This window comes from Candidatus Megaera polyxenophila (assembly GCF_029982035.1).
GTDB lineage: Bacteria > Pseudomonadota > Alphaproteobacteria > Rickettsiales > Rickettsiaceae > Megaera > Megaera polyxenophila.
The window spans coordinates 377,501-433,697 of the sequence record NZ_CP104166.1; the positions used below are offsets into that span (position 1 = coordinate 377,501).

At 34.5% G+C, this 56,197-nt stretch carries 60 protein-coding genes, 1 tRNA gene and 3 pseudogenes (2 of these 64 cut by a window edge); 33 read left to right on the plus strand and 31 right to left on the minus strand.

Annotation, left to right across the window (positions count from 1 at the left end):
- The 4 genes from N3Z16_RS01920 to N3Z16_RS01935 form a co-directional block, all read left to right on the plus strand.
- On the plus strand, positions 1-834 hold the 3' portion of the coding sequence (locus N3Z16_RS01920; RefSeq protein WP_282486528.1) for a HEPN domain-containing protein. Its footprint begins 57 nt before the window's first position; only the last 834 of its 891 coding nucleotides appear in the window; the start codon falls outside the window, past its left edge; it ends in the stop codon at positions 832-834.
- 121 nt (positions 835-955) lie between these two features.
- Positions 956-1,846: a HEPN domain-containing protein gene (locus N3Z16_RS01925; protein ID WP_282486530.1), complete on the plus strand. Its 891-nt coding sequence runs from the start codon at positions 956-958 to the stop codon at positions 1,844-1,846.
- A 91-nt stretch (positions 1,847-1,937) separates the two neighbouring features.
- On the plus strand, positions 1,938-2,546 hold the full coding sequence (locus N3Z16_RS01930; RefSeq protein ID WP_223939002.1) for a phosphatidylglycerophosphatase A family protein: 609 nt from the start codon (positions 1,938-1,940) through the stop codon (positions 2,544-2,546).
- A gap of 143 nt (positions 2,547-2,689) precedes the next feature.
- Positions 2,690-3,547, plus strand: a complete 858-nt coding sequence (locus N3Z16_RS01935) for a leucine-rich repeat domain-containing protein (RefSeq protein ID WP_282486531.1) — start codon at positions 2,690-2,692, stop codon at positions 3,545-3,547.
- Here N3Z16_RS01935 and N3Z16_RS01940 read toward each other — a convergent pair.
- Positions 3,534-4,424 carry an IS982 family transposase gene (locus N3Z16_RS01940; RefSeq protein WP_341850339.1) on the minus strand — a complete coding sequence of 297 codons (891 nt, stop codon included), beginning with the start codon at positions 4,422-4,424 and terminating at the stop codon, positions 3,534-3,536. The genes N3Z16_RS01935 and N3Z16_RS01940 overlap by 14 nt on opposite strands.
- Before the next feature lie 115 nt (positions 4,425-4,539).
- Here N3Z16_RS01940 and N3Z16_RS01945 point away from each other — a divergent pair, with 115 nt between their 5' ends.
- Positions 4,540-4,689, plus strand: a complete 150-nt coding sequence (locus N3Z16_RS01945; protein WP_282486532.1) for a hypothetical protein — start codon at positions 4,540-4,542, stop codon at positions 4,687-4,689.
- 65 nt (positions 4,690-4,754) lie between these two features.
- Here N3Z16_RS01945 and virB9 read toward each other — a convergent pair whose 3' ends face one another.
- Both virB9 and N3Z16_RS01955 read right to left on the minus strand, forming a co-directional pair.
- Positions 4,755-5,510, minus strand: a complete 756-nt coding sequence (virB9, locus tag N3Z16_RS01950; RefSeq protein WP_282486533.1) for a P-type conjugative transfer protein VirB9 — start codon at positions 5,508-5,510, stop codon at positions 4,755-4,757.
- A gap of 1 nt (position 5,511) precedes the next feature.
- Positions 5,512-6,213: a VirB8/TrbF family protein gene (locus tag N3Z16_RS01955; RefSeq protein ID WP_223938999.1), complete on the minus strand. Its 702-nt coding sequence runs from the start codon at positions 6,211-6,213 to the stop codon at positions 5,512-5,514.
- Between the two features lie 428 nt (positions 6,214-6,641).
- Here N3Z16_RS01955 and N3Z16_RS01960 point away from each other — a divergent pair, with 428 nt between their 5' ends.
- Positions 6,642-6,818: a DUF2706 domain-containing protein gene (locus N3Z16_RS01960; protein ID WP_410519480.1), complete on the plus strand. Its 177-nt coding sequence runs from the start codon at positions 6,642-6,644 to the stop codon at positions 6,816-6,818.
- A 137-nt stretch (positions 6,819-6,955) separates the two neighbouring features.
- On the opposite strand, the gene rpoZ is transcribed toward N3Z16_RS01960, so the two are convergent.
- Positions 6,956-7,354, minus strand: a complete 399-nt coding sequence (gene rpoZ / locus N3Z16_RS10830) for a DNA-directed RNA polymerase subunit omega (protein WP_341850334.1) — start codon at positions 7,352-7,354, stop codon at positions 6,956-6,958.
- A gap of 203 nt (positions 7,355-7,557) precedes the next feature.
- Between rpoZ and N3Z16_RS01970 the strand changes: the two genes are divergently transcribed.
- The 5 genes from N3Z16_RS01970 (at position 7,558) to N3Z16_RS01990 (ending at position 13,648) form a co-directional block, all read left to right on the plus strand.
- Entirely contained in the window at positions 7,558-8,427 is an 870-nt protein-coding gene (locus N3Z16_RS01970) for a glycine--tRNA ligase subunit alpha (RefSeq protein WP_282486534.1), read from the plus strand.
- A 3-nt stretch (positions 8,428-8,430) separates the two neighbouring features.
- Entirely contained in the window at positions 8,431-10,533 is a 2,103-nt protein-coding gene (glyS, locus tag N3Z16_RS01975) for a glycine--tRNA ligase subunit beta (protein ID WP_282486535.1), read from the plus strand.
- A gap of 21 nt (positions 10,534-10,554) precedes the next feature.
- The gene (locus N3Z16_RS01980; protein ID WP_282486936.1) at positions 10,555-11,481 is read left to right on the plus strand and encodes an L-threonylcarbamoyladenylate synthase; all 927 of its coding nucleotides are present in this window, start codon (positions 10,555-10,557) and stop codon (positions 11,479-11,481) included.
- 144 nt (positions 11,482-11,625) lie between these two features.
- Positions 11,626-13,185, plus strand: coding sequence for a DHA2 family efflux MFS transporter permease subunit (locus N3Z16_RS01985; protein ID WP_282486536.1), 1,560 nt, complete (start codon positions 11,626-11,628; stop codon positions 13,183-13,185).
- The gene (locus N3Z16_RS01990) at positions 13,175-13,648 is read left to right on the plus strand and encodes a Na+/H+ antiporter subunit E (protein WP_282486538.1); all 474 of its coding nucleotides are present in this window, start codon (positions 13,175-13,177) and stop codon (positions 13,646-13,648) included. The genes N3Z16_RS01985 and N3Z16_RS01990 overlap by 11 nt, the downstream gene beginning before the upstream one ends.
- 392 nt (positions 13,649-14,040) lie before the next feature.
- Here the strand turns inward: N3Z16_RS01990 and N3Z16_RS01995 are convergent, their stop codons facing one another.
- Both N3Z16_RS01995 and N3Z16_RS02000 read right to left on the minus strand, forming a co-directional pair.
- Positions 14,041-16,083, minus strand: coding sequence for a S9 family peptidase (locus N3Z16_RS01995; protein WP_282486937.1), 2,043 nt, complete (start codon positions 16,081-16,083; stop codon positions 14,041-14,043).
- 189 nt (positions 16,084-16,272) lie between these two features.
- Positions 16,273-16,349: transfer RNA gene (locus N3Z16_RS02000), tRNA-Ile, on the minus strand.
- Positions 16,350-16,508: 159 nt separating this feature from the next.
- Between N3Z16_RS02000 and N3Z16_RS02005 the strand changes: the two genes are divergently transcribed.
- Positions 16,509-18,821 carry an acetate--CoA ligase family protein gene (locus N3Z16_RS02005; RefSeq protein WP_282486539.1) on the plus strand — a complete coding sequence of 771 codons (2,313 nt, stop codon included), beginning with the start codon at positions 16,509-16,511 and terminating at the stop codon, positions 18,819-18,821.
- Between the two features lie 49 nt (positions 18,822-18,870).
- Positions 18,871-19,173, plus strand: a complete 303-nt coding sequence (locus N3Z16_RS02010; RefSeq protein ID WP_282486540.1) for a GNAT family N-acetyltransferase — start codon at positions 18,871-18,873, stop codon at positions 19,171-19,173.
- Positions 19,174-19,297: 124 nt separating this feature from the next.
- Here N3Z16_RS02010 and N3Z16_RS02015 read toward each other — a convergent pair whose 3' ends face one another.
- Genes N3Z16_RS02015 through N3Z16_RS02030 form a run of 4 tightly spaced genes read right to left on the minus strand, consistent with a single transcriptional unit; the run spans position 19,298 to position 23,490 of the window.
- Positions 19,298-20,356: an MBL fold metallo-hydrolase gene (locus N3Z16_RS02015; RefSeq protein ID WP_282486541.1), complete on the minus strand. Its 1,059-nt coding sequence runs from the start codon at positions 20,354-20,356 to the stop codon at positions 19,298-19,300.
- A gap of 20 nt (positions 20,357-20,376) precedes the next feature.
- Positions 20,377-20,739 (minus strand): Hpt domain-containing protein, encoded by a 363-nt coding sequence (locus N3Z16_RS02020; protein WP_282486542.1) that lies wholly within the window; start codon positions 20,737-20,739, stop codon positions 20,377-20,379.
- Between the two features lie 10 nt (positions 20,740-20,749).
- Entirely contained in the window at positions 20,750-21,274 is a 525-nt protein-coding gene (gene idi, locus N3Z16_RS02025; protein ID WP_282486543.1) for an isopentenyl-diphosphate Delta-isomerase, read from the minus strand.
- A gap of 11 nt (positions 21,275-21,285) precedes the next feature.
- Positions 21,286-23,490: an ATP-binding protein gene (locus N3Z16_RS02030; protein ID WP_282486544.1), complete on the minus strand. Its 2,205-nt coding sequence runs from the start codon at positions 23,488-23,490 to the stop codon at positions 21,286-21,288.
- Positions 23,491-23,593: 103 nt separating this feature from the next.
- On the opposite strand from N3Z16_RS02030, the gene N3Z16_RS02035 reads away from it, so the two are divergent.
- Both N3Z16_RS02035 and N3Z16_RS02040 read left to right on the plus strand, forming a co-directional pair.
- The gene (locus tag N3Z16_RS02035) at positions 23,594-23,761 is read left to right on the plus strand and encodes a hypothetical protein (protein WP_282486545.1); all 168 of its coding nucleotides are present in this window, start codon (positions 23,594-23,596) and stop codon (positions 23,759-23,761) included.
- Between the two features lie 223 nt (positions 23,762-23,984).
- A complete protein-coding gene (locus N3Z16_RS02040; protein WP_282485820.1) occupies positions 23,985-24,389 on the plus strand; it encodes a hypothetical protein in 405 nt (134 codons plus the stop codon).
- Between the two features lie 10 nt (positions 24,390-24,399).
- Here N3Z16_RS02040 and N3Z16_RS02045 read toward each other — a convergent pair whose 3' ends face one another.
- On the minus strand, positions 24,400-24,783 hold the full coding sequence (locus tag N3Z16_RS02045) for a hypothetical protein (RefSeq protein ID WP_282485819.1): 384 nt from the start codon (positions 24,781-24,783) through the stop codon (positions 24,400-24,402).
- Positions 24,784-25,599: 816 nt separating this feature from the next.
- Here N3Z16_RS02045 and N3Z16_RS02050 point away from each other — a divergent pair.
- Complete coding sequence (locus tag N3Z16_RS02050) at positions 25,600-26,004, plus strand: hypothetical protein (protein WP_282485820.1); 405 nt, start codon at positions 25,600-25,602, stop codon at positions 26,002-26,004.
- Between the two features lie 10 nt (positions 26,005-26,014).
- Here the strand turns inward: N3Z16_RS02050 and N3Z16_RS02055 are convergent, their stop codons facing one another.
- The 6 genes from N3Z16_RS02055 to N3Z16_RS02080 form a co-directional block, all read right to left on the minus strand.
- On the minus strand, positions 26,015-26,398 hold the full coding sequence (locus N3Z16_RS02055) for a hypothetical protein (RefSeq protein ID WP_282485819.1): 384 nt from the start codon (positions 26,396-26,398) through the stop codon (positions 26,015-26,017).
- A 66-nt stretch (positions 26,399-26,464) separates the two neighbouring features.
- A complete protein-coding gene (locus N3Z16_RS02060) occupies positions 26,465-26,713 on the minus strand; it encodes a nucleoside triphosphate pyrophosphohydrolase family protein (protein ID WP_282486546.1) in 249 nt (82 codons plus the stop codon).
- 11 nt (positions 26,714-26,724) lie between these two features.
- Entirely contained in the window at positions 26,725-28,176 is a 1,452-nt protein-coding gene (gene gatB, locus N3Z16_RS02065; RefSeq protein WP_282486547.1) for an Asp-tRNA(Asn)/Glu-tRNA(Gln) amidotransferase subunit GatB, read from the minus strand.
- 2 nt (positions 28,177-28,178) lie between these two features.
- Positions 28,179-29,660 carry an Asp-tRNA(Asn)/Glu-tRNA(Gln) amidotransferase subunit GatA gene (gene gatA, locus N3Z16_RS02070; protein ID WP_282486548.1) on the minus strand — a complete coding sequence of 494 codons (1,482 nt, stop codon included), beginning with the start codon at positions 29,658-29,660 and terminating at the stop codon, positions 28,179-28,181.
- Positions 29,661-29,664: 4 nt separating this feature from the next.
- Positions 29,665-29,967 (minus strand): Asp-tRNA(Asn)/Glu-tRNA(Gln) amidotransferase subunit GatC, encoded by a 303-nt coding sequence (gatC, locus tag N3Z16_RS02075; protein ID WP_223938748.1) that lies wholly within the window; start codon positions 29,965-29,967, stop codon positions 29,665-29,667.
- Between the two features lie 211 nt (positions 29,968-30,178).
- Entirely contained in the window at positions 30,179-30,613 is a 435-nt protein-coding gene (locus N3Z16_RS02080; RefSeq protein WP_282486549.1) for an outer membrane protein assembly factor BamE, read from the minus strand.
- Positions 30,614-30,781: 168 nt separating this feature from the next.
- On the opposite strand from N3Z16_RS02080, the gene rpmF reads away from it, so the two are divergent.
- Genes rpmF through N3Z16_RS02100 form a run of 4 tightly spaced genes read left to right on the plus strand, consistent with a single transcriptional unit; the run spans position 30,782 to position 32,603 of the window.
- The gene (gene rpmF / locus N3Z16_RS02085; RefSeq protein WP_223938752.1) at positions 30,782-30,979 is read left to right on the plus strand and encodes a 50S ribosomal protein L32; all 198 of its coding nucleotides are present in this window, start codon (positions 30,782-30,784) and stop codon (positions 30,977-30,979) included.
- A gap of 6 nt (positions 30,980-30,985) precedes the next feature.
- Positions 30,986-31,939, plus strand: a complete 954-nt coding sequence (locus tag N3Z16_RS02090; RefSeq protein ID WP_223938753.1) for a beta-ketoacyl-ACP synthase III — start codon at positions 30,986-30,988, stop codon at positions 31,937-31,939.
- 45 nt (positions 31,940-31,984) lie between these two features.
- Positions 31,985-32,281 carry an HU family DNA-binding protein gene (locus tag N3Z16_RS02095; RefSeq protein ID WP_223938756.1) on the plus strand — a complete coding sequence of 99 codons (297 nt, stop codon included), beginning with the start codon at positions 31,985-31,987 and terminating at the stop codon, positions 32,279-32,281.
- Positions 32,268-32,603 (plus strand): MerR family transcriptional regulator, encoded by a 336-nt coding sequence (locus N3Z16_RS02100; RefSeq protein WP_282486550.1) that lies wholly within the window; start codon positions 32,268-32,270, stop codon positions 32,601-32,603. Before N3Z16_RS02095 ends, N3Z16_RS02100 begins: the two co-directional genes overlap by 14 nt.
- 186 nt (positions 32,604-32,789) lie before the next feature.
- Here N3Z16_RS02100 and N3Z16_RS02105 read toward each other — a convergent pair whose 3' ends face one another.
- The gene (locus tag N3Z16_RS02105) at positions 32,790-33,203 is read right to left on the minus strand and encodes a hypothetical protein (RefSeq protein WP_282486552.1); all 414 of its coding nucleotides are present in this window, start codon (positions 33,201-33,203) and stop codon (positions 32,790-32,792) included.
- A gap of 175 nt (positions 33,204-33,378) precedes the next feature.
- Here N3Z16_RS02105 and N3Z16_RS02110 point away from each other — a divergent pair, with 175 nt between their 5' ends.
- Positions 33,379-33,510: a hypothetical protein gene (locus N3Z16_RS02110; RefSeq protein ID WP_282486222.1), complete on the plus strand. Its 132-nt coding sequence runs from the start codon at positions 33,379-33,381 to the stop codon at positions 33,508-33,510.
- 195 nt (positions 33,511-33,705) lie between these two features.
- Positions 33,706-34,835: pseudogene (locus N3Z16_RS02115) on the plus strand (IS91 family transposase).
- Between the two features lie 280 nt (positions 34,836-35,115).
- On the opposite strand, the gene fmt reads toward N3Z16_RS02115, so the two are convergent.
- From fmt to N3Z16_RS02140, 5 genes are all read right to left on the minus strand, one after another.
- A complete protein-coding gene (fmt, locus tag N3Z16_RS02120; protein ID WP_282486554.1) occupies positions 35,116-36,045 on the minus strand; it encodes a methionyl-tRNA formyltransferase in 930 nt (309 codons plus the stop codon).
- 98 nt (positions 36,046-36,143) lie between these two features.
- On the minus strand, positions 36,144-37,559 hold the full coding sequence (locus N3Z16_RS02125) for a cryptochrome/photolyase family protein (RefSeq protein WP_282486555.1): 1,416 nt from the start codon (positions 37,557-37,559) through the stop codon (positions 36,144-36,146).
- A 6-nt stretch (positions 37,560-37,565) separates the two neighbouring features.
- The gene (locus N3Z16_RS02130; RefSeq protein ID WP_282486938.1) at positions 37,566-37,808 is read right to left on the minus strand and encodes a HEPN domain-containing protein; all 243 of its coding nucleotides are present in this window, start codon (positions 37,806-37,808) and stop codon (positions 37,566-37,568) included.
- 367 nt (positions 37,809-38,175) lie between these two features.
- Positions 38,176-38,412: a hypothetical protein gene (locus N3Z16_RS02135; RefSeq protein ID WP_282486556.1), complete on the minus strand. Its 237-nt coding sequence runs from the start codon at positions 38,410-38,412 to the stop codon at positions 38,176-38,178.
- 16 nt (positions 38,413-38,428) lie between these two features.
- Positions 38,429-38,731 carry a GNAT family N-acetyltransferase gene (locus N3Z16_RS02140; protein WP_282486557.1) on the minus strand — a complete coding sequence of 101 codons (303 nt, stop codon included), beginning with the start codon at positions 38,729-38,731 and terminating at the stop codon, positions 38,429-38,431.
- Positions 38,732-38,981: 250 nt separating this feature from the next.
- Between N3Z16_RS02140 and N3Z16_RS02145 the strand changes: the two genes are divergently transcribed.
- Positions 38,982-39,386 (plus strand): hypothetical protein, encoded by a 405-nt coding sequence (locus N3Z16_RS02145; RefSeq protein WP_282485820.1) that lies wholly within the window; start codon positions 38,982-38,984, stop codon positions 39,384-39,386.
- A gap of 10 nt (positions 39,387-39,396) precedes the next feature.
- Here the strand turns inward: N3Z16_RS02145 and N3Z16_RS02150 are convergent, their stop codons facing one another.
- Positions 39,397-39,780 carry a hypothetical protein gene (locus tag N3Z16_RS02150; protein ID WP_282485819.1) on the minus strand — a complete coding sequence of 128 codons (384 nt, stop codon included), beginning with the start codon at positions 39,778-39,780 and terminating at the stop codon, positions 39,397-39,399.
- 103 nt (positions 39,781-39,883) lie between these two features.
- Between N3Z16_RS02150 and N3Z16_RS02155 the strand changes: the two genes are divergently transcribed.
- Genes N3Z16_RS02155 through hemW form a run of 3 tightly spaced genes read left to right on the plus strand, consistent with a single transcriptional unit; the run spans position 39,884 to position 42,224 of the window.
- Positions 39,884-40,282: an NAD(P)H-dependent oxidoreductase gene (locus N3Z16_RS02155; protein ID WP_282486559.1), complete on the plus strand. Its 399-nt coding sequence runs from the start codon at positions 39,884-39,886 to the stop codon at positions 40,280-40,282.
- A gap of 8 nt (positions 40,283-40,290) precedes the next feature.
- On the plus strand, positions 40,291-41,070 hold the full coding sequence (gene xth, locus N3Z16_RS02160; RefSeq protein ID WP_282486561.1) for an exodeoxyribonuclease III: 780 nt from the start codon (positions 40,291-40,293) through the stop codon (positions 41,068-41,070).
- Positions 41,067-42,224 carry a radical SAM family heme chaperone HemW gene (gene hemW / locus N3Z16_RS02165; RefSeq protein ID WP_282486563.1) on the plus strand — a complete coding sequence of 386 codons (1,158 nt, stop codon included), beginning with the start codon at positions 41,067-41,069 and terminating at the stop codon, positions 42,222-42,224. Before xth ends, hemW begins: the two co-directional genes overlap by 4 nt.
- Here hemW and N3Z16_RS02170 read toward each other — a convergent pair.
- On the minus strand, positions 42,221-44,341 hold the full coding sequence (locus N3Z16_RS02170) for a YhdP family protein (protein WP_282486564.1): 2,121 nt from the start codon (positions 44,339-44,341) through the stop codon (positions 42,221-42,223). The genes hemW and N3Z16_RS02170 overlap by 4 nt on opposite strands.
- A 330-nt stretch (positions 44,342-44,671) precedes the next feature.
- Here N3Z16_RS02170 and tnpA (N3Z16_RS02175) point away from each other — a divergent pair, with 330 nt between their 5' ends.
- Complete coding sequence (tnpA, locus tag N3Z16_RS02175) at positions 44,672-45,115, plus strand: IS200/IS605 family transposase (protein WP_282485655.1); 444 nt, start codon at positions 44,672-44,674, stop codon at positions 45,113-45,115.
- A 42-nt stretch (positions 45,116-45,157) separates the two neighbouring features.
- Here tnpA (N3Z16_RS02175) and N3Z16_RS02180 read toward each other — a convergent pair whose 3' ends face one another.
- From N3Z16_RS02180 to N3Z16_RS02195, 4 genes and pseudogenes are all read right to left on the minus strand, one after another.
- Complete coding sequence (locus N3Z16_RS02180) at positions 45,158-45,811, minus strand: IS630 family transposase (RefSeq protein WP_282486565.1); 654 nt, start codon at positions 45,809-45,811, stop codon at positions 45,158-45,160.
- A 187-nt stretch (positions 45,812-45,998) separates the two neighbouring features.
- Positions 45,999-47,128: pseudogene (locus N3Z16_RS02185) on the minus strand (IS91 family transposase).
- A 73-nt stretch (positions 47,129-47,201) separates the two neighbouring features.
- Positions 47,202-47,456, minus strand: a complete 255-nt coding sequence (locus N3Z16_RS02190; RefSeq protein ID WP_282485543.1) for a hypothetical protein — start codon at positions 47,454-47,456, stop codon at positions 47,202-47,204.
- Between the two features lie 121 nt (positions 47,457-47,577).
- Positions 47,578-47,913: a hypothetical protein gene (locus tag N3Z16_RS02195; protein WP_282486566.1), complete on the minus strand. Its 336-nt coding sequence runs from the start codon at positions 47,911-47,913 to the stop codon at positions 47,578-47,580.
- Positions 47,914-48,072: 159 nt separating this feature from the next.
- Between N3Z16_RS02195 and N3Z16_RS02200 the strand changes: the two genes are divergently transcribed.
- Both N3Z16_RS02200 and N3Z16_RS02205 read left to right on the plus strand, forming a co-directional pair.
- The gene (locus N3Z16_RS02200; RefSeq protein WP_282486567.1) at positions 48,073-49,377 is read left to right on the plus strand and encodes a UDP-glucose dehydrogenase family protein; all 1,305 of its coding nucleotides are present in this window, start codon (positions 48,073-48,075) and stop codon (positions 49,375-49,377) included.
- Positions 49,378-49,405: 28 nt separating this feature from the next.
- Complete coding sequence (locus tag N3Z16_RS02205; RefSeq protein ID WP_282486568.1) at positions 49,406-50,950, plus strand: phosphoethanolamine transferase; 1,545 nt, start codon at positions 49,406-49,408, stop codon at positions 50,948-50,950.
- Here N3Z16_RS02205 and N3Z16_RS02210 read toward each other — a convergent pair.
- Complete coding sequence (locus N3Z16_RS02210) at positions 50,907-51,038, minus strand: hypothetical protein (protein ID WP_282486569.1); 132 nt, start codon at positions 51,036-51,038, stop codon at positions 50,907-50,909. The two genes, N3Z16_RS02205 and N3Z16_RS02210, sit on opposite strands and share 44 nt — an antisense overlap.
- 6 nt (positions 51,039-51,044) lie before the next feature.
- On the opposite strand from N3Z16_RS02210, the gene tnpA (N3Z16_RS02215) reads away from it, so the two are divergent.
- From tnpA (N3Z16_RS02215) to N3Z16_RS02230, 4 genes and pseudogenes are all read left to right on the plus strand, one after another.
- Positions 51,045-51,482, plus strand: a complete 438-nt coding sequence (gene tnpA / locus N3Z16_RS02215) for an IS200/IS605 family transposase (RefSeq protein WP_282485546.1) — start codon at positions 51,045-51,047, stop codon at positions 51,480-51,482.
- A gap of 427 nt (positions 51,483-51,909) precedes the next feature.
- On the plus strand, positions 51,910-52,800 hold the full coding sequence (locus N3Z16_RS02220) for an IS982 family transposase (protein ID WP_341850339.1): 891 nt from the start codon (positions 51,910-51,912) through the stop codon (positions 52,798-52,800).
- 601 nt (positions 52,801-53,401) lie between these two features.
- On the plus strand, positions 53,402-54,655 hold the full coding sequence (ltrA, locus tag N3Z16_RS02225) for a group II intron reverse transcriptase/maturase (protein WP_282486135.1): 1,254 nt from the start codon (positions 53,402-53,404) through the stop codon (positions 54,653-54,655).
- 77 nt (positions 54,656-54,732) lie between these two features.
- A pseudogene (locus tag N3Z16_RS02230) lies at positions 54,733-55,206 on the plus strand (HD domain-containing protein); the annotation flags it as partial.
- Here N3Z16_RS02230 and N3Z16_RS02235 read toward each other — a convergent pair.
- Positions 55,160-56,197: the 3' portion of an MFS transporter gene (locus N3Z16_RS02235; protein ID WP_282486570.1), read on the minus strand. The gene runs 303 nt beyond the window's last position; 1,038 of the gene's 1,341 nt are visible here — the last part of the coding sequence; its start codon lies off the right edge, out of view — the gene reads right to left on this strand; it ends in the stop codon at positions 55,160-55,162. The pseudogene N3Z16_RS02230 and the gene N3Z16_RS02235 sit on opposite strands and share 47 nt — an antisense overlap.

A 56,197-nucleotide genomic window follows, 5' to 3' on the forward strand; every position in this document is an offset into this window, starting at 1 on the left:
GTTCAGGAAATTTTGGCGGCAGCGAAAGACCAAATTGCCATGATTATTCTTTTTGGTTCTTATGCTAAAGGGACGTGGGTGCGGGACTGGTATGTTGAAGGGCATATAACCTATAGCTATGAAAGCGATCTGGATATTCTGATAGTAACTAAAAGCCCGAAATATCGCGGTCCTAAAGGGGCTTCTTTTGAGTCGGATTTAACCAAACGCCTTGAACGCAAAGGCTTAAGGGGGAAGACATTCGGAGCGCCTTGGGTAACTTTTGTTGTTGAGCCGATAAAATACCTTAATCAGCAGCTTGAGAAGAACCAGTATTTTTTCTCGGATATAAAAAAAGAGGGAATACTGCTTTACGATAGCGGTGAATTTACTTTAGCTGAACCTAAAGATTTAAACTTGGAAGAGAGAAAGCAAATAGCTAAAGACGATTTTGATGTTTGGTTTGGAAGTGGTACGGAGTTTTTATTAGGTGTTGATTTTTATACTAAGCAGGCCCTGCTTACTAAAGCAGCCTTTCTGCTTCATCAGGCAACTGAAAGCTTCTACTCTGCAATTCTGCTGGTATTTACCGGTTATAAACCTAGACTCCATGATATTGAGAAATTAGGTAGCCTGGCTAGTAATTATAGCGACGAATTGCTCAAAATATTCCCGCGGGATACTAAAGAGCAGGAGGAAAAATTCGTTTTGCTTAAATCAGCTTACACCGAAGCTCGTTATAATAAAAATTATAAAATCACCGAAGAACAGCTAGTATACTTAATCAAACGAGTAGAGAAATTAAAATCAGTAACAGAAGAAATTTGCACGAGGCGAATAAATGAAATCAAATAAGCCTGCTATAGCTGCAGAAATGCAGGCCTATGTTTGCTTTTTTCTACAATTAATGTAATTATATATAGAAATTTCTATAGAAGCGCAGCCATAAAAACTTTCTAATTAAAATTCGAGTCAGATGAAAACTTCTCTTCCTGAAAATTCTTTAGTAATAAAAGAAAGGCTGGATGCTATTGTTCAGGAAATTCTGGCGGTAGCAAAAGATCAGGTAGCGATGATTATCCTTTTTGGTTCTTATGCGAAAGGGACTTGGGTACGGGATTGGTATGTCGAAGGGCATATAACCTATAGCTATGAAAGTGATCTGGATATTCTAGTGGTAACTAAAAGTCCGAAATATCGTGGCCCTAAAGGCGCTTCTTTTGAATCGGATTTAACCAAACGCCTTGAACGCAAAGGCTTAAGGGGGAAGACATTCGGAGCGCCTTGGGTAACCTTTGTGGTTGAGCCGATAAAATACCTTAATCAGCAGCTGGAGAAAAGCCAGTATTTTTTCTCGGATATTAAAAAAGAGGGAATACTGCTTTATGATAGCGGTGAATTTACTTTAGCTGAACCGAAAGATTTAAAACAGGAGGAGAGAAAGCAAATAGCTAAAGACGATTTTGAGCAATGGTTTTATAGGGGAACAGAGTTTTTTATAGAGTGTAAATATCCATTAGAAAGAGGTAATTATCCCTTATCAGCTTTTCTGCTTCATCAAGCAACTGAAAGCTTCTACTCTGCAATTCTGCTGGTATTTACTGGCTATAAACCAAGGTTGCATGATATTGAAAAGCTTGGTAGCCTAGCTAGCAATTATAGTGATGAATTGCTTAAAATATTCCCGCGAGATACTAAAGAGCAGGAGGAGATATTTGTTTTGCTTAAATCAGCTTACACTGAAGCCCGTTACAATAAAAATTATAAAATCACTGAAGAGCAGCTGCTTTGCTTAATAAATAGGATTGAGAAATTAAAATCAGTAACAGAAGAGATCTGCACGAGGCGAATAAATGAAATCAAATAAACCTACTGTAACTGCAGAAATGCAGGCCTATGTTTGCTTTTTTTTGCAGTTAATGTAATTATATATAAAAACTCTTTAAAAATTATTGCTAATGAAATACTTGGATAAAATTGCTGAATTTATAGTAACTGCCTGTTATATAGGCAAAATAAAAATTGCTCCGGGAACTTTTGGCTCTCTTATTGCCTTTCCGATATGCTATATAATAATGGATTTTAGCTTAAAGCACCAAGTTGTTTTTTACATATCAGGGTATAACCCGAATGAGCAGCAATTTTTAAGTGTTTTTTTAATAGAGATACTTGCTACTATTATTCTATTTTTTGCCGGTACTTATTTTACAAAAATATATATTAAAGATACAAAGGAACAAGACCCTAAAGAAGTTGTTATTGATGAGGTAGTTGGGCAAATGCTGGCCATAATATTAACCTCTTTTTCCGTAATCTTTGTGTATAGTTCTTCTATGCCACAAAAAATTGATGCAGCTTATATTGATTTTATTTTTCTGTTTTTGATGCCGTTTGTTTTATTTAGAGCATTTGATATTCTTAAGCCCTGGCCGATAAATTGGCTTGACTCTAATATTAAGGGAGCGCTTGGAGTAATGATCGATGACGTAGCAGCAGCCTTATTTGCTGTCGTGTGTCAATATGTTATAGTTTTCTTTATCATAAACTTTTTTCCTCCGGTTGTTTAACGTTTTGAGTGTAAAATACCTTTAAATAGCTTTAAAACCAAGCATATAACGCTTATCGTAAACCAATAATTGTATAAATCAACTCTTGTAAATTGTTATAAATTTACTTATGGTTGTAATTTATAACAAAAAATAAATATTCTATGAAAGAACATAAAGCTAAAGAGTTTTTTGGGTCAGCTTCTAAAGATTATGAAGGGTTAATTCGTAAAACTAGCGGTGATTTACGTCTAGTGAAAGCGCCGGCTATGGATATCATAAAGCTTGCAAAAGCCATTAAAGATAATAATGAAAAGGTTAGAGTGCTAGATTTGTCTTTTAATGAAATAGGAGACAAAGGAATACTAGAGGTGGCTTTTGCATTAAAGGGCAACAAAACTATTCAATCTTTGAGCTTTGCCGCTACTAAAATAGGTGATTCAGGTGATGGTGGATTTGCAGTTATCGGCTCTTTATCAGATATACTTAAAAAATCTCCTCTTGAAAGCTTAGATTTATCTTTAAATATATTAGGTGCTAAAAGCTTGTTTTTCTTATATCAATGTTTACAAGGAAAATCCACTATAACTCAGCTGAATTTATCGGCTGTTAAGGTTGATTACGAAGGGTTAGCCAATATAACTGTGTTGGCGGCAACCCTGCCAAATATTAAAAAATTGAGTTTATCTGATAGTAGTATTACTGAAGGGAGGTGGACGGGTTTAAATGGGCTAATTGAAACTAGTAAAACCATTACCAGTTTAGATTTATCTTATAATCCTATAAATATTGAATCTTTAAAAGATATATCGATTAAATTAAAATCTAATACTACCCTTTCTAATTTGAAATTATCTTTTACTAGTGAAAAACTAGGCAAATATAAACAAATTCTTGAAGATTTTAATGTGCCCAAAAAACCTGGAAAATACATACAAGAGCTTATAAATAGTTCAGATATTGAAATAGTTCAGAAAACCGATATTTTCTATTTAATATTATCTTACCTCAGTTCGGGATAAGCGCGTAGTTTAGAGATAAATCAAAACTATAATTTATTGAAGGTTTATTTTTTTTAAAGCAATATGATATAAACGTGGATAGTATATGCACAAAGGCATTGATTGGTGATCTATGTCTCGTGTGTTCAAGGTTCATTTTATTTTTTAAATAATCAAATACAGTTTCAATTATATTTCGTTTGCGTAGTAAGATTTTTTCGTTTAAATCCATTAATTTATTTGGCATATTCTTTTTAATTCCATGCACCATTTTCAATCCTCTTTCATATAAATTAATGAATAGATTTTGCTTAATATAACCTTTGTCGGCGTATATAAAACCAGTTAAATCCGTTGTTAGATCAAGCACAGGAACTCTATCATCTACGTTTCCCTTAGTCATTTTTAGCGCGATAAATTCACCTTTTTCGTTGATCACTAAATGTAATTTAAACCCATAAAAAAAGCCCATAGATGATTTGCCTTGCTTGGCAAGCCCAGCAAATGTTTTATTCCTATAGCGTCTTTTATTGTGGCAGATTTTGATTGCGGTAGTATCCATAAAATATGTGCCAGTTTCTTCGCCAAATAACATATGCAAAAGTATATTAAACGGTAAAAATAATCTAGACATTAGTTCTACAAAACGGTTATAACTTAAGGCATTCGGAAAATCGTTTTTGTGGATATACTCTATACAAGTTTTGTAAAAATATTTAAAGTTCTTTGCATGAGACGTATGATACATTACCATGATCGTCATAATCTCGCTCAAGCTCATACTACATAAGCGATTTCGCTGTTTATTGCCAGGTAATAATTGCTTTTTTTCGTAACCAGAGTAAATTTGGCAAAAATCATCTATAAAGCTGTACAATTCCGTGATATCTTTTTTCATGCCTGTGGTTGCCATTTTTTGTTAAAAAAGAGCTTTATCACAGGCATCACCATCTTGCAACCCTTGTATCTACTATATATTTATGCAATCCTTATCCCGAACTGGGGTATCTTATGTGGCGGAAGTAACTACAATTAATTTTGTCCATTACATAAAATCCCAGAATGTTCCAGGTTTAATAGAAGGGGACGCCATTTTGGAATTTGATCTTCCTACTACCAGTACTATAGAACTGGTAGGGGAAGATGCCGAAGTAGACAGTTAAGGGGTAATTTCATTTTCTGTGTAGACTGTGGAACGGTAAAAATACTAATAGAAGAGGATTCGGCCCTAGAAAGGTCTAAATGTTTCGTTAAACACACACACAATTTTTTTTCCGGCCCGAAGAGTAAGTTTTGGAAATACCTGTTCTATGATAATAAAATTATTGTTCTTTGGGTCTAATTTGAAATTGACCATAGATTCTCTTAAATCTTCATCTACCGCAAAAATGGCGGGGATTTCCATATTCTTGTCCCTGAATTGTATGTAAGTAAACTGGCCATCATCGAAAATCTTAATTGGGGCAATTTCTTCATTACCGCTAATCGAGTAATAAAAATTAAATTTTTCCGGGTGGCTGAGATCAGGTTCAGCGATGCCAGTGGCGGCACTGCTAGAAAAAGTCCTAACATGATCTTCTTCTTCCTCATCTGGATATAAAAACTTAACATTAAATACCATTTCAGGATCTCTTATATCTGTGGTTTCCTGAGCATATAGTTCAAAAAAATAAGTTCTTTTATTAGTAATAAGGGTCATATTGGTCGTTGCATCCGGTTCCATCGGTTTTATAAAAATCCTAGATCCAGCTGGTACTATTTGCCAAGAGGTTGTATCACCCATCGAAATACTAACAACTTCCTCGCCATTACCAAGCTCTATACTTGCTTGATACCCATAATAACCAGTAAATTTAAATACATCGTTGGGGTTATATACCATTACCCTGATTCTAGAATCTATAGGCGTGGGCCTCGATTCTCTTATTGCAAAAGCATTTAAACTAAAAAATAACAAAGCAATAAAGGTTAAGAGATTTTTCATATTATTTCTTTTTTTTATCTTCTAGCAGTTGCGGCTGATAATCAGTGACTGCAAAATTAAATCTTGATCCAGGAGGTGAGTTAGTGTCTATTTGATCAATTTCGTACTCTACTACAACCCGCCAAATCATATCTTCGACAATTTCTCCATTGCCATTTCTAGCAATTGAGAGGAATTTAATTTCAGTTTTTGTATCGCTCAAAAAGCGTGAGGATATTATGGATATAGTTCTTTTTATATCTTTTTGATATAGTAGTACCGGAGAGGAGACGTTATTTATATTCATAAAATTATAGAACCTTCTAAAAACAATCCTCGTCGAATTGTTTTTGATGTAAATAAATTGCTTTTTGAGGTTATTATAATCGTATGTTTCTCTTTGGGTTACGTAGTTTCTAAGCATTATATCGGCGATTGAAGCGAGAGGGTTATTATCTATTTGTTCCGCATTAATAATTTGAGCGGATTTGTTTTCGCCGGATTCCGTTAGAATAGAATATCTAATAGGTGTGATAATTGGGAATAAGTTATAAATATTTATTATAATGATCGTAAACAAAATTAATATTGTGGCAGTCAATATAAAGAGAAGAGATCTGTGAGAAAACGGGTGGAGATATTTGTATTTATACCAATTTTGTGTATCAATAAAATATTCGCCGGATTCAACGTAGGTTTTTAACGATTTATAAAAAAGTTCCATAGGGTTTATATATTACTATATCACAAAGACTACATATCCCGTTTCTTAAGAGAATTTCTTAAATACGTTATCATTCTATAAACTTTTAGATCGAAATCGTATATATTTATGCAACTAAGTTTTTTATTTAATGAAATAACTTCTTATTGTTGCAGCTACAGCATATAAAACTTGTGCTGAGTAATATGGTTATCTAATTAGTGAATTACTGGGTATATACCTAACTTTTAAATTCAACTTGATATTGAAGCTGTTATTGTGTAAATCTGCAACAAAATCTATGGTAACTTTTTTGACAATGCAGGATATAAATTATAATAGAGAAATTAACTTGTACTATAAGTAATTTAAGAGTTATGATCTTCCACAGATAAAAAATTTAACTTAAGTTTCTAATATTTTACAATAAAGCTTAGTATCTTGTGATTATGAAAAAATTTTTTAGAACTTTTTTGCTAATGTTTCTTTTTTATGGTTTATATTCATGTACGCCCTCTGCTCCTTATGAGATCACAAGTCCTTGTGTAGCAGGGGATTCAGATAATCCATATTCAATAAGCCCTTGTGTAAGAGTGCCAGTAAATATAGGTTATATCGTTACTTAAAAACATTAGGTTTATTAAGTAGTTAAATGCTGCGGATGTTTAGAATGGCATTGCATAAGTAATCAGGTATTAATCTAAACAAGTTAAAACGTTAAAGATTGCCATTAATACCTTGAGGGAAAAAGCATTAGTATGCTCTATAATTTGGTCAAATCTTCTTCTGTTATATTATCGTCAAAAGCATTTTCTTCAAAATTTAGATTGTCTTCGTCGTCAAATATGAGTGCGTTTTCATCTGAAATATCTATTTCATCAGAAATAGTTTCCTGACTTTCTGCATGTAGGTTTTCGTCTTCTACGAAGTCTATTTTATTTCGAGTCTGAAGACTACCAATCAATTCTTCTCGTAGTTGTGGTATATCCAGATTTTTGGCAGCAATTTCACGCAATGCTACTACGGCGTTTTTATCGTTATCTCTTTCTATTGTTATAGGAGAACCACAACTTATTGACTTTGCTCTTTGAGCTGCAAGCGATACTAGCTCAAACCTATTAGTAATTTGTTCAACACAATCTTCAACTGTTACTCTGGCCATAACCTCAAAATATTTTCGAATTAATAACACTTATTCTAATATATTTTGTTTATTCCTACAAGAAAAATAACCATTCAAATTGCTGGTGTATTACTAAATGCCTTTATTATAATAACTTTAATTAAATTTCTTAGGTGATTTTTAGTTGATATCGATGTATATTGCAGCCAACGGCTTAATTACATTACGAAGACAATACTCACATGAACAAATTATCATTTCAGCAAATCATATTAGAATTACAAAATTTTTGGCAAGACTATGGTTGTGCTATTTTGCAGCCTTATGATGTGGAAATGGGAGCTGGTACGTTTCATCCGGCAACGGTTTTGCGCTGTCTTGGGCCTAATCCATGGAATGTAGCTTATGTTCAGCCTTCACGCCGTCCTACAGATAGTAGATATGCAGAACATCCAAATAGGATGCAGCATTATTACCAGTTTCAAGTTATTTTAAAACCATCCCCTGATGATATTCAAGATCTTTATCTGGAGAGTCTAAAGAAGTTAGGTATTGATAGCAAAATCAATGATATAAGATTTGTAGAAGATGATTGGGAATCTCCAACACTTGGCGCTTCAGGCCTAGGGTGGGAGGTGTGGTGTAATGGGATGGAAGTCTCGCAATTTACCTATATGCAGCAAATAGGGGGAATAGATTGCCGGCCGATAGCTGGAGAAATTACATACGGTCTAGAAAGACTTGCTCTTTATATTCAAGGGGTTGATGCTGTAAAGGATCTGGATTGGAACGGTCAAAAAGGTGATAAAGCCCTAACTTATGGACAGGTCGATTTTGAAGCTGAAAAGCAGTTTTCAAAGTTTAATCTCGAATTAGCCGATGTAGAAATGCTAACCAGGCATTTTGTTGATTCAGAAAACCAATGTAAGCAGTTAATAGCAGCAGTCCTGCCTATACCGGCTTATGATTATTGCATTAAGGCAAGCCACTTATTTAATTTATTAAATGCCAGAGGTGTAATTAGCGTAACAGAGCGCGCTGCTTATATTGCAAGGGTAAGAAACCTAGCAAAAATAACTTGTGAGAAATGGCTTGAAATTCAGGGGTGCTAATTTATGAGCGAATTATTGATAGAATTATTTTGTGAAGAAATCCCAGCAATGATGCAGGCAAGAGCAGAGACAGCCTATCTTGACATTTTTAAGAAATATTTTCAGGAAAAAGAAATTGTCTTTGAGGAAATTAAGATATTTACCGGCCCAAGGAGAATAGCAATTTTTGTAAATGGGGTTGCTAAAGAAATTAAAGGTAAGTTTATTTCTATCAAAGGGCCAAGAACAGATAGCTTGCCGGTTGCAATTGAAGGGTTTTGTAAATCTAATGATATTAGCAAAGCTGACTTGATTGTAAGAGAAGTAAAAGGGGTAGAATGTTATTTTTATGAAAAAGAAATAGCTAGCCAGCCTACCAAATTAGCTCTCCTTGATAGTTTAACTCATCCAATTTTAGAATATGTTTGGCCAAAATCAATGTATTGGTCTGATTATAAAATAAAATGGGTCAGGCCGCTGAAAAATATTTTATGTGTGTTTGATGGCGAAGTAATACCTTTCAAATTAGGCCATTTAACTGCTAATAATATTACTTTTGGCCATAGGTTCATGAGTCCAAAGCAAATATCGGTTAAGGATTTTGCTGGATACAAAAAAGATTTAGAAGAAAATTTTGTTATTTTAGACCGAGAGGAAAGAAAAGCTATAATCAGTAATGATATTAGAGAAAAAATAGAGATTCTAAGTAAAAAATATAAAACTAATTATCTAGCAAAAGACGATCCAGCTCTACTTGAAGAAGTTGCTGGTCTTGCAGAATATCCAGTCGTATTATGCGGAAGAATAGAAGATCGATTCCTAGAATTGCCAAGCGAAGTATTGGTTAGTTCTATGAGGACTCATCAAAAATATTTTAGCCTTTTTGGACAAACTAAATTTAGTGAAAAAGGAGAAGTGTTTGATACTACTAAAAAAGAATTTTTTGTTCCTTTTTTCCTGTTTGTTAGCAATATAAAGTCGCCTGATGATAATATAATTATTAAAGGTAATGAAAAAGTGCTATCGGCTAGGCTTTCTGACGCCCTGTATTTTTACCAACAGGATTTAAAAAAACCGCTTCTAGATTCTTTAAACAAGCTAGATAAAGTTATTTTTCATGCAAAACTAGGCTCTATGAAGCAGAAGACGGCCCGGTTGGCTCAGTTAACCAAGTATATTACTTCACATTTTCAGCAGAAAGAAGCAGAAGATGCGGCATTACTTTGTAAGAGTGATCTAGTATCGGAAATGGTCGGCGAATTTCCAGAGTTACAAGGAATAATGGGTTATTACTACGCAATAGCTGAAGGGAGAGATAAAAAAATAGCAATAGCAATTCGAGACCATTATAAACCTCGAGGTTCTTCTGATTCTATTCCCGGTGATCCTAATCTTGGTGGAGATGCGTCAGCAGTGCTGGCACTAGCGGACAAAATTGATAGTTTATGTGGTTTAATGTTAGCCGGAGAAAAACCGACCAGTTCAAAAGATCCTTATGGGCTTCGTAGGTTGGCCCTTGGTATTATAAGAATTATTCTAGAGAATCGACTTGAACAGGATTTGAAAAAGTTAATCGAGCATAGTTGTGACCTTTACCCTAAGGGAGTAAATAGTAATTCTGAAGATGCTGACCAAATTATTAGCTTTATTGAAGACCGGGTAAAAAATTATTTCAAAGAGGAATTTGATCTGGCACGAGTCAATGCAGTTGTAAATTGCCGACTAGAACCTTCCTTGTGTAGTATAAAATGGAAACTAGAAGCATTAAATAGTTTTTTGGATACTGAAGATGGCAAGACCTCGTTAAATTCCTATAAAAGAGCAAGTAACATCCTTGGTAGTGCTAAATTAAATGGGGAAATAAATACCAATTTACTCCACCGGGAGGAAGAAAAAAAATTACTGGAATTTCTAAAATTAGCAACTCCTAAAATTGACTCTCTAATAGAGGAGAAGATGTTTTCAGAGAGTTTGAAGGAACTCGCAAAGGTAAATAACTTGATAGGTAATTTTTTTGATAATGTTATGGTGATGGATAGTGATGCAAAAATTGCTAATAACAGGTTACTGCTACTTGCTCGGACAAAGCAGCTATTTAATAAGGTAGCCAATTTTGATCAGTTATAAGGTTTTATGAAGGATTTGGCAATAATTGCGGAAGCTGTAAAACTTATCCAAGCTGGTGAATTAGTGGCCTTTCCAACCGAAACAGTGTATGGACTTGGGGCAAATGCTTTTAACGAGGAGGCTTGCCTTAAAATATATCAGGCTAAGGGGAGGCCAAGTAATAATCCGCTAATAGTTCATGTTGCAAGTCTAGAGCAAGCAGAGGAGTTGGCAATTTTTAATAAGGAAGCTTATTTGCTTAGTAAATTATGGCCTGGTCCTCTAACTATGGTATTACCAAGAAGAAATAGCAGTAGGTTAGCAGAATGCGTAACAGCCGGATTATCTACTGTTGCAATTAGAGTACCGGCTCATAGAGTTGCTCGTGATTTAATAATCCAAAGCGGAGTACCAATTGCAGCTCCAAGCGCTAATAAGTCAGGGTATTTAAGCCCAACCTCACATAGGCACGTAAAAGCTGGTTTCAAAAGTGAGAGCGTATTTGTTATTGACTCAGAAACCACTACTAAATATGGACTCGAATCGACAATTATTGATCTTTCAACCTCAGTGCCTACCATCTTGCGCTTTGGTTTTATTACTCCGCAAATAATAGAACAAATAATTGATAGGCAGGTGGAAATTGCTACAAAATCTTCAGCCATAAAAGCTCCAGGTATGATGTATACTCATTATGCCCCTAAAACCCCCATAAGAATTAATGCAATATCTTTAGAAGAAGGAGAAATAGGGCTCAATTTCGGCGGTAGTAAATTAAATTCTAAAGGATCTTTAAATTTAAGTCCTACTGGCGATTTAGCAATAGCAGCGGCAAATTTATTTAGCTATTTACACACACTTGATGATTATGCGAGGGTAAATTCACTCCAGAGAATTGCAATTGCACCGATTCCGAATGAATCTATAGGACTTGCTATTAATGATCGTCTTATTAGAGCTACTTTCTAAAAACAATTAATCAATTGTTTTTGTTAATGTGCTGTTTTAGGTTTAACTTAAGAGCATAATACAAGTGGTTCTTGCTAATTAATAGAGTATTTTTTAATATTTAAATAGACTAGCTTAGCTATACTAAATAAGAATAAAACTTATATGGAAAATTCTTCGGCTGAAGTAAAAATAAATCCCAAACAGGTTATAGCATTTTTTGCGATGATAGTTGGTATGTTTATGGCTATTTTAGACATACAAATAGTAGCAAGTTCACTTTCAGTAATAGCAGCTGGCTTATCTGCTTCAGGTGACGAGTTATCATGGATTCAAACTTCTTACTTGATAGCTGAAGTCATAATTATTCCGGCGACGGGCTTTTTGGCAAGGTTATTGTCGACAAGAATTTTATATTTTATAGCTGCTCTTGGCTTTACAGTTATGAGTCTCATGTGCGCGCTTGCCTGGAATATTGAATCTATGATTATCTTTAGAGCGATGCAGGGTTTTTTTGGTGGTGCTCTTATTCCTACTGCTTTTGGCGCAGTTTTTATTATTTTTCCAAAAGAGATGCGTACTAAAGTTAGTATGATTATAGGTCTTGTCGTAACTCTTGCTCCCACTCTTGGCCCTACGCTTGGTGGATATATAACAGAAAATATATCCTGGCATTTTATGTTTTTACTTAACTTAATTCCTGGAATATTTGTCTGTACTACTGTGTATATATATGTAGATTTTGATAAGCCAAATCTTAAATTGCTTTCTAATTTTGATTTTTTAGGTATAGCTTTAATGATTATGACCTTGGGCTGTTTACAATATGTTTTGGAAGAGGGAAATAAGAAAGATTGGTTAGACGATACTTATATTTTAATTCTATCTGTATTAGTATTGCTTGGTTTTATCTGCCTAATTATCAGGGAACTTACTTTTTCAAGCCCGATTATTGATCTTGGGGCTTTTAGAAACAGAAATTTTTCTTTTGGCTGTATATATTCTTTTATTCTCGGTGTAGGCCTTTACGGTGTGGTATATCTTCTTCCTTTATTTCTATTTTCGGTAGCCGGATTTAATACTCTGCAAATAGGTATAACGATGATTATAACAGGGCTATGTCAGTTGTGCTCGGCTCCTCTTGCGGCAAAGGTATTTGATTCTGGTTTGGATAAAAGAATTATGCTGGCCATTGGATATTTGACATTTGGGCTAGGTTGCTACTTAAATAGCTTTCTAACTGCTGACTCACGATTCTGGGAGCTGTTCTTGCCTCAAATGGTTAGAGGTATAGCCTTGATGTTTTGTTTTATGCCGATAAATGATCTTGCTCTTGGAACGATGCCTAAAGATAAAGTTCAAAATGCGAGTGGTTTATATAACCTAACAAGAAATCTTGGAGGTGCTATAGGACTGGCATTTATTAATAGCCTTATTATTTCAAAATCCAAAATTTTTGCCCAAAGCATGAAAGACAATATGGCATTTACTTCACCTCTTGTCCAAGAGCAATTAGGCTTTTTTACTGAAATGTTATATGGCAAGGTAGATAACCCCAAGCTTGCAGCTTATGCCTTATTAGATAATACAATAAATCAACAAGCCTTTATTATTGCAATTAATAACATATTTATTATCATAGCATTGATGTTTTGTTTAAGCACATTACTTCTTCCTTTTACGTCTACAGTTGATAATGACAGGAGTGGTTTAAGTGGACACTAAAAAATTTATATCATTGTTGGTATTTTTTATTATCTGGCTTGGATTAACCGGTATAAAACCTGACCTTATGTATATTTTTTTTGCAATTCTAACTCCATCTATAGTTTATTATTTTGCTCATAAATTATCTTTACTGCCTACAAAACTTAATATCGATATTTTAAAATCGATGAAATATGCCTTTTGGTTAATTGCAGAGATAATTAAGTCATCAATTTCTGTATCCAAAATCGCCTGGAGGCGAAATATTAGTATATATCCGTTATTAGAGCCTATTATCTCTGTGCAAAATACGGAACTAGGTGTGGTTATATATGCTAATTCCATAACACTCACCCCCGGTACTGTTACTCTTAGTACAGAAGATAATAAACTTTTAGTTCATGCCTTAGATATTAAGTTTATGAGGGATTTACAAGATGGTACTATGGATAGGAAAATAGAAGAAATTATAATTAAGTAAGTTTCTAATAAGGTTTTAAGTAGAAATGCAATAATCAAGCTAATGGGTGTATGAAAAAAAATAATACAGGCGGATTCAAGATTGAAGTGTAACGGATAGTGTTTTACAATTAAAGTAGATAGCAAATAAGCATGCAGTTAGAGGGAACTGAAAATATCACTGGTTTCTATATTAATCATCAGCTATGCAGGGCAATACCATAGATTTAATGACCGTTAACTTTTGGGAATCCATGAAAAATGGATGTGTATATGCAAAGAAATCATAACAAAAAATATATCATTTGTTTTAAGTAGATTATTGGAATTATCTTACTTTTTAGAAATAATGGTTATTAAGATGATGATCACCACGGGATAATCTGTCAAATTATTAGGAATTGATAACAAATCTTATCTACTGAATATCTTGAGGATAAAGACAATATCTTCTGCCGCTTCTTTTAAGTAATCAAATCTCGAAGAAGCCCCTTTGTGACCAAAATCCATATTAGTTTTAAAAATTATCACGTTATTATCAGCTTTTTTGTGCCTAAGCCGTGCTACCCATTTTGCAGCCTCCCAGTAACCAACCCGGGGGTCGGTAAGCCCTGCGGTAACCATCAAGTGAGGGTAGTTTTGAGCTTTGACATTATCATATGGCGAATAGGATTTTATATAATCAAAATAAGCTTTTTCTTTTGGATTTCCCCATTCTTTGAATTCACCAGGAGTAAGAGGCAAAGTTTCATCAAGCATAGTATTTAGAACATCCACGAATGGAACATGCGCAATTGCTGCCTTAAATAATTCCGGTTTTTCATTAATAACGTTGCCTATCAGCATACCGCCGGCGCTTCCGCCAACTATTACTATATTTCCCTTAGCAGTATATTTTTCTTCGATCAATTTCTGAGCTGAGGCAATGAAATCTTCAAATGTTCTTTTTTTAGTAAGGAATTTGGCTGCTTCATACCAGTCGTGGCCTAGATCGTCTCCGCCTCTAATGTGAGCAATGGCATAAACAAACCCACGGTTTACCAGAGAAATGGCTGAATTTTTAAAGGCTGGCGGCAAGCCATAGCCGTAAGAGCCGTAGCCATATAAATATAAAGGATTTGAGCCATCCTTCTTAAATAAGGATTTTTTATAAAGTAAAGTTATTGGAACTTTTACTTCTCCAGAAGTAGCAAATATCCTTTTGGTAACATACTCATCAGGATCAAACCCACTAGGAATTTCCTGAATTTTTAAAATATCAAGCTGCTCATTATCAAAATTATATTTATAAACTGTATTAGGTCTACTTGGTGCCGAGTAGTCGATACGTAAATCGTTATGCTCAAAATTAGTACTATAACCGGAAGCTGTATATGATTCATCAGGAAAATGTACTAGTTTTGCTTCTCCGGTTTTTAAATCTTTGACAACAATCAAGGGAAGACCGTTATGTCGGTAATTTAGTAAAATATATTTTTCTGTTAAATCAAAACCTGATAGATATTTATTAGGATCTTCCTTTATGTATTCTTCCCAACCTTGTTTGATGTTATCTGTTTTTAGAATATGAAAATTCTTCGCCCCCTGATTACTATACATATAAAAATAGTTAGCACCATGGTCTACTGAATAAAGAATTTTATCAGCTCTTTTTTGAATAAGAATAGGGGTAAAGCTTTTGTCATCCATAGGTAAATAATAGGATTCGCTACTATCATGACCGCCCGTGTGGATAATAATATATTTTTTACTAGAGCTTTTATTTACTGAAACCGAGTATAAAACGTCTTGCTCATGATAGATTAATTTATCTTCATTGCTGTTTGTGCCCAGCTTATGAAACATAACTTTATCATGACGCCAATTTTCATCCAATGGAGTATAGAAAAAACCTTCTCCATTTTCATGCCAGACCACATCACCAATAGTATTTTGAATTTGATCAGCTAAAAATTTCTTATTTGCTAGGTCAAATAGTGCTATAGTATATTTTTCACCACCAGTAAAATCAGCCGAATAAGCCATAAGTTTATGATCAGGACTTATAGCAAAAGCACCAATAGTAGTAAATTTTTTACCTTCAGCTAATTTATTGACATCAAGGAGAATCTCTTCCGGATTCTGTATGGAGTCACGCTTTCTACAGTAGATAATATAATCCTTATCTTCTTCAGTACGCCAGTAGTAATAATAATTATCTTTCTGAGTGTAAGTAGATTGATCAGCCAGTTTGACTCTACCTTTTAGTTCTTCAAAAATCATATCTTTTTGCTTAGCTAAGGGAGTCATAAAATGACTAAAGTAATCATTTTCTTCTTTTAGGTAATTTAGTATGTCTTTATCCGTAATTTTTTCCGGCCAGCCTTTTCCCCTTAACCAATGGTATTCATCTTCGATTTCAGTATCTTGTATTTTAAAGCTATAAGGTATTTTCTTTGCTATTGGAGGGGGTTGCATATTAATTCCTTGATTAATAATTTCTAAAGGATTTTGATATTTGTTGTAGCTCAAAACGGCTAATATTAATAGTTTAATTAGCATTTACAAGTATATATTTTTAATATTGTTATAAATTGTCAAAGGCTTGGTAAATTTTAGCCTGAATAGTGCAAAAGTTTCTTTGTATAAGAAACTAGAAAAAACTGATGGTGGGCTTGAGAAGACTTGAACTTCCGACCTCACGCTTATCAGGCGTGTGCTCTAACCAGCTGAGCTACAAGCCCATGTAAATGGGTGAACCAATTCTATTAAAATATCTAGCTTTGTCAAGTTTAAACCTCAGACAACATAATTTTGCAGTTTAGATGCCAACAAAAGCTTAATTAATTATTTTTTATAAAGTATCATATTATTAATACATTAATTAACAATTTGTAAAAATTATGAGCATAGAAACCCTAAAACCTCTATTGAAGCCAAATTCCGTAGCACTTATAGGAGCAAGTAGTAGGCCTAATTCTATAGGTTCTGTGGTTATCAAGAATTTATTACAAAGTGGTTTTTGTGGATGCATTATGCCTGTTAATCCAAAAAGCCCGTCTATAGAAGGGGTGTTGTGTTACAAAGATGTTCAAAGTCTCCCAATGACTCCAGATCTAGCTATTTTTTGTATTCCGGCTGCTGGTATTCCACCCGTACTGGCACAACTTGGTGAAAGAGGGACGAGAGCTGCAGTTATTATTTCTGCCGGTTTTGGTTCTAGCGAAGGAGAGGAGGGGTTAAGGCGTAAAAAAGAGTTAATTGAAATAGCAAAGCACTATAATATCCGTCTAATTGGACCAAATTGTGTAGGACTTCTTATACCTCCTATTGGCCTAAACGGAAGTTTTGCTCACGTAACCCCAGAGGTAGGCGATATAGGTTTTGTCAGTCAATCCGGTGCAGTAGTCACAGCAGTGCTTGATTGGGCAAAAAGCAAACATATAGGTTTTACGCATGTGGTATCAATGGGGGATATGCTAGATTTTGATTTTGGAGAAGCAATAGAATATCTGGCAAAAGATACAGAAACCAAGACTATTATTTTATATATTGAAGCTATTACGAATGCTCGCAGTTTTATAGCAGCAGCAAGAGCAGCAGCGTTAGTAAAACCTGTCATAGTTTTAAAAACTGGACGTAGTGAAGAGGGGGCAAAAGCTGCGGCCTCACATACCGGATCACTCGCCGGAGCTGATGCCGTATACGATGCGGTTTTTCAACGTTGTGGTCTCTTGCGTGTGTATGATATGAATGAATTATTTGATACTATGGAGACACTAGCGCGTACTCAAGGACTTTGGGGCGATCGTTTATGTATTCTAACTAACGGTGGCGGTATAGGGGTTCTAGCTACCGATAAACTTATAGAACTTGGGGGTAAATTAGCTCAGTTAGAGGACAAAACAATAGCTCGTTTAAATGAAGTTCTACCGCCTACCTGGTCACACGGTAATCCAGTTGATATTATCGGTGATGCTTCAGGAGAACGTTATGCAAATGCGTTTCGTATTATTATGGAAGATAGCAATGTTGATGCCATTCTAGTTCTGAATTGTCCTGTAGCAATTGTACCTAGCTTACAACCAGCTGAAGCGATATTAAATGCTTATCAGGCAAACAATAGAAACCCAAAACCTGTGTTAATTGCGGCATGGCTTGGAGAGGGTGCTCCTGCTGCGGCAAGGCAATTATTTGCGGTTAATGATATTCCATCTTATGCCACTCCAGAAAGTGCAATAGAAGGGTTTAAGCGCATGGTTGAATATTACTATAATAGGAAAAAATCGTTAGTCTCTCACGAAGAGCATCAACGATTCCATCATAAAATTGCTTGCGATATTTTGCAAAAGGCAATTGACAATCAACAAGAATGGTTAACTGAAATTGAAGCAAAAAACATATTAAGTGCCTACAATATACCAACTGTAAAAACTGTTGAAGTAGAGAACCCACAAGAGGCCTATAAAGCCGCAAAGAAAATGAAAGGTAAGATGGTACTTAAAATTCTTTCGCCGGATATTACCCATAAATCTGATTCAGGAGGAGTGGTCTTGAATTTAGAATCCCCAGAAGCGGTGCTACAGGCTGCAGAAAACATGCTGCAGCGTTATAAAACGACCCATCCTCATTCTAATATTCAAGGCTTTGCCCTCCAAGAGATGATTGAGCGTTCTGGGGCACATGAGTTAATATTAGGTGTTTCAGAAGATAGTGTGTTTGGTCCGGTGATGCTTTTTGGTAAGGGCGGTAAAGCTGTTGAAATGGTAAAGGACAAATCTCTTGCACTGCCTCCTTTGACACCTGAATTAGCAACTGAATTGGTGATGCGTACTCAAATTTATAATTTGCTCAAAGGTTATCGCGATGAGAAGCCGGCAAATATAGAAGCTATTGTGCAATGTCTGGTTAATTTATCGCAGCTAGTTATAGATCTGCCGATGGTTAAAGAATTAGACATCAATCCTTTGCTTGCAGATAACCAAGGGGTTATTGCTTTAGATGCCCGTATTAAGGTCAATCTTGGGGTTACCAATCATAACCGTCTGGCAATAGTGCCTTATCCACATCATTTAGTTAAAAAGATAGCAATACCAGGTTACGAGGATCTGATATTACGGCCTGTGAAATCTAAAGATGCTGCAGCGTTAAATGATGCTCTAAATAAAATTAAACTGGCAAATCATTCGCAACTTCTATCGTCCCTGCCAATATGAAACGTCTTTGGTCTCCACTCGTCTAAGTCAAATTGATTATGATAAGGAAATGGTTTTTGTAGTTGAGAATAAAAAGAACAACTTTGATGAAATTTTGGGTATTGCCCGTGTTCGAAAAATAACGACGGGTAAAACAGTAACGTTAGAATGTATGTTTGATGCAATACCGGAATTTTATATTAATGCCAATTTATTGCTGGAATATGTGATTGAGTATGCGCATTCTAGCAAAATCAAAACCTTATTTACTGATTTATTACATCCAATGTTTCATGAACCTTATAAAAAAGCAGGTTTTAAGGAAATACCGCATAGTAAAAAAGGTACAGATAGATTGGTTTATGATTTATAATTCCACGGAATTAGGTATTAAACTGTAGAGAGTAGATAAAACTTATTATATTAACCCCTTTTCTGTTAAGTATAGGGCAGTAACTGAGCACAAAATAAAAATTTAAATTTTGTCTTATTACTACCTATTCTGCATTTGCTATGGATGGTACTAACCAGAACTGACCTGGTTCAAGGTTTCTAATTTTATCTCCTACAGATAGAAACTTTTTTGCTTTTTCTAGTTTGATTAAAGCCTCTCCCCTTGGTTCATCGGTCAGTTTAAATACATCATAGTGAGAAGGTACAGTAAAGGGACGACCAAGGTCAATATAAGCCCTTACCATGTCCTCAGGATTCATATGGGCATATTGCATAAACCATCTTGGTTCATAAGCTCCCATAGGTAGTAGAGCTAAACGAAAACTACCAAATTTTTCTCTGGCTTTTTTAAAATATCTTCCATTTCCGTATCCGGAATCGCCTACAAAGTATATATTACCGGAGTTGGTTTCAATGTTAAGTGCTGCCCACAAGGCTTTATTACGGTCAAATAATCCCCTTGCTGACCAATGTTGCATAGGTTCTATGTGGAATTTTACATAATCATTAATTATTACCTGGTCTCCCCAATCATAAGCTTCCACTTCTATTTCAGAATTGGAGGCTTTGATTATTGTGTCATTGCCAAGAGGGGTAATAATACGTGGTTTATGTTTTTGCCATAATAAGTTAATAGTTGCAAGATCCAGGTGATCGTAGTGATTATGGCTAACCCAAACAATATCAATAGGGGGTAAATGCTCAAAATTAATTCCCGGGTCTATTACCCGTTTCGGTCCTGCAAAACTAACGGGACTTGCTCTTTCAGACCAGACGGGGTCGGTAAGAATATTAAGGCCTTGTGTTTGGATAAGAAATGTAACGTGCCCGACATAAGAAACTCTAAGATCAGATCCCATGACCCTTGCGGGCGGTAAATCAAATTGATTATTTGGTACTTTATCTGGCCAAGGAGAGGATTTTTCTGTAACTCGCCATTTAAGAAAATCAAAAAAGTTTTTCTCATTGTTAAGATCGGAGTCAAAAAATCTGCTACCATCAAAATGATCGCTAACATTACCATTATAATACTTAGAATATGCAAAAGAAAAGTAGCAAAAAAATATTATGGCGAGTATGAAAATGACAGTATATTTATACATATACGCAAGAGAGAAAAGGTTTAACAAAATTTGTTTAATTCAGGAATTGCTTTATCTAATTCATTCTTTAGTTTATTATAAAGTCCCTCTAAATCTTCCCAAGCTTGATTGCCACTATCCATCATTTCCTGGGATAAACTTTCTGTCTGTTTTGCTACATCAGACAATCTATCGATACCAAGTTGCTTAGCAGAAGATTTTATTGTATGAGAAGAAGAGAAAATAATGCGAATATTTTTCTCTTTAAGACCTTTGGCAATTTCCGATAAATATACTTCTGTATCTTCTAAGAAATATTTTATTATTACTGAAAAACGCTCTCCTAATAAATTTCTAGCAGTATCGAGAGCTTCTATATTGATTATTTCTGGTTTCTGAGTCATTTTTTGCTCTTTATTTTTTAGTAAAATTAACAACCATTTCTAACCCTTCTTTAACCCAAACTGTAAATAGGGAAGGATGCTTATTCATTTCTGCTAATGTTTCGTTTAAATTATGCCATTGCAGTGTTTCTACTTCCTCAGGGTTAGGGGCGGTTAGTTGCCCTTCCCAATAGCCGATGAGAATATGATCTATTTCATGCTCGGTTAAATTATTTCCTACATGTGCTTTATAAGTAAAAGTCCCTATTTCTTTTAACGGTATGCTTAAACCTATCTCCTCTTTTAGACGCCGAGCAGCAGCTTCCATTAGTGGTTCAGAAGGCCTTGGATGCCCACAACAGCTATTTGTCCACACCCCCCCACTGTGGTATTTTGTAAGAGCACGTTTTTGCATCAATAATTCTAATTCTGGATTTCTACGTAAGATAAAAATGGAAAAAGCACGGTGCAAAAGCCCTAGCTGATGAGCCTTTAATTTTTCTTCTACGCCAATTATATTATCGTTTTTATCAACTAAAATTACCTGTTCACTCATCTATACCCCATTTAAGTAGAAGTTTTTTTGTATTTTAACCATTTCGATACTATTTTGGCAAAATCTTTTTGACTTACTGGTTTTGATAAGTAATCGTCCATGCCGGCTGCAATACATTTTTCTTTATCTCCCTGGAGTGAATTAGCTGTTAAAGCAATTATTGGAATATGTTTTTGATTATTTATATTTTCAAATTCTATTATTTTGCCTGTTGTTTCAAAGCCATCCATAACAGGCATTTGACAATCCATAAAGATTAAATCAAAATTTCTGTCAGTTTGTAAAATTTCGTAAGCTGCTGGGCCGCTTTTTGCCACTATAACTTCACATCCTAATTTCTCTAGCATTTCTCTACCAATTTCAGCGTTAATCCTGTTATCTTCTACCATTAAAATTCTTACATTTCCGGTAAGATCAGGATCTAAGGATATTTTTTGTTTAGAGCGGATAGGGTCAGTATTAATATTGTCATTAGCAATATCGAGTAGCATATTAAAAGAAAAAGTAGTGCCAATATTGACTTCGCTTTCAACGCTAATTTCCCCGCCAAGCAGTGTTACGAGTTTTTGACAAATGGCAAGGCCAAGGCCGGTACCGCCAAATTTTCTGGTAGTTGAGCTGTCTGCCTGAACAAATTTGTTAAAAATTATTTTCAACTGGTCTTTTGTCATGCCTATACCTGTATCTTTGACGGAAACAACAATCAAGGCTTTTCCTGCGGGGGTTTTATATAGAGGCTGGTTATTAACCGTTATAGTTATTCCGCCGCTTTGAGTGAATTTTATGGCATTCCCAACTAAATTGTGAAGTATTTGCCTTATTCTCATTGTATCTCCAATGAGATATTCGTGAACGCCTTTTTCAAAATTTACCCATAATTTTAACCCTTTTTGCTCGGCTTTTGGCGATAATAAATCTACAACTTCCTGGACCGCTTTTTTTAAGTTAAAAGGCAACTTTTCGAGTTCCATTTGGCCGGCTTCTATTTTTGAGAAATCAAGTATGTCATTTAAAATATCTAAAAGGTTTTCTGCTGAGGTTAGTAGGTTATTAAGGTAATGTTGTTGTTGTTGAGTAAGTTTTGTATCAAGTAAGAGCTCTGTAATACCGATAATACCATTCATGGGAGTCCTAATTTCGTGGCTCATAGTAGCTAAAAATTCTGATTTCATTTTGGTAGCTGATTCTGCTTCTTCTTTAGCGGTTTGCAGCTTTATTTCAGCATTTTTACGGTCACTGATATCAGTAATTGAACCAGTCATTCTTTTAATGCCCGTATCAGGGTTTATAGTTAGCAATCCTCTTGCCTGAAACCATCTATAGATGCCTGTTTTGTGCATTAATCTACATTCTACGTCAAAGGGTTTATTATTTTTAAAATGTTTTTCTAAAGCTTGTGCCAATATTTGAGCATCTTCAGGGTGTATAAGCGACATAAATTTATCGTAGGAAGCTTCTATTTCTTCGTTTTCATATCCTAGTAGTTTGTAGAATTGAGGTGACCAGTAAACTCTATTTTGCTCTATATTTATCCAGTCCCAAATACCGTCACGGACACCCTCGACAGCTAACTGAAATCTAGTTTCACTTTCTTTCAGATCTTTTGTTTTTTGGTTTACTAATCTTTCTATATTTTCAGAATACCCAGTTATTACCATGGTAAGGATCGCAGATATTGCTGTAAATAATAAACCTGCTAGTAACAAATACCATAGATGCCATTCTTTATGGGCTACTAAATATTCAGTTTTTTGCTTGAATAGTACATTCCAGATTTTGCTTTCAAAGCTAATGAAATCAATAGTGCTTAATGAATAGGATGATTTATCGTCGATTGATGTAAATATAATATCTTTGCTTTTATTACTAGTATTGTCTGTTACTTCTATTTCAATACCTTTTTCTTTTAAGGTTTCTATAAAATTACTGAACAATAAGTCGTTTGTTCTAAAAGTTCCGACTATGATACCTTTTATGGTGATTTTTGGACTTTTTAAGAAGTTATAATAGTTGTTATGGTCAAATACAGGTTCAAAAAATCTAATAACTTTATCAGAATCAGGTTTATCAGTTAAGTTTACCACATTTGAAAGTTGCAGTGACTTGGTGGTAATAGCGCGCTCTATATATTCCATAAATTCAGGGTCAGAGTATATATCGTATCCTAAATCATCATATTTAACCTCACAAATTTCGGAATAATATATAGAACTCATTGCGGGTTTGAATTTTTACGAAATAAAACCATTATAGCCTTGTATTTAAAAGGTTTGTAGATATATTGAGTATTCATTAATTTTATTTAAGTAACCAAATAGAATGAGCAGAATTAGACGATACAACAAGCTTCCTACTGTTTTGAGAGAAGATGAATTTAACGAATTTGTCTTACCGCATCTTAAAAAAGGCACACGTGGTCCAAGTAAAAAGATATCATTTTTCAAATTATTTAATTACATTGAACTCATTGCTGGTTTCATAGTTTAAAAACGGGTGGGTTTTTATTCTCGTCGATAAGATTTTGGAACTGCAGCTTTTGTATTGGAATTTTTGATGATTTTATAATCAAATTGCTTAATTTTTGGCAATTTGGGCAGTATTCTCCCTTTAGCTTCATCCGCACCTTGTTTAATCCATGCTTAGCCGTTATCCACAAAAATGCCGCAGGTTAACCATGCTGTAGGCTATAGTTTTCAGAGCATAATGGTTTATGCTGTGGAATTCAAATCTCAGTAACAACCGTTTGAATTTATCTTCCCAGGCAAATATTCTCTCTATCGTTCTAAACCTTTCTTTAAAGATTTTCCGGCAAAAAGTTTGCTTTCTTCCTCGCTTAGATTTCTTGCGACTCCTTTTATTCTCTGGCATATTAGGAGTCATGCCAAGATTAAAAATTGCTTTACGATTTTTACGTGAATTATATACACCATCTAAGCTCATGGTACTTTCCTTGAGATCTATACCTATTAGTTTTACAATCTTTTTTAAGTTTGATATTGCAGGAGTAAGCAGGATTCCTTCATTCCTATTACCCGGAGCAGTAACAAAAGGCGCAATAACATTGCAGTTTCTATCACAAAACGGTACAACCTTGTCTCCTTTAGTGTGTTTATGACCATTATACCCTAAGTTGTCACCCCTTTTTTAGCAGAAGTACAAGTACCATCACCATGTAATATATCAGTATCAAGCATTCCAGCTTTAAATAACCTTGCCACCGAAGCTTCGAAAATCTTATCAAAGCATCCGTGCTTAACCCAGAACTTAAAAGCATTATAGATATTAGTATAGTGAATTTCTGGCATGCCGTCTTTATTTTTGTCTATTGGTATCTGTTCCCATTGGCAACCAGTATGCATGAGTTTAAGAATGTAATTAAATAATTTGAAAAATGATATCTTTTTACTTGGACCACGTGTGCCTTTTTTAAGATGCGGTAAGACAAATTCGTTAAATTCATCTTCTCTCAAAACAGTAGGAAGCTTGTTGTATCGTCTAATTCTGCTCATTCTATTTGGTTACTTAAATAAAATTAATGAATACTCAATATATCTACAAACCTTTTAAATACAAGGCTATAATGGTTTTATTTCGTAAAAATTCAAACCCGCAATGAGTTCAGAACTAGGGGCGTACAATTACCTATCGTATATAAGGCAATTAATCAAATCGTTCATAAGAAAACTAAGCTCATTAGTTGGAGATTAATGATTTGGTTGAATTTTAAAATAGATCCTCTGTTTTGCTATAATTGCAATAAATGTATGAATCTGCGGCAAGTTTATTACGGTTTATCTCCGCCATTGTTATTAATAAGAACCAATGAATTATTATCAACGCCTAGATAACATCATTATGGCGAACACTTCTTTCACGTCTTGGCCACATAATTTGTAAAACTGAACCTATTTTTAGATAGATTCTGGCAGAGATTTTTGTAAAAGTGTTGATAATTTCTAATATTGTGGCTGGTAACTACATATTTATTAAACGAATTTTTAAAAAGCTGATTGATGATTTTTCTGGTTGCAAATTTTGAATTTCCTATACTATGAAATATATCTCCGTAATCTATGAACTCATTGCTGGTTTCATAGTTTAAAAACGGGTGGGTTTTTATTCTCGTCGATAAGATTTTGGAACTGCAGCTTTTGTATTGGAATTTTTGATGATTTTATAATCAAATTGCTTAATTTTTGGCAATTTGGGCAGTATTCTCCCTTTAGCTTCATCCGCACCTTGTTTAATCCATGCTTAGCCGTTATCCACAAAAATGCCGCAGGTTAACCATGCTGTAGGCTATAGTTTTCAGAGCATAATGGTTTATGCTGTGGAATTCAAATCTCAGTAACAACCGTTTGAATTTATCTTCCCAGGCAAATATTCTCTCTATCGTTCTAAACCTTTCTTTAAAGATTTTCCGGCAAAAAGTTTGCTTTCTTCCTCGCTTAGATTTCTTGCGACTCCTTTTATTCTCTGGCATATTAGGAGTCATGCCAAGATTAAAAATTGCTTTACGATTTTTACGTGAATTATATACACCATCTAAGCTCATGGTACTTTCCTTGAGATCTATACCTATTAGTTTTACAATCTTTTTTAAGTTTGATATTGCAGGAGTAAGCAGGATTCCTTCATTCCTATTACCCGGAGCAGTAACAAAAGGCGCAATAACATTGCAGTTTCTATCACAAAACGGTACAACCTTGTCTCCTTTAGTGTGTTTATGACCATTATACCCTAAGTTGTCACCCCTTTTTTAGCAGAAGTACAAGTACCATCACCATGTAATATATCAGTATCAAGCATTCCAGCTTTAAATAACCTTGCCACCGAAGCTTCGAAAATCTTATCAAAGCATCCGTGCTTAACCCAGAACTTAAAAGCATTATAGATATTAGTATAGTGAATTTCTGGCATGCCGTCTTTATTTTTGTCTATTGGTATCTGTTCCCATTGGCAACCAGTATGCATGAGTTTAAGAATGTAATTAAATAATTTGAAAAATGATATCTTTTTACTTGGACCACGTGTGCCTTTTTTAAGATGCGGTAAGACAAATTCGTTAAATTCATCTTCTCTCAAAACAGTAGGAAGCTTGTTGTATCGTCTAATTCTGCTCATTCTATTTGGTTACTTAAATAAAATTAATGAATACTCAATATATCTACAAACCTTTTAAATACAAGGCTATAATGGTTTTATTTCGTAAAAATTCAAACCCGCAATGAGTTCTTCCATAACATCTGCTAGCTCCTTAATCATATCTTCTCGAGATTCTGTAGCCTGCACTTCACTAGCTTCCTCTACCAGCTTATTCTTTAATTCTTTGGCAAATTCTTCATCAGTTAAATGACGACCAAACAGTGCCACTCCCTCTTTTTTCATCCTCTCTGGCAAATTACTACGAATCAGTTTGTTAAAATTATACTTTTTCATATTACTCTACCTTATTTTGAAAGCTTTGCCTTAAGCAGATCATTTACCATTTGTGGATTAGCTTTACCGCCAGTTTTCTTCATAACTTGGCCTACAAAGAACCCAAATAACTTCTCTTTGCCGTTTCTATATTCAGCTACCGAATCTGGGTGTCCAGCTATTATTTCATCGATAATCGGTTCTAAGGTGTTACTATCTGCTAGCTGTACTAACCCTTTTGCCGTGACTATTTTTTCAGGATTTTCTCCTGATTCAAACATTTCTTCAAAAATGGACTTAGCTATTTTACCGGAAATAGTACCATCTTCAATAAGGCTCACTAATTCTCTAATCATGATTGGAGTTATTTTACAATCAGCTAGCTCAATATTGTTCTTATTAAGTTTACCAAATAGCTCGCTACATATCCAATTAGCAACTATTTTAGGATTAGCTCCAAGGCTTGCTTCTTCAAAATATTTAGCTATTTCTTCGTCAGCCACTATTACTTCCGCATCATATTGGCTTAAGCCGAATTCCTTTACATATCTTCGAATTTTAGCATCCGGTAATTCTGGTAACTCGCTACGCAATTTTTCAATCAAGACATCTTCGACATATACAGGTAGCAAATCAGGATCAGGAAAATAACGATAATCATTAGAATTTTCTTTTAACCTCATCGTTCTTGTTTCTCCGGTATTGGCATCAAATAACCTCGTTTCTTGATCAACAACTCCGCCGTTTTCAAGTATCTCGACTTGTCTTGCTGCTTCGTATTCAATTGCTTTAATAATATTTTTAACAGAGTTAACATTTTTAATTTCACATCTTGTACCAAGCATGTCCCCTGCTTTTCTGACTGATATATTAGCATCACAGCGAAGTGATCCTTGTTCCATATTACCGTCACATGAACCAATACACCGTAAGAGGCTGCGTAATTTTTTTACATATTCTGCTGCTTCATATGGAGAGCTAAGATCAGGTTCAGTTACGATCTCCATCAAAGCGATTCCTGATCTATTTAAATCAATCAGGCTGCAATCAGGGGATTGATCGTGCATACTTTTACCTGCATCCTGTTCCAGATGAATTCTATTAATTCTGATCTTTTTCTCCTTTCCTTCTTCGGTTTTAATCAAAAGGTAACCATCCTGTACAATCGGTAAGTAAAATTGTGAAATTTGGTAACCTTGCGGTAAATCAGCGTAAAAATAGTTTTTACGATCAAAAATTGAAACCTTATTTATCTTGGCATTGATCCCAAGGCCTGTTTTGATTGCTTGCTCAACGCAATATTTATTTAATACCGGTAGCATTCCAGGCATTGCAGCATCGATCAGAGAAACTTGGGAATTTGGTTCGCTGCCAAATTCGGTAGCCGCTCCTGAAAACAATTTTGCTTTAGAAGCTACTTGCGCATGAACCTCCAGGCCGATTACATATTCCCATTTTCCTGTATTTCCTATTATATAAGCCATTTTTAAAAACCTCTCGGAATAAAATCTATATCTGAAACCCCGCGTTCTATGGCACTGCTTGCGCGCAATAAACTATACTCATCAAAAGCCGGAGTAATTAGCTGCATCCCAAGTGGTAAGCCATTTTTAGTAATCGCCGCCGGGACAGAAGAACAAGGAAGGCCAGCAAGGCTTGCCGGAATAGTAAAAATATCATTTAAATACATAGTTAAGGGATTATCCTGCTTTTCTCCTATTTTAAAAGCAGCACTTGGAGCTGATGGAAGTAATATTGCATCGCATTTTTCGAACGCATCGTTGAAATCATTCACAATTAATCTACGTACTTTTTGCGCTTTCAAATAATAAGCTTCCATGTGGCTAGCTGAGAGGACATAAGTTCCTATCATTATTCTTCTTTTTACTTCATCACCAAAACCTTCACTTCTAGTATAAATATACATTTCTTCAAGTGTTAGGTTATCCTTATTAGTTCTATGGCCATAACGAACGCCATCATATCTTGCTAAATTTGAGGAAGCCTCAGCCGGAGCTATTACATAATATACTGCTAGGGCATACTTGGCATTTGGCAAGCTAATATTGACAATTTCAGCTCCTTCTGCCTTCATTATTTCAATAGATTTTTCCCACATTTGAATGATTTCATTATCTACACCCTCAGTTTTCATCAACTCATAAGGTATACCAATTCTCATGTTTTTTATCGATTGGGAACAGGCAGATACCAGTTCTGGCACTTCTTTGTTGATCGAAGTAGAATCTTTTTCATCAAACCCCATCATGGCTTCAAGCATCAACGCACTATCTTTAGTATTTCTGGTAAAAATTCCAGCTTGATCTAACGAGCTTGCAAAAGCAACCATACCCCATCTGGAACATCTGCCGTAGGTTGGCTTAACACCCACGAGCCCTGTAAAGGCAGCCGGTTGCCTAATTGATCCTCCGGTATCGCTACCAAGAGCCGCCATCACTGAAAAACTGCTTACGGCTGCAGCTGATCCTCCTGATGACCCTCCTGGAACAAGATCAGCATCATTACCTTCTGCTTTCCAAGGGTTAATAACATCCCCAAAATAGCTAGTGGTATTAGAAGAACCCATGGCAAATTCATCCATGTTTGTCTTACCAAGCATAATAGTTCCAGAATTCTCAATATTCTGGCTAATAGTTGAGTCATAAGGTGGCACAAAGTTACTGAGCATCCTAGAACCAGCGGTCGTTTTTACACCCTTGGTGCAAAATAAATCTTTAACTCCTACTGGAATTCCCTCGAGTTTTCTGGCTTTTCCATCATGGTAATTTTGATCGGCAATTTTTGCCATTGACAAAGCTTTATCAAAAGTCTCTGTAATATATATATTTAAATGTTTGTTTTTTTCGGACTGTTCTATATGGCTTCTAACAAGTTCGACAGCTGTAAATTCTTTGTTCCTTAAGGCCGTTAAAGCCTCTGTTATTGATAATTTTATTAAATCAGACATATTCTTATTCAACCATTTTTGGCACTATAAAACATTTTACTTCTTTGGCAAATGCAGCATTTTGTGCAGGTACATTTGCAAATAACTGGTCGGCAATATCACCGACAGTAACTTCATCCTCTCTAGTTCTCTGATACATATCAGAAACAGATCTTAGAGGTTCAATATTTTCGCAATTAGCTTCTGCAAGAGAATCTATCATTGCCATAACACTATTTAATTTTTTAGTAAAACCATCAAGTTCATCTTTAGAAAAAGATAGTTTTGCTAATTTTTGTAATTTTTTTAGCTCTTCCTCTGTAATCATTCAAATTACCTAAAATTAAATTTAACTTATTAGTTGAGAAATGGCTGAAAGAAAGCCAGTTATCGTAATAAATAATGATTTACCACTATTTCAAAGAAGTATTAATTATTATAATGCAACTTCCTTAGAATACCAATATATTGTTTTTTAAGCTTTTCTTTCTAACTTCGTCTTTAAGAAGTCGCTATTTATAACAATATATAAGGCAATTTTATTTATTTTTCTGCCGCTTCTTTTTGCCGTCAGTGGTTTTGTTGAATCTACCTATATTCTTTACAAACTTTTGTAGACTACCCTGCTCAGTACCGTGGGCCTTAGTGTATTTACTCTCTATGTTAACATTCTCATTATGTATATCCTGAAGCAAAGAAGCCCCTAGCAGTTTCCTGTTATCGTTAAAGCTAATTTTTACAATTCGTTGTTCAACTACTTTTGGTTCAAACCAAGCACGCTTAGCTAGAGATCTTTGAATATAGTACCACGTGTTATGTGAATATTCGGGAATATAGGTGGGTGTACCGATTAAATCAATAATTTCATCTTGAGTTAATTTTCTAGAGTTAATTTCCTCAATGGCATTATCGCTGACAAACTGCCCCCTTACGTCAATAGACTGGCAGCCGCTAAGTAAGATAAATATTACCAATAAAAAAGGTCTAACCAAGCGCTTATTAAAAGGGTGTGTAAATAGCTTCATAAAAACTTTCTTTAAAATATCTAGATTTTTTAAATGGAATATAATATACTGCCCACGTCTTTGACAAATACTTTTTTTGATTATGTTAAATAAAATATTTTATTAGGTGTAAGTGTAATGGCAGTTCCAAAGAAAAAAACTTCTAAATCCAGACGTAATCAAAGACGTTCTCATGATGCTCTGGCTAGAATTAACGTAATAATTGATAAAGATACAGGTGAATATAGGTTACCTCACCACCTTGATAAAACAAGCGGCGAATATAGAAATCGTCAAATAGTTATAGCAAAAACTAAACCTCAAGAAACAGAGTAATGTTTAATGGCCTCAAAAATTATAGGTACCGGAGGCTATCTACCAGAAAAAGTTGTTACTAATTTTGACCTTGAAAAGTCTATTGATACCAGCGATGAATGGATAAAATCAAGGACCGGTATAACCCAAAGGCATATAGCAGCAACTGACGAATTTACCTCTCACCTCGGGTACAATGCTGCTCTCCAGGCAATTGCTAGTGCTCAAATACAAAAAGACGATATAGACCTAATTATTACCTGCACTAATACCTCAGATAACAGTTTTCCTTCTACTGCCAATAAAATCCATGGTTACCTGGGCCTTAAACACATTCCGTCATTTGATTTACAGGCAATTTGCTCCGGATTTATTTACGGCCTCCAGGTTGGAGATAGTATGATCAAATCGGGCAAATATAAGACTATATTATTAATTTGCGCAGATAAAATGTCTTCTATATTGGATTGGCAGGATCGAAAAACCTGTGTGTTGTTTGGTGATGGAGCTGGAGCAGTTATATTGCAAAAATCTGAGTCTAATTCGGGTATAATCGACTGTGATATTTTTTCGGACGGTTCGCTTGGCGATATACTTTATACTGACGGCGGGGTTAGTACTAACGGCAAAAGCGGAGTAGTAAAAATGGCAGGGGCAGAAGTCTTTAAAAAGGCGGTCGAAAAAATGCCCGAGTCCGTTTACAATATCCTAAAAAAAAATAACCTTACCCTGGGCGATGTTACTTATATTATTCCCCACCAGGCAAATCTAAGGATAATTAGTAACATGATTAATCAGTTTGCAATTAATCCTGATAAGGTAATTGTTACATTAGATAAACATGCAAATTGTTCTGCTGCATCCATTCCACTCGCTCTAGCACAATTAGAGTTGACGGGAAAAATTAAATCTGGTGATATATTAGTATTTACCGCTTTTGGAGCTGGTGCAACTTGGGGAGCAGCAATTCTCCGTTGGTAATTAATACCCCAGTTATACGAGAACTATAATATAAACAATCTTTAAATGGAAACAATTACTAAAGAAAAAATTGCTAATTTACTTAAAGAAAGATTGGGGTTTTCCTCTTTAATATGTGAAGAAATAACAAACAGGATTTTTTCTGAAATTCTTGATTTATCTCTCAATAACAAGAAGCTTGTATTACCAAATTTCGGTAAATTTCAAGTGTATAGTAAAAGCAAAAGGCCTGGCCTTAACCTCCAAACTGGAGAGGCATTAGAAATAGAACCTCGGAAAGTCTTGAGGTTTAGCCCTGCTAGTTCACTTAAAGAAAAAATAAATTCTTATGAAGTCGGTTAGTAAAAAGTATTTTTCTATTTCAGAAGTATCGGAAATTACTGGAATTCCCTTACATAAACTACGATATCTGGAGAAATCTAAAACAGATATAGATATTGTTCAAATCCGTGGAAGGAGATATTACACAAGCACCAATATTGAATCAATCAAACATTTTTTCAACAGAGACAACGAACTTCAGTTTAACTTGTTTTCACCTATAGCAAATGATGTTGCTAAAAGTAACGATCAGTTAGAAGTTTGTTCACAGGTAGTTGACCAAATTGACTTATTAATTTCTAAATTCACAAAATTGGAAAAAGACATAATAAAAACGCTTTAACTGCGGCCTAAATTTTACTTTCTTAATTGCGTCTACCATATAAACCTTTTTACCTGCTTATACTATCACGTGGTTTTGATTTTGGGATTATGGTTTTATTATCAGTATTTTTTAAATTAGACTGAAGAGTTTGTTTAAGTTTAGGATGCTGAGTAATTATTTTCTTTATTGGATTATCAGAGCTAATTAAGTCTTGGCAGAAATAGCCTCTACAGCGTGTTTTGATGCATCAAGCTTAGAATATTCCGTAACAAATTCTTTGTATGCTGCTGATCTTTCATTAACAGGAAGCCTTAATTCCTCATAAAATTCCTTTTTAAACTTAGGCATCTGCCTTCTTTCGGAATTATTTTCGCGTCTTTTTGAAACCAGTTCTAAGTCACTAAGTAATAGCACGGAGTATTCGGTTTTAATATTAGTTAGGGAACGAGGCCGCTCTTGTTTTAAAGCATTGTGAAATGATTTTAATCCATTAACTTGTAACTGCGATTTTAATGCCATCCAATTCGTTACGGGGTTAGGAGCTAAATCACTTGCTCCTCTAATATATTTATCAAGGTCTGATATATCAATTTTTACCGTACCTTTACCCTTCATCACTTTCTAATAAAGTTATATTATAACAAGATAAGCCACCTATCGGTGGCAGCTTAAAAGAAGATACCCTTGACCGATAAATATTTATGGAGGATTATAATACTGGTATTTGATTTGTTTTAACTTGAGTTATAAAGACTGAATGTTAGACATACATAAGATAATATATAATTGAGTTATGAGTAACTTGCACTCTGAGCAGCATTTGGTCAATGAATTAGCGGTAAAAACTCTTAAGGCCATTTCTAAAGAGCAAGCAATTCCTTACAGCAGGATCAAAAGATTTTTTCCGAAGGAGATAAGGAAATAGCCAAGGCTTTCTGGATAATGTTGCGAAAAATATCTCCCAATCATAAGTATAATTCTGTTTACTATTGCCCTGATTGTAAAGAATTTGATTTAGAACGCAAAGGAAGAAAGATTCCTTGGTAAGAAAACATTAACTATAAGTAATTTATGGAAATAGTCGGTAAAGGAATATCTATAAAACATATTTTTCTAGACCGTGGTAATTGGTCTCGATTTCGCTAAAAAATACGGCAAGCTAAGATACGGCATTATTTTCAACGTCACTAAAGTTATATCGTGTGGAACGAAATATTTAGGATTTAAACGTTATAGCTGCCGTGATTGTAACCGCAATAAATCGGTAGCATTCAGCTGTAAAGGTAGGTTTTGTTCTCGTTGTGGTAAGAAACAAACGGATCAATGGGTGAGTAAGGCTAGCAATGTTCTACCAAAAACACGATGGCAGCACATTACATTTACAATGCCGGACTCTTTATGGCCGATATTTTGGCTCAATCGTGATCTGTTTGGATTGATTTCCGGTATTGCAGCAGGAATTATTAAGGAGATAGCTACAAAGAAAAATCTTGTGGTTGGTATATTTACTGCCTTACACACTTTCGGTAGAGATTTAAAACGCAATGTTCATATCCATTTATCGGTTACTTGCGGCGGTATAAATAGCAAAGGCAAGTGGCAAAAATTATTTTTTCCTGCCGAACCTATTAAAAAAATGTGGAGACATAGAGTCCTTGAGTTATTTCGCTTTCAATATATCTCAAGTAATTTGAAGTTGCCGTCCGCATATCAAAATGCTGAGAATTTTAATAACTGGATGAGTAGTTTATACGAAATCAGTTGGTATGTTTATTTACAAAAACCATCGGATGATCATAAACGCAACATAGAATATTTAGGGCGGTATATAAAACGCCCCCTATTTCCGAGACAAGAATAGAAAATTACGACGGAAAGCAGGTAACGTTTAAATTTCTTGATCACTATAATAATACAATTGATCGCATAACTATGCCCGTGATGCAGTTCATAGCTAGTCTGATTATGCATATACCAGATCGTTATTTTCGAATGATTAGGTATTACGGTTTTTTATCTAATAGAACTAGGGGCGTACAATTACCTATCGTATATAAGGCAATTAATCAAATCGTTCATAAGAAAACTAAGCTCATTAGTTGGAGATTAATGATTTGGTTGAATTTTAAAATAGATCCTCTGTTTTGCTATAATTGCAATAAATGTATGAATCTGCGGCAAGTTTATTACGGTTTATCTCCGCCATTGTTATTAATAAGAATCAATGAATTATTATCAACGCCTAGATAACATCATTATGGCGAACACTTCTTTCACGTCTTAGCCACATAATTTGTAAAACTGAACCTATTTTTAGATAGATTCTGGCAGAGATTTTTATAAAAGTGTTGATAATTTCTAATATTGTGGCTTGTAACTACATTTTATTAAACGAATTTTCAAAGTTTTGATTAACAATTTTTCTGGTTACAAATTTTGAAATTCCTATACTATAAAATATCTCCTTAAAGTAAGTGTCACTAATAGTAAATAGGATTGCTAAAAGAACATCATATTTTTGTAGGGAAATTTAAACAAATTGGATATTTTTGTTTTTACTATTAAGGCCAAGAAGGTAATCTTTTGCATCCATTATTTTTTTACCTTCAGGTTGTAATTTAATGATCCTTAATATACCTCTGCTACAAGCAATTTCACACAGTTTATTATTAAAGTTTAGTAGTGTGCCAGGGTCGTATTTATGCTCCACCATAAGAGGTTCAGCTTCGGTTATTTTAATTTTTTTACCTTGGTATTCAAAATAAATTCCAGGCCATGGGTTCATCCCTCTGACCTTACAATCTATTAAAAAAGCAGGTTCATGCCAATTTACTTTGGATTCCTCTTTAGAAAGTTTATGAGCATAAGATACGCCTTTATCAGATTGTTTAAAAGGTGTTATTTTATCGATATTATCAAGAACCTGGACAAGCATCCTTGCACCGATCTTGGAAGTTTTATCATGCAATTCTGTAAAGGTAATTTTATTAGGAACAGCAAGTTCTTCCTTAATTATTATATTGCCGGTATCAAGCCCCTCATCCATTTGCATAATACACACGGCAGTTTTATTCTCACCGTTAATTATTGTACGCTGAAGTGGAGCTGCTCCCCTATATTTAGGTAAATCAGAAGGGTGGATATTCAAGCACCCATATTTTTTTGCCCCCAGAATAGTTTTTGGTATAATAAAACCATAAGCGGTAACAACTATAATATCTGCGTCAATTGATCTGATCAAATTTGCTGTCTCTTCATTTTTTAAGGTTGAGGGTGTGTAAACTGGAATGTTATGAGCAATAGCAAGCCTATGCACAGGAGATTCTGTTATTTTCATTCCTCTACCCTGGGCTTTAGGTTTTTGAGAAAAAACAGCTTTAACTTTGTGAACCGTTGATTCCAGTAGGGCTTTTAGCGCAGGTACTGCAAACTCAGGAGTACCCATAAAAATCACATTCATCCTTTTAAAACTCTCTGATTTGAGCCTCAAGTATAACAGTCATGTTATTGGTTGTAAATTTTAACTTAAATTATGTAAGCAAAATCCTATGTTCCAAGTTATACGCTAATTGCATTATAAGCGGCAAGAGCCTTTTGCCTTGCTTTTTCATGTACTACGATTGGTTTTGGATAATCTATACCGATTCTTATATTAAGCGCAGCTAGTATAGATTCCGGGGCAAGCCAAGGAGAAAATAGGTATTTTATAGGTAATTGCTTTAATTCAGGGACAAATTTTTTCGTATAATTACCTTCAGGGTCAAATTTTTGCCCCTGCAAAATAGGATTAAAAATACGAAAATAAGGGGCTGCATCTGCTCCGCTACCTGTCACCCATTGCCAGCTAGCACTATTATTTGCAATATCGGCATCAACTAAGCAATCATGAAACCACTCAAGACCCCGTCTCCAATTGATCATTAAGTGCTTTACCAAAAACGAAGCAACGATCATCCGTACCCGGTTATGCATAAATCCAGTCTGCCATAATTCCCTCATACCGGCATCAACTATCGGATAGCCGGTCATACCCTTTTGCCATTTTATTAAGAAATCGTTATTTTCTTCCCAAGGAAAATTATCGAATTTTTGTTGTAAGTTTTTTTGTGGTAAGTCAGGAAAAAAATAAAGGAGATTGGAAGAAAATTCCCGCCATACCAGTTCAGATAAAAAGTGCTCTGCATCAACGTCGTAACCATGTTTCTGTGAGTATGAGCAGATGTTATGCCAGATTATATTTGGAGATATTTCCCCAAAATGTAAATGCGGTGATAATTTTGATGAATATTCTAAATCAGCTCTATTACGAAGCTCTTTATAACCCTTTAAACCTTTCGCAAGGAATTTATCGAGGGCAATAAAAGCTCCATTTTCTCCTGGCTGCCATATTTTTTCAAAATTTTTATACCATTTTATTTTAGGTATTAAAGATAAATCAGTAAGTGATAATGATTCTATTTTTAGTAAATTTAAATTAGGGGGCTTAGCAATTGGCAATCGTATTTTAGAATTACCTTGTAAATAGTTTTTTTTATAAAATGCCGTGAACACTTTATAATTAGTGTTATCTTCTTTCAGGGTATCTTGTGGTTCAAGTAATAAAGCAGAATTAAAACTTTTTACCTGAACGTTTTGGTTTTTGAGATACTCCTTGATACCTTTATCTCTCTTGATTACCGCAGGTTCATAGCATCTATTCCAAACTACTTCAGCAGCGTTATTTTCTCTTATCAATTTATCAATAATTTCTTGTGGATCACCAATAAAAAAACTTAATTTCTGATTTAGAGATTGAACAAGGCTTTGCAGGCTATGATATAACCACCACTTACTTGCTGCGCCGATATTAGCTCTTACATCTAAAATATAAATTGGAATTATTGGGCATAAAGATTTAGCCGCATAATCTAAAGCTGGGTTGTCGCTTAAGCGCAGGTCTTGTCTGAACCATAATATTATAGGTTTATTGGTCATATGGCTTTACTTATTAATTCTAACTAAACAGATTTCTTCAGTGACCGCTTTTAATTTCTCAACTCTTTGAATGAGATATTGTAGTTGCTCCTGCATAATTTTATAATTTTTATCATAACGCGCATTAATATAAGCTTTTTGCAGTAAAACAAAACATTCGTTGCGCTCTTTACTATCACGAGGAAATATTTTTAATAGTTCATCGCTATAGTTACTTGCGAGGCTACCAAGCGTAACAAGGTCATGTATTTTATCCTTATATAACCGCTAAATACCAATAGAATTGTATTATAATAACTTTCTGTTGGCTGGTGAAGTTGAAAAGCAGCAAGATTCAAGTTATTGCGTTGAAGCATATAAGCAGTAGCGTCCATAAACCCATTTCCTTGGGGAAAACAGTGCTCAAAATATTCTTTTGCTATTTCTCTAGTTTCTTTCCAGTCTAATTTCTAGGATCTGCACGTTTAAACTCACCACTATCATAAAGAATAACTCCTTCTTTCTTGATATCCGAGAAAAAATAGCGGCTTTTTTCAAGTTCCTTATTAATACACTGAATCGGTTCAATAATTAACTGAATTTACTTCTATAAGGTTACAATTTGCTGCACTCATTGTCAATTCAGTTTCTTCGTAAACCACAGCACTAGGTTATCATTAAGCGGGTAGGTATTTCCAGGTATTGCAAGTTGGTAATTATATGTAACACCTTTACCATCAGGAATATAACCACGTTGTACATAAAGCCTTTGCGCACTACCATAGCCCCCATCGCTACCAGCATAAAGCCCGACACCAATACCAACGATGGCGCTCTTTGTTGCTGCCTCTTGTTCTGCCGTATCAAGAAGCATAGAGCCTATACCTATTTTACGTACGTATCAACACATTGAGATCCATAATTTCAGGGATGTTTTGGTGCTTAAATGGGAGGTACTCCGACTCCCATTTAAGAGTTACATATCCCGCAAACTGACCTTGAACTAAGGCCACCCAAACGTACCTTTGAATATCTTCCGCTTCTTTCCAGTATCGCTTAAATAAAGCCGCAGGTTTGTGCCAACCAATAGAGCTGAAGGCTTTTACCATGCGAGGAATATCCTTTTTGGATAAGGCACGAATCAAGGTTTCCTTGATTACCTTTGGGGCAATATCGCCAAGGGTCTTAACCATGAACTCATTGCTGGTTTCATAGTTTAAAAACGGGTGGGTTTTTATTCTCGTCGATAAGATTTTGGAACTGCAGCTTTTGTATTGGAATTTTTGATGATTTTATAATCAAATTGCTTAATTTTTGGCAATTTGGGCAGTATTCTCCCTTTAGCTTCATCCGCACCTTGTTTAATCCATGCTTAGCCGTTATCCACAAAAATGCCGCAGGTTAACCATGCTGTAGGCTATAGTTTTCAGAGCATAATGGTTTATGCTGTGGAATTCAAATCTCAGTAACAACCGTTTGAATTTATCTTCCCAGGCAAATATTCTCTCTATCGTTCTAAACCTTTCTTTAAAGATTTTCCGGCAAAAAGTTTGCTTTCTTCCTCGCTTAGATTTCTTGCGACTCCTTTTATTCTCTGGCATATTAGGAGTCATGCCAAGATTAAAAATTGCTTTACGATTTTTACGTGAATTATATACACCATCTAAGCTCATGGTACTTTCCTTGAGATCTATACCTATTAGTTTTACAATCTTTTTTAAGTTTGATATTGCAGGAGTAAGCAGGATTCCTTCATTCCTATTACCCGGAGCAGTAACAAAAGGCGCAATAACATTGCAGTTTCTATCACAAAACGGTACAACCTTGTCTCCTTTAGTGTGTTTATGACCATTATACCCTAAGTTGTCACCCCTTTTTTAGCAGAAGTACAAGTACCATCACCATGTAATATATCAGTATCAAGCATTCCAGCTTTAAATAACCTTGCCACCGAAGCTTCGAAAATCTTATCAAAGCATCCGTGCTTAACCCAGAACTTAAAAGCATTATAGATATTAGTATAGTGAATTTCTGGCATGCCGTCTTTATTTTTGTCTATTGGTATCTGTTCCCATTGGCAACCAGTATGCATGAGTTTAAGAATGTAATTAAATAATTTGAAAAATGATATCTTTTTACTTGGACCACGTGTGCCTTTTTTAAGATGCGGTAAGACAAATTCGTTAAATTCATCTTCTCTCAAAACAGTAGGAAGCTTGTTGTATCGTCTAATTCTGCTCATTCTATTTGGTTACTTAAATAAAATTAATGAATACTCAATATATCTACAAACCTTTTAAATACAAGGCTATAATGGTTTTATTTCGTAAAAATTCAAACCCGCAATGAGTTCTATTTATGATTATGACCATTACAATAAGGATGACGATTTTATACCCTTAATAGAGAAAGTAATAAGACACGACCTAATTGTACTGGCTACTCCTGTTTATTGGTATACGATGAGTGCCACCATGAAAATTTTTCTGGATCGTTTAACTGACCTGCTTGATATTAGGAAAGATTTAGGACGTAAATTATACGGCAAGAAAATATTTATTATTTGCAGTTTAGCCTCTAATTTACTACCACAAGGCTTTGATTATCCTTTTTGGCAAACGGCAGAATATCTGAAAATGGAGTATAAAGGTTGCATTTTCATCTCTAGCTCTCCAAATCCCGAATGCAAAAAAAATAATGAGTTAGAAATACAAAAGGCAAGAGCTGTTTTATTTAAAAGTTAGGATACAATATGAAAATAGCCACTTGGAACATAAATTCGCTACGTCTTAGGCTAGATTTACTCTCTGTTTTTGCAAAAATCAGTAATCCTGATATAATCTGCCTGCAAGAAACTAAAACACCTGATGAACTATTCCCCCAAGATGAAATTAAGAAGATAGGCTATAAGTACATGGCTTTTAAAGGAGAGAAATCCTATAACGGGGTTGCAATTTTATCTAAACATCCTATTGATAACATTTTTGCTTCTAGCTTTTATAACGACGATAAAAGGCATATTTCTGCTAAAATAAGAGATATCGAGATTCACAATTTTTATGTGCCAGCCGGCGGCGACGAGCCAGATATTGAGATTAACCCTAAATTCAAACATAAACTAGAATATATTAGATCAATTGAAAACTGGTTCTTAACCAACCGGAATAAAAACGATAAAATAATATTAGCTGGTGATTTAAATATTGCTCCGCATGCTAATGATGTATGGTCCAGTACCCAGTTAAAAAAAGTGGTGAGCCATACACCACTTGAGCGAGAATTATTAATAAATCTCCAACATTCTTTCGACTTCGTCGATAGTGCCAGATTTTTTACTAGTATGGAAGAAAAATTATATAGCTGGTGGAGCTACAGAAATAGAGATTGGAGAAAGTCTAATCGAGGTCGAAGGCTAGATCATATATGGGTAACCCAGCCTTTAAAACATCAACTCAAGAGTATTACTACCCTTAAAGAAGCCAGAGACTGGATACGACCATCCGACCACGTACCTTTTATGATTGAGTTATGAGCACTATTTCAATTTATGTCCATTGGCCTTTTTGTTTGTCACTTTGCCCCTACTGCGACTTTAATTCCCATATTGCAAATAACGTAGATCATAACAGTTGGTTAAAAGCTTATGAAAAAGAGCTAGAGCACTTTACTTGGAAAATAAGAAACAAAGAAATTAAATCTATATTTTTTGGAGGTGGGACACCTTCACTGATGCAACCTTTTGTAGTTCAAGGCATAATAGATAAAATAGGTTCCATTGGCACAATTTCTGATTCATGCGAAATTACCCTCGAGGCTAACCCCACCTCTTTTGAAACAGATAAATTCAAACAATTTAAATCAGCAGGGATCAACAGAGTTTCTCTTGGCATACAATCATTTGATGAAAAAGATTTATCGGTGCTAGGAAGAAAACATTCTAGCAGTGAGGCTATTAATGCTATCGAATCGGCAAGTAAGATTTTTTCTAGATACTCATTTGATCTGATTTATGCTCGCCCAGATCAAACGCTTAAAAAATGGCAGGAAGAGCTAAAATTTGCTTTAACACTCGCAGGTAACCATATTTCTCTTTACCAGCTGACTATTGAAAAAGGCACGCCGTTTTTTAACCTCTTTCGTTATAATAAATTTTCATTACCGGCAGATGATTTAGCAGCTACCTTATATGAGTGGACTACTTCTTACCTTAAAGAACATGACTATAATCGTTATGAAATATCAAATTACGCCAAGAGCGGAGAGGAGTGCATTCATAATTTATGCTACTGGAATTATGATGAATACATAGGGATAGGACCTGGAGCACATAGCAGACTTCATGATAGGTCCGAAGTATTAGCGGTGATGATGCACCATAAACCAGATAAATGGTTAAATTCCGTGGAATTGCAAGGTCATGGCATTCAAAACAATGTAAGGCTTTCAAGCTCTGAAATAGCTGAGGAATTAATAATGATGGGAACAAGATTATCTACCGGCGTAAAAGAAGAATCCCTAATGCAACTTACAAAGTTAAGATTTATAGATGTTCTTAACCATGATATTGTCAATGAATATATCAAACAACAGTTAATAACTATAGCAAGCAATAGTTTGAAACTTACTGACTACGGTCTGTTATTACATAATTATTTAATTCCGAGGTTACTCTCTACATCACTCTAATAAGAATCTTTAATTCTATAAGGGGCAGATATAATTCCTCCGTGTTTTTTATCTCCAGTAAAAATTTTTCCTATAACCGGCACATAACCAACAAGTGCACTTAAACCATAAAGAGAAGGCGTAACTTGCCCTGAAAGATCTGTAACCCTCTTAGTCGTATCTATATCTCCCTGCATAGTAAAACTAAAAAAAGGCCCTACCGCCTGACTATGGAATATATGTAAAACTCCTTTTTGGAAGTTGAATTTGCCTTTCATATTGGAAAATATTATATCCTTGTTACCGCTAATCATGTTAACAAACCCAGGAACAGAAACAACAGATACAAGCTTGGTAAGAGAAGGAGCATTATATAGAACAAAACGCTCGAATTCAAATTTACCATCCACAATAGGAATTACTTCCCCAGCAGTTATTTCTTTCCTACTAGCTGTTAAAACTAATAGCATACTTCCTGCTCTCATATCTTCATATGCTCCAATACCTTTAAGTAAAGCACCGGCATTATCCGATTTTACTAACCATTTTTCGGAATTACTCTCTTGAGTAAGGTTCATTTCAACTTTTTTAGAACCAATTTTTGCGTCAATTTGCCCCTCGTAACATTTTATGTAAGTGCATTTAAAGTTTAGTTTTAAATCATTAAGCAAAATATCGTTTTTTAACTTTACTTTATCTACAGCAAGGTGCATTTTAGTAGTACCTGCATCCCTTTCTTTTTCAAGAAATTGGAACATATCGGCTCTTGATAAATCAAGGGTTTTACCTTTAATAATTATATCAAAATTATCTTTATTGATTAATATGCTTGAAGAAAGTTCGGTTTGCCGATGATTAATTTTATCCAATATCATTTTAGTAGTGGTCTCATCAATATCTATCAAACCGCTGATATTAAGATTATTATCTCCAGCAACCTTAAAATTAATTTTTCCTTTTATAGGGTTCTCTAAAATTCCATTTAAAATAAAATTTGATTTCTCTCCTTGTTTTTTATGAATCCCTAATTTATCAAAATATAGGTCTAAGTTCTTTAAATCAGAATTTACGGTAATTCTCCCCTCATCATTTATATTAATATATTCAAAATTTAATTTTGAATTACCGCCAAGTAATTTTATAAAACCAACTTTTTGAGGTTTTTTACTAGATTTACTAAATTGCAGAGCAGTTATTATATTTAATTTATGATGAAATTCTGTCTGATCTTCAAAATTTTGAGTAAACTCTATTTCAGAATCGAAGCCGTTGATTTTACCTTCTCCTGTTATTTTGAGTCTATCACCACTATATTTACCGAAAATATTTCCTTTATTAAGGGTAATTTTATTATTAAAGATAGATAATCCTGTATTTGGTATTTTGGCAGTTATGTCATAAGTATCTTTAGTACCCGGTTTTATAGGGATTTCTATTTTTATATCAATATCTGCTTTTCCAGAAAATTTTCTTAAATCAATAGAAGCCTGCTTCAACAATTTATGAATGTTAACTGTAATAAAATCCGTTAGAGCGCTAGTAGGACCTTGAGCTTTTGCGGTAATTAATAATTTAGTATGTTCCTGGCCTTGCCAAACCATATGTATTAAGCCATTAGTAATTTCAATATCGGTCGAGTTTGCTTTATTGATAATAAATTCCGTAACCATTCCTTTTTGCAAAACATCGATTTGCATATTAGTTAAAGGAGGTAATTCATTATTGTAAACAAACTTTAGATCTCTTACTTTAACAAAACCCTTTATATTTTCTCCGTTATAATTGTTATTTTTAATGTCTTCTTCTGATACATTAACACTAAATTCTCCAGATTCGAGAATTCCTTCTTTAATAAATTCATTCAAGAAAATCAATAAATCATCCTTCTGGTACAAGTAATAAATAGGCTTATAAATCGTTAGGGGTAAATTTTTTACATTTCCTGTAAAAGCGATGTTATTACTAAGTTTACCATGCAGATCAAAGGTTACACCATCCTTAAAATTTACCTTGATATCATATTTAGATTGTTTATCTGCAAAAGAGTATTCTATTTGAGCTTTTCCATTCTGGAGTTCGATTGGCTTATCGGCGTTATTAGGTGCTTGTTTGTAAAAGATATCGTCTATATCTAACAAAACCTTGGATTCATTTTTGATAAAAAAGCTTTCATAAGCAATGTCTATCCTACCAGTCGCCAATTGTTGATTATCAGGAGTACTCGCTTTTATTTTATATTAACCCACCAATTAAATACCCGACTTAGGCGGCATATTTTACTTCTTTCGCCTGAAATAATCTTTTGATATGTTCTGGGTTATTTTGCAGAGTCCTTAGGTAAGATTTTAAATTCCCTTGGAGTTCAGATTTTGTAAGAGGTATATGTTTCCTATTTACATTTCTTTTTAAATCGTTGTTTAAATCTCTTTTGGGTATATTCCCCGCCGCTTGCGGCGTAAGATGTGGGGATGAGCAAATATATACACAAGAGTCACAATGTTACTGTTTTACTGTATCACCTGGTATTTCCAGCAAAATATCGCCGAGCGGTGTTTGATGTATCGGTTGATCAAGTGCTAAGGGAAGTATGTTTAGGGATAGAAAAGAGATATCAAATAAAATTTTTAGAAATAGGAACTGATGAAGACCATGTACATTTTTTAGTACAATCTGTACCGACTTATAGCGTAACAAAAATAGTAACGATAATTAAAAGTGTTACGGCTCGTCAAATATTCAGATTATGTCCACAGGTTAAGAAACAATTATGGGGCGGAGAATTTTGGACTGATGGATATTTCACAAGTACGGTAGGTAAGCATGGAAATGAGAATATGATAGGAAAATACGTAAAAAATCAAGGCAAGGAATATAAGAAACTGCATGACGACCATCAGTTAGCTTTTTTCTAAAATTCTAAAATACCCCGCTGCTTGCGGCGGGGATTTCTTTTATTATTCATCCGGATTATGTTGCGGAGTATACGGAGGCAGAAAAAATAAAGAAATTTTCTTTTTATGTTTCCGAGTCCATATTTGTACTTTTTTGCTATGATGAACCTTGAGATTATCTAGGATTAAGAAGATTTTTTTCTTGGAGTATTTTACCAACCTCCGTAAAAATTCTATAAATACATTTGTTTTTAGTGTCTCTTCGTACAGCATAAACCTTAGCTTACCGTTATTTGTAACAGTGGATATCATGTTTATACTAAATCTCTTCGATTTATGAATCACAACAGGGGTTTTTCCTTTTAAAGAATAGCTTTGTAATACCTGACACTCTTGTTTTATCCCTACTTCGTCGCACCAATGTATTTCTGCCTTTTCATATTCTGCTTGCTTGGCTATTGACGGATATTCTTCATCTAACCAAAATTGAACCCTTTTGGGTTGCTGCTCATATGCTAACTTCTTTGGCTTTTGTGCAGTATACCCCCATCTTCTTAAATATTCGCCTATTGTACTTAGGGGAAGAAAAAATCCACAATGTTTTTTGATGAGTGCATTAACTGATTTTCTTGACCATAATGCTGATTTGATATTGTGATCTTCTGGTCTAGAGATATTTACGTACCCTTGTATTATTTTATAGTATAGGAAATTCAAAATTTGCAACCAGAAAAATCATCAATCAGCTTTTTAAAAATTCGTTTAATAAATATGTAGTTACCAGCCACAATATTAGAAATTATCAACACTTTTACAAAAATCTCTGCCAGAATCTATCTAAAAATAGGTTCAGTTTTACAAATTATGTGGCCAAGACGTGAAAGAAGTGTTCGCCATAATGATGTTATCTAGGCGTTGATAATAATTCATTGGTTCTTATTAATAACAATGGCGGAGATAAACCGTAATAAACTTGCCGCAGATTCATACATTTATTGCAATTATAGCAAAACAGAGGATCTATTTTAAAATTCAACCAAATCATTAATCTCCAACTAATGAGCTTAGTTTTCTTATGAACGATTTGATTAATTGCCTTATATACGATAGGTAATTGTACGCCCCTAGTTCTATTAGATAAAAAACCGTAATACCTAATCATTCGAAAATAACGATCTGGTATATGCATAATCAGACTAGCTATGAACTGCATCACGGGCATAGTTATGCGATCAATTGTATTATTATAGTGATCAAGAAATTTAAACGTTACCTGCTTTCCGTCGTAATTTTCTATTCTTGTCTCGGAAATAGGGGGCGTTTTATATACCGCCCTAAATATTCTATGTTGCGTTTATGATCATCCGATGGTTTTTGTAAATAAACATACCAACTGATTTCGTATAAACTACTCATCCAGTTATTAAAATTCTCAGCATTTTGATATGCGGACGGCAACTTCAAATTACTTGAGATATATTGAAAGCGAAATAACTCAAGGACTCTATGTCTCCACATTTTTTTAATAGGTTCGGCAGGAAAAAATAATTTTTGCCACTTGCCTTTGCTATTTATACCGCCGCAAGTAACCGATAAATGGATATGAACATTGCGTTTTAAATCTCTACCGAAAGTGTGTAAGGCAGTAAATATACCAACCACAAGATTTTTCTTTGTAGCTATCTCCTTAATAATTCCTGCTGCAATACCGGAAATCAATCCAAACAGATCACGATTGAGCCAAAATATCGGCCATAAAGAGTCCGGCATTGTAAATGTAATGTGCTGCCATCGTGTTTTTGGTAGAACATTGCTAGCCTTACTCACCCATTGATCCGTTTGTTTCTTACCACAACGAGAACAAAACCTACCTTTACAGCTGAATGCTACCGATTTATTGCGGTTACAATCACGGCAGCTATAACGTTTAAATCCTAAATATTTCGTTCCACACGATATAACTTTAGTGACGTTGAAAATAATGCCGTATCTTAGCTTGCCGTATTTTTTAGCGAAATCGAGACCAATTACCACGGTCTAGAAAAATATGTTTTATAGATATTCCTTTACCGACTATTTCCATAAATTACTTATAGTTAATGTTTTCTTACCAAGGAATCTTTCTTCCTTTGCGTTCTAAATCAAATTCTTTACAATCAGGGCAATAGTAAACAGAATTATACTTATGATTGGGAGATATTTTTCGCAACATTATCCAGAAAGCCTTGGCTATTTCCTTATCTCCTTCGGAAAAAATCTTTTTGATCCTGCTGTAAGGAATTGCTTGCTCTTTAGAAATGGCCTTAAGAGTTTTTACCGCTAATTCATTGACCAAATGCTGCTCAGAGTGCAAGTTACTCATAACTCAATTATATATTATCTTATGTATGTCTAACATTCAGTCTTTATAACTCAAGTTAAAACAAATCAAATACCAGTATTATAATCCTCCATAAATATTTATCGGTCAAGGGTATCTTCTTTTAAGCTGCCACCGATAGGTGGCTTATCTTGTCTATCTGCACAACTGCCGAAAATCGGGATTCTTTATAATTTAGATCAAAATTATAATTAATCACGATATTATTTAATGTAAATTCGATACCATTTCTTGATATTACAATCGAATCTATCCGGGCCTGATTCGCTTCCAGAGCTAAATAACCGATTTGAGGATCAATTTTCTTTAACTGAAAATAATATTGCAACGCATAATTAATAGGAGTATTTAATTTTCCTGCTCTTAATCCGCAAATAGCCAAAACCACTAGCGCAATAAAAATTATGCTTAAAATAACGAGTATACGTAGAGCTTTCATTAGCTTAATCGGAAATAAGTTCAGTTATCACAATAGTATAACAGCCTTGATCTTACAAGCCATCACACTTATTAGTGCAGTTTTTATTTTACTTTTGTTAATTTTAGAGTAATCTGAGCCTTAATTTATAAATGTGGCTAAATAATCTGTAGAGAGTCGATGAAAATTACATTTATTGGTAGTGGCTATGTGGGGCTAGTATCTAGCGTAATGATGAGTTATTTAGGTCATTCTGTTACGTGCCGTGATATTGATGAAGTAAAAATTAATAAGTTAAAAAATTTGGAAGTCCCAATTTTTGAAGATGGATTAGAAGAATATTTAACTAAACATGGCAATACAGATAGGTTAAATTTTGTATGTGGTTACGATAACACAATCTATGAATCAGAAGCAATATTTATTGCTGTAGGCACACCTCAAGGAAATGACGGAAACGCAGATTTACAATATATTTTTAAAGCAGCCCTGGCTGCGGCTGAATATGCGAATCCAGATTGTGTATTCGTTATTAAATCTACAGTACCTCCAGGAACTTGCAAAAAAGTTAAAGAATTATTGGAACAAAATGGTTTCAATAACCCTATAATTTCTAATCCTGAATTTTTGAGAGAAGGCTCAGCTGTACATGATTTTTTATATCCGGACAGAATTATTATAGGCTACGAATCTGATCCCGCTCTGGAAATTATGAAGCAGATATATAAACCGCTCGGTAACCAAGGGACACCAATTCTGGAAACTGATCTGATAACTTCCGAATTAATCAAATATGCCTCCAATAGTTTTTTAACCTGTAAAATTGCATTTATTAATGAGATGGCCGATTTATGCGAGGTTATTGGTGCAGATATAAATAAAGTTTCTACTGGTATGGGCCTTGATAAAAGAATAGGTTCTGATTTCTTAAAAGCAGGTCCTGGCTTTGGAGGATCCTGTTTCCCAAAAGACATTTTGGCTCTTCAATATTTAACTACTCGAGTCAAATCAGATTTTCTTGTTCTAGATGCTGTTATTAAAGCCAATAGTAATAGAATAAGGTTAATGGTTGAAAAAATAAAAAAGTTTCTTGGCGGCAATATTTGCGGAAAAAAAATTACGGTTCTAGGGTTAACTTATAAAGCGGGCACTGACGATTTAAGAAGTAGCCCTGCAATCGAATTGATAAACTTACTGTGGGAAAACGGCGTCGAAGTAAAAGCTTATGACCCTCAAGGTATGCCTAATGCCTATAAATATTTCGGCAATAAACTGGTTTGTTGCCCTTCTGTTTTTGAGGCCGCAAGTGGTGCAGATGCTATAATTATAGCCACTGAATGGCCAGAGTTTGTAGAAATTGATTATGCAAAACTCCTGCCAAAATTAAATAGCCCCAATATTATTGATCTTAGAAATATTCACGATAAAAAAACTCTAAATAATTTAGGATATAAATGCTACTTTGTTGGACAAAAAATCAGTTAATTAAATACAGAATTTGGCGTTAATTTAAATGATCAAAATCGTTCCCAGTCTATTTTTCCTTGCAGCTAATTACTTATTTTTAAAAGAAGCCTATTTCCTGAGTACGTTTCAAGAATTCGCAAGTGTAACTATATTCCTGTTATGTTCGTTTTTGCTTATCTCATTAATAAGTTTAGTTATTCCCGCTATATTTTTTTCATGCTTGGTTTACCTTTATTTGTTAATAGCCAGTATAATTAATTACTTTAAATTTTATTATAAAATCGTCATTTCCAGCACTTTAATTCAAAGTGTTATACACACAGATGCAAGAGAAGCTTCTGAATTGTTCAACCTCTCTTTTCTTATATGGTTTATGCTAACTGGGATTCTACCCTGCATTTTATTTTGGCTAACAACAAAATATACTAGTCTGCTGCGCAAAAAAGCCAAAGATATCCTTATAATAGGAACATTTCTAATAACCGGCTTAGTCTCTAATATATGTATCTTACCAGCTAATATCCATACGTTCCGTTACTTAAGTAATGCTTTATGCTCATTCATGCCTTTTAATTACATTATAAGTCTAAAAAATTACCTCTCACTCTACAAAACCACTAATTCTGCTGAAAATATAACTAAGGTTTTTACCTTTGAGATTGATACGACTGATCAGGAAAATTTAAATGTTATCTTAGTTATCGGGGAATCCGCCAGAGCAGATAGGTGGGGGATCAATGGTTATCAACGAAATACGACGCCAAATTTGGCTCATCTGCAAAATCTCATTACTTACAAGGAAGCGTATTCATTAGCTACCAATACTCCTTTAGGAATACAAAGCATAATGAAAAAAGAAGGATATTATCATTTATCTTCCTTTATTAAGGTATTTGATCAGCTCAAATTTAAAACTTATTGGTTTTCTAATCAAGGCACCAGATATAAATTAATTAATTTAATTGCTGCAGAAGCTTCTGAAAACCTATTCAGTGATGATATAAGAATTTCCAATACTGGTAACAATTACGATACCGACTTGATACCTTTCGTTCAGGATATATTAGTAAAAAATAAAAATAAATCTAATATGGTCGTTCTTCATACAATAGGTAGTCATAGATTATATGATCTAAGATACCCAAATGAATTTAAGGTTTTTAATCCTACATGTATAAATAACGAACTCTACTATTCCACAAATGAGTGTTTAGATGCAGAAAAATTAGGTAATTCTTATGATAACACAATAGTTTACACTGATTATTTTTTATCAGAATTGATCGAAATATTGGGAGAAACTAATTCAATTCTTATATATATTTCTGACCACGGCGAATCTTTAGGAGAAAACGGAATATATGCTCATTCATATCCTTTCGAATTAGCTCCGATAGAGCAAAAACATATACCTTTGATAATTTGGGCATCTAAAAAGTTTTTAGCTAAAAAAACCAATCTCGATAAATTTCTTAATGCTAGTAAAAAAACCGGAATTAAGGTAGATCAAAGCAGCATATTTCATTCGATACTTGATTGTGTAGGGATTAAGTCAGAAGCAATAGATTATAATAAAAGCTTATGTCATTGACTTTATAGTCCCTTTGGTGGTGAAAACCTCCATCTTCCAGATGGAAAAGCTTTAGCTTGTCTAATGCGCCATGATGCGGTAGCATCATAAGTCTATGACTTACTATAACAAAAGATCACATTCAGTTTTTTATCATCGTTATCATATAGTATGGATAACGAAATATCGCTATAAGGTACTTACTTACGACATAAAAAAACGTGTTCGGGAACTAGTGTTACAGGTAGCTGAGGAAATGAGTATAAAGATAGAAAATGGCGTTGTATCAAGCGACCATGTCCATATATTTGCAAATATTCCTCCGCATATTAAAATTAGTGAATTTGTTCAGAAAGCTAAGGGAAGATCATCTAAAAGAATACAGGAAGAATTTCCGATACTAAAAAAGAAATACTGGGGTAGACATTTATGGGGCAGAGGATACTTCAGTTCAACTAGCGGTAATGTTACAGATGATATGATTAACGAATATATCAACAAACACACTGACGCTCATGAGACCGACTTTACTTCAAATATTAGGCTAGAATGAGCTTTAGCTTGATAAGCGACTTCTAGTCGCAAAGATCAAACTTTCATCTCTCAGATGAAAGTGGTTGATTTCTCTAATGGTAAAATTTCACCAAATTAAACATATCTTGGTAGTTAAAAAATTCGCTGTATATACCGAACATATTATTTGTAGTAGTATAAAGATAAACAGATAAAGGTAAGCTCAATAGAAAAAAAGAATACCTGGGTTACAAGTTACGAAAATTGCTCCTATTCTGATAGGTTAATTATAAAACTTGTTGCGTTAAACGAAAAAGCCAAAAAGAAAATTAACGTATTAGAGGTTAAAAAGGCAATCTACCCCAGTTCGGGATAAGGATTGCATAAATATATAGTAGATACAAGGGTTGCAAGATGGTGATGCCTGTGATAAAGCTCTTTTTTAACAAAAAATGGCAACCACAGGCATGAAAAAAGATATCACGGAATTGTACAGCTTTATAGATGATTTTTGCCAAATTTACTCTGGTTACGAAAAAAAGCAATTATTACCTGGCAATAAACAGCGAAATCGCTTATGTAGTATGAGCTTGAGCGAGATTATGACGATCATGGTAATGTATCATACGTCTCATGCAAAGAACTTTAAATATTTTTACAAAACTTGTATAGAGTATATCCACAAAAACGATTTTCCGAATGCCTTAAGTTATAACCGTTTTGTAGAACTAATGTCTAGATTATTTTTACCGTTTAATATACTTTTGCATATGTTATTTGGCGAAGAAACTGGCACATATTTTATGGATACTACCGCAATCAAAATCTGCCACAATAAAAGACGCTATAGGAATAAAACATTTGCTGGGCTTGCCAAGCAAGGCAAATCATCTATGGGCTTTTTTTATGGGTTTAAATTACATTTAGTGATCAACGAAAAAGGTGAATTTATCGCGCTAAAAATGACTAAGGGAAACGTAGATGATAGAGTTCCTGTGCTTGATCTAACAACGGATTTAACTGGTTTTATATACGCCGACAAAGGTTATATTAAGCAAAATCTATTCATTAATTTATATGAAAGAGGATTGAAAATGGTGCATGGAATTAAAAAGAATATGCCAAATAAATTAATGGATTTAAACGAAAAAATCTTACTACGCAAACGAAATATAATTGAAACTGTATTTGATTATTTAAAAAATAAAATGAACCTTGAACACACGAGACATAGATCACCAATCAATGCCTTTGTGCATATACTATCCACGTTTATATCATATTGCTTTAAAAAAAATAAACCTTCAATAAATTATAGTTTTGATTTATCTCTAAACTACGCGCTTATCCCGAACTGAGGTAATCTATTACGCTAAAAAATATCATGGGGCACAGAAGCGTGAGACAGGAGAACCAGTGTGCCATAGAGAAGCAAGGAGGAAGTAACAAATCCTTGTAAGCTTTATAAAAGATGAAGGTAGGTCCTTCGGAGTCGGTTTTCAGGAGCAGGCTTCAAACCACCTCAAGTAGCTGTCATAAAGAGTGATGGTTGTGAGCGTTGAGGAAAAGTCAAGAATAGACTTGGCAGGTGTGGATCAGAAAGACGAACTAACGTGAACTACTGACAACGCGTCGTAAGTCTTACAATATGACATCAAAACTGGAAGTGAGGTTCCCTTCTAGGATCAATTTGCAAGAGACCTGATTACTGTGCAAGTGGTGTCCGGCGTAAAGGTAGCGTGAGTCTGATCATAGGCTTTTATAAGGAACTATGGGAACTAGTCGCCTTGATGTTAAGGGAGAAATATAAGAGGTGGATACCTTGAATATGAGAGTACCGACGCAAGGAACTAGGGCGGAGCAATTCGTAGTAGTGAAGAAACTTCTGTAATGGGAGTGGAGCGAAGGGATTGCGTTAGGTAGTTACATTTAAAATGCAACTTGCAAAAGGAGGAAATTTTGAGTGCAACAAAACCATTTACCATTCCAAAGAAACTAGTAATGAAAGCTTTTAAACTAGTCAAAGCGAAGGATGGTGCTGCTGGAGTAGATCAGCAAACTCTGACAAGCTTTGAAGAAAGCTTACAAGACAATCTTTATAAACTATGGAATAGGCTATCATCAGGTAGTTATTTTCCACCACCAGTCAAGGCGGTAGCAATACCTAAGAAAACTGGAGGTGAAAGGATTTTGGGAGTACCAACTATATCTGACAGAATAGCACAGATGGTAGTGAAGTTAGTTTTTGAACCTTTAGTAGAACCTTATTTTTATCCAGATTCTTATGGTTATAGAGTTGGAAAATCAGCATTAGAAGCTATAGGTATTACTCGTCAGCGATGCTGGAAGAGTAATTGGATATTAGAGTTCGACATTAAAGGATTGTTTGATAATATACCACACGAACTATTATTAAAAGCAGTAAGAAAACACACAGATAACAAATGGGTATTATTATATATAGAAAGATGGTTACAAGCACCTATAGAATTACCAAATGGTGAGGTAAGTATCAGAACAAAAGGCACACCGCAAGGTGGGGTGATTAGTCCTATATTAAGTAACCTGTTTTTACACTATGTGTTTGACAATTGGATGAACAGGCAATACCGACAACTAAAATGGTGTAGGTATGCTGATGATGGTTTAGTACACGGGGATAGCGAACAAGAAATGCAAGAACTGTTAGTAGCACTGAAGCAAAGGTTTAAAGAATGTGGATTAGAGCTACATCCAGAAAAGACAAAGATTGTTTATTGCAAAGATGATAAGCGTAAGGGTGAATATCCAAATACAGAGTTTACGTTTTTAGGATATAGCTTTAGGCGACGAAAGGTTAAAAACAGCAAAGATAATAGTATATTTGTAAGTTTTAACCCTGCAGTAAGTAAAGACGCACAGAAATCAATGCGAGCAAAGATACGCAAGAGTAGTGTTAGTCGTAAAACTGACGTTAGTATACAGGATATAGCTGAGAAATATAATCCAATCCTGCGAGGGTGGATAGAATATTACGGAAAATATCATGTTACAGAGCTATATAAATCAGTGATGCGACATTTTAATACGAATATTCTTAAGTGGCTTATGCGTAAGTATAAAAAGTTTAAAGGTAGTAAAGCAAAAGCAGGAAAACTTTTAAAAGAAATTGCTAAAAGAGATCCAAGTTTATTTGTACACTGGGAAAAAGGAATAATAGATACGTTTGCCTAATGGAAGCGGTGTGAATTGAGAGGTTCACGCACCGTTTTGCGAGAGACTAGTGGGGAAGTTCCACTGGTCTACTCTCCTATTATTCCCATCCACTTGAAGTAGCCTACATGGTTTCTGATTATTTATTTAGAACAGATATACTTGTAACAAGTATATTACATGATACCATAGAAGATACTGATCTTACCTTTGAGGTGATTCAGACTGAATTTAGTCCATTAGTAGCAAACCAAGTCGTTGACCTTAGCCGAATTAAAGAGGGCGGTAATAAAATTAGCTCAGCAGAGATGGTCAAATCTTTGTGGTTACAAAAGAAATATGACCTTCTTTTAGTTAAACTATTTGATAGATTGCACAATATACAGACTATCAGCGTTAAATCTCCAGAGAAGATCCATAAAATATTAGAAGAAACTATAAGTACTTTTTTAGTCCTTGCGGTATACCTTAATATTAGCAATGCGGAAAAAGAAATCATTCAGTTATGTTCTAAATATATACACCCTAACTTGCTTGACGAAGATGATCCTCTCCCTTTTGGAAGCGATTAAAATCTTCTTTCTCTAATTTCTCAAAATGGCTTAAACCGTAAATAAATAAAATTGCCGTCGGGACTACAATAACTAAAATTCCCCAATTACCTAAATATTCTGAACAATACGCCAGTCCAAATGCAGTAACTATGTATACAAAGGCACGCGATAATGCATATGCAAATGTTGTATAAGTAAAGCGTTTAAAAACTGGAAAGCGCTTGTAAAAAATTGGCATAGCAGGCGTTCCCATATATCCAAATACAGCGATAACTGACTGAATCAGCAACATTTGGAAAGAAGATTGGATGTTATCAAGAAAATATGGGCAGAATAGGATAAATATTGTAAATATTACTAACCTTACTCTTACAATTTTTAAAGGATATATTTTATAACTTAAATATGATAATATTACCCAAGCAAACAGCTGGATTAGTGATACAATAAAATTTTGGTGAATTACTTGTTCTGGAGTAAAATGGAATAAATTTTTAAGGATGTTTCCGCAATACATATATGCAAGGTAAAAGCATACCGGCCATGAGCATTCTATAAAAAATAGTGAAAGAGCTGTTTTCTTATTTACCTTTTCAGTCCATATAACATTTTCCTTTAAAATTTTTGGATCTCGTTTAATTTGTGCTAAAGCCTTTTTCACCCTACGTTTTGCGTCTGCAAAATCAGGAGTTTCCCTAAGCCTCGTTCTAGCAACTGCTCCCACAATTGCTACTACTGCACCAATCCCAAAAGCGATACGCCAGTTAAAATTAAAAGATGTAACAAACGTAGCCACAGCTAAAGCAAAGACTCCTCCTAAAGCACTACAAATTGATGTCATCGTTACAGCTGGGTATTGTATTGGAGGCTTAGTGATCTCAGTAATATATATATTTGCTCCTGTTACTTCTCCCATGGCAGATAAACCTTGTACCATTCTACATATAGTCACTACCCAGGAAGCGGTAATTCCTATTTGCGAATAGGTCGGTAGACTTGCCATCAATAT

What these genes read in the sequence shown, in the direction of transcription:
- N3Z16_RS02110 (WP_282486222.1), top strand. Translation starts at nt 33,379, where the DNA reads ATGAGTAACTTGCACTCTGAGCAGCATTTGGTCAATGAATTAGCGGTA.
- N3Z16_RS02200 (WP_282486567.1), top strand. Translation starts at nt 48,073, where the DNA reads ATGAAAATTACATTTATTGGTAGTGGCTATGTGGGGCTAGTATCTAGC.
- N3Z16_RS01955 (WP_223938999.1), bottom strand. Translation starts at nt 6,213, where the DNA reads ATGGAACTTTTTTATAAATCGTTAAAAACCTACGTTGAATCCGGCGAA.
- gatA (WP_282486548.1), bottom strand. Translation starts at nt 29,660, where the DNA reads ATGTCTGATTTAATAAAATTATCAATAACAGAGGCTTTAACGGCCTTA.
- N3Z16_RS02005 (WP_282486539.1), top strand. Translation starts at nt 16,509, where the DNA reads ATGAGCATAGAAACCCTAAAACCTCTATTGAAGCCAAATTCCGTAGCA.
- N3Z16_RS02060 (WP_282486546.1), bottom strand. Translation starts at nt 26,713, where the DNA reads ATGAAAAAGTATAATTTTAACAAACTGATTCGTAGTAATTTGCCAGAG.
- N3Z16_RS02135 (WP_282486556.1), bottom strand. Translation starts at nt 38,412, where the DNA reads ATGCTTCTTGATACGGCAGAACAAGAGGCAGCAACAAAGAGCGCCATC.
- xth (WP_282486561.1), top strand. Translation starts at nt 40,291, where the DNA reads ATGAAAATAGCCACTTGGAACATAAATTCGCTACGTCTTAGGCTAGAT.
- N3Z16_RS02100 (WP_282486550.1), top strand. Translation starts at nt 32,268, where the DNA reads ATGAAGTCGGTTAGTAAAAAGTATTTTTCTATTTCAGAAGTATCGGAA.
- gatB (WP_282486547.1), bottom strand. Translation starts at nt 28,176, where the DNA reads ATGGCTTATATAATAGGAAATACAGGAAAATGGGAATATGTAATCGGC.
- fmt (WP_282486554.1), bottom strand. Translation starts at nt 36,045, where the DNA reads ATGAATGTGATTTTTATGGGTACTCCTGAGTTTGCAGTACCTGCGCTA.
- N3Z16_RS02205 (WP_282486568.1), top strand. Translation starts at nt 49,406, where the DNA reads ATGATCAAAATCGTTCCCAGTCTATTTTTCCTTGCAGCTAATTACTTA.
- N3Z16_RS02140 (WP_282486557.1), bottom strand. Translation starts at nt 38,731, where the DNA reads ATGGTTAAGACCCTTGGCGATATTGCCCCAAAGGTAATCAAGGAAACC.
- N3Z16_RS02035 (WP_282486545.1), top strand. Translation starts at nt 23,594, where the DNA reads ATGAGCAGAATTAGACGATACAACAAGCTTCCTACTGTTTTGAGAGAA.
- N3Z16_RS01960 (WP_410519480.1), top strand. Translation starts at nt 6,642, where the DNA reads ATGAAAAAATTTTTTAGAACTTTTTTGCTAATGTTTCTTTTTTATGGT.
- N3Z16_RS02030 (WP_282486544.1), bottom strand. Translation starts at nt 23,490, where the DNA reads ATGAGTTCTATATATTATTCCGAAATTTGTGAGGTTAAATATGATGAT.
- tnpA (WP_282485655.1), top strand. Translation starts at nt 44,672, where the DNA reads ATGAGCAAATATATACACAAGAGTCACAATGTTACTGTTTTACTGTAT.
- N3Z16_RS02090 (WP_223938753.1), top strand. Translation starts at nt 30,986, where the DNA reads ATGGCCTCAAAAATTATAGGTACCGGAGGCTATCTACCAGAAAAAGTT.
- N3Z16_RS02195 (WP_282486566.1), bottom strand. Translation starts at nt 47,913, where the DNA reads ATGAAAGCTCTACGTATACTCGTTATTTTAAGCATAATTTTTATTGCG.
- N3Z16_RS02210 (WP_282486569.1), bottom strand. Translation starts at nt 51,038, where the DNA reads ATGATGCTACCGCATCATGGCGCATTAGACAAGCTAAAGCTTTTCCAT.
- N3Z16_RS02220 (WP_341850339.1), top strand. Translation starts at nt 51,910, where the DNA reads ATGAAAAAAGATATCACGGAATTGTACAGCTTTATAGATGATTTTTGC.
- N3Z16_RS01935 (WP_282486531.1), top strand. Translation starts at nt 2,690, where the DNA reads ATGAAAGAACATAAAGCTAAAGAGTTTTTTGGGTCAGCTTCTAAAGAT.
- virB9 (WP_282486533.1), bottom strand. Translation starts at nt 5,510, where the DNA reads ATGAAAAATCTCTTAACCTTTATTGCTTTGTTATTTTTTAGTTTAAAT.
- tnpA (WP_282485546.1), top strand. Translation starts at nt 51,045, where the DNA reads ATGACTTACTATAACAAAAGATCACATTCAGTTTTTTATCATCGTTAT.
- N3Z16_RS01970 (WP_282486534.1), top strand. Translation starts at nt 7,558, where the DNA reads ATGAACAAATTATCATTTCAGCAAATCATATTAGAATTACAAAATTTT.
- N3Z16_RS02095 (WP_223938756.1), top strand. Translation starts at nt 31,985, where the DNA reads ATGGAAACAATTACTAAAGAAAAAATTGCTAATTTACTTAAAGAAAGA.
- N3Z16_RS02055 (WP_282485819.1), bottom strand. Translation starts at nt 26,398, where the DNA reads ATGAGCAGAATTAGACGATACAACAAGCTTCCTACTGTTTTGAGAGAA.
- N3Z16_RS02020 (WP_282486542.1), bottom strand. Translation starts at nt 20,739, where the DNA reads ATGACTCAGAAACCAGAAATAATCAATATAGAAGCTCTCGATACTGCT.
- gatC (WP_223938748.1), bottom strand. Translation starts at nt 29,967, where the DNA reads ATGATTACAGAGGAAGAGCTAAAAAAATTACAAAAATTAGCAAAACTA.
- N3Z16_RS01995 (WP_282486937.1), bottom strand. Translation starts at nt 16,083, where the DNA reads ATGCAACCCCCTCCAATAGCAAAGAAAATACCTTATAGCTTTAAAATA.
- N3Z16_RS01930 (WP_223939002.1), top strand. Translation starts at nt 1,938, where the DNA reads ATGAAATACTTGGATAAAATTGCTGAATTTATAGTAACTGCCTGTTAT.
- hemW (WP_282486563.1), top strand. Translation starts at nt 41,067, where the DNA reads ATGAGCACTATTTCAATTTATGTCCATTGGCCTTTTTGTTTGTCACTT.
- N3Z16_RS02150 (WP_282485819.1), bottom strand. Translation starts at nt 39,780, where the DNA reads ATGAGCAGAATTAGACGATACAACAAGCTTCCTACTGTTTTGAGAGAA.
- N3Z16_RS02045 (WP_282485819.1), bottom strand. Translation starts at nt 24,783, where the DNA reads ATGAGCAGAATTAGACGATACAACAAGCTTCCTACTGTTTTGAGAGAA.
- N3Z16_RS01940 (WP_341850339.1), bottom strand. Translation starts at nt 4,424, where the DNA reads ATGAAAAAAGATATCACGGAATTGTACAGCTTTATAGATGATTTTTGC.
- N3Z16_RS02190 (WP_282485543.1), bottom strand. Translation starts at nt 47,456, where the DNA reads ATGAGTAACTTGCACTCTGAGCAGCATTTGGTCAATGAATTAGCGGTA.
- N3Z16_RS02010 (WP_282486540.1), top strand. Translation starts at nt 18,871, where the DNA reads ATGGTTTTTGTAGTTGAGAATAAAAAGAACAACTTTGATGAAATTTTG.
- N3Z16_RS02145 (WP_282485820.1), top strand. Translation starts at nt 38,982, where the DNA reads ATGCTGTGGAATTCAAATCTCAGTAACAACCGTTTGAATTTATCTTCC.
- N3Z16_RS02125 (WP_282486555.1), bottom strand. Translation starts at nt 37,559, where the DNA reads ATGACCAATAAACCTATAATATTATGGTTCAGACAAGACCTGCGCTTA.
- rpoZ (WP_341850334.1), bottom strand. Translation starts at nt 7,354, where the DNA reads ATGGCCAGAGTAACAGTTGAAGATTGTGTTGAACAAATTACTAATAGG.
- N3Z16_RS01985 (WP_282486536.1), top strand. Translation starts at nt 11,626, where the DNA reads ATGGAAAATTCTTCGGCTGAAGTAAAAATAAATCCCAAACAGGTTATA.
- N3Z16_RS02015 (WP_282486541.1), bottom strand. Translation starts at nt 20,356, where the DNA reads ATGTATAAATATACTGTCATTTTCATACTCGCCATAATATTTTTTTGC.
- glyS (WP_282486535.1), top strand. Translation starts at nt 8,431, where the DNA reads ATGAGCGAATTATTGATAGAATTATTTTGTGAAGAAATCCCAGCAATG.
- N3Z16_RS02050 (WP_282485820.1), top strand. Translation starts at nt 25,600, where the DNA reads ATGCTGTGGAATTCAAATCTCAGTAACAACCGTTTGAATTTATCTTCC.
- N3Z16_RS02040 (WP_282485820.1), top strand. Translation starts at nt 23,985, where the DNA reads ATGCTGTGGAATTCAAATCTCAGTAACAACCGTTTGAATTTATCTTCC.
- rpmF (WP_223938752.1), top strand. Translation starts at nt 30,782, where the DNA reads ATGGCAGTTCCAAAGAAAAAAACTTCTAAATCCAGACGTAATCAAAGA.
- idi (WP_282486543.1), bottom strand. Translation starts at nt 21,274, where the DNA reads ATGAGTGAACAGGTAATTTTAGTTGATAAAAACGATAATATAATTGGC.
- N3Z16_RS02155 (WP_282486559.1), top strand. Translation starts at nt 39,884, where the DNA reads ATGAGTTCTATTTATGATTATGACCATTACAATAAGGATGACGATTTT.
- N3Z16_RS01925 (WP_282486530.1), top strand. Translation starts at nt 956, where the DNA reads ATGAAAACTTCTCTTCCTGAAAATTCTTTAGTAATAAAAGAAAGGCTG.